The organism is Opitutus sp. sgz309028 (genome assembly GCF_059821195.1).
In genome coordinates this window covers 977,251-1,034,789 of the sequence record NZ_JCAMRR010000001.1, presented here as the reverse complement: position 1 = coordinate 1,034,789, position 57,539 = coordinate 977,251, and the positions used below count along the sequence as shown (strand labels likewise).

Genomic DNA, 57,539 nt, shown 5'->3' with positions numbered 1-57,539 from the left:
CCGCTTTACCTCAACGAATACGTGCTCCTGCGCTCGAGCGAAGGGAAGACCATGCCGGCGCGGTTTTGCGGCGACGGCTGCGTGCGGCGGCTGAAGATTCCCGATTTCGTGAAGGCGCCCGGCGGCGTGCCGATCCGCGCCCGCAATCTCGAGCAGCAATTCTTTCTCGATGCGTTGCTCGACGACAGCGTGCACATCGTCACGTGCTTCGGCAAAGCCGGCACGGGCAAGACGCTGCTTTCGATCGCGGGCGCGCTGCACCAGACGCAGGACGAAAACTCACGCTACGACGGTGTTTCGATTTCCCGGCCCGTGATCGCGCTCGGCAAGGACATCGGTTTCCTGCCCGGCACGCTCGAGGAGAAGATGAAGCCGTGGCTGCAGCCGTATTACGATGCGCTCGAGGTGCTGCTGCCGTCGAAACCTCCGAAGGAACCGCAGTTCGCCGCTAAGAAGGTTTCAAAAAAGAAACACAAGAAGGGGGATCATCTCGTCGCCGCCATGACCGCGTATCCGCCGAGCCAGGCGACGCAAAACGGCGGGCATGGCAGCGGTAGCGCGGCGTTGGCCAAACCCTACGAGCGCCTGCTGCGCAACGGCCTCGTCGAGATCGAGGCGCTCGCCTTCATCCGCGGGCGTTCGATTCCGCGACGGTTCTTCATTCTCGATGAGGCGCAGCAGCTGACGCCGCACGAGGCGAAGACCGTGATCACGCGCATCTCGGAAGGTTCGAAGATCGTGCTCATCGGCGATCCGGCGCAGATCGACAATCCGTATGTGGATTCCCGCAGCAACGGCCTCGTGTATTGTCACAACCGCATGAAAGGCCAGGCGATCGCCGCGCACGTGAAACTCACGAAAGGCGAGCGCTCGAAACTCGCGGAGCTCGCCGCAGATCTGCTCTAGACGTCTCGGCGTTACCTTATCGGCGTGTGGCGGCGCTGGCGTGCACTCACACCGAAACGGCACAGAAAAAGGCGGGTCTTTCGACCCGCCTTTTGTGTGCAGAAAAAAGAAGGCGTCGCTCAGGCCTGCGCACGCGCAAGCAGGCTCGGCTGCGCGTGACGCAGCGCGCGATATTCCATCACGAGCGCAAAGATGCCGGTGAAGAACAGATCGCTCACGAGGGAGTTGCGGAAAAAGAAGAGCGTCGGCGGGAACTGCGGATGACCGACCGTCATCGCCTGCCACCAGCCGGCGGCGGTCTTCGCGTAGGCGAGGTCATACCACCACGCGTGCGAATTCGTCACCAAGTAGAAGATCACGGCGCCCGCGAGCGTGCCGGAGAACAGGTTCAGCCAGCTCTTGCGGTGCGAAACCATCCAGCCGAAGAAAATCGCGAGAACGAAGCAAAGCGCGCGGATGCCCGCCGCTCCCCACGTCCAGATGTAGCCGAACTGCGTGGCGTAGTAATGATCCAGATAGAGATCCGACAACGTCAGCGCGGCGAGAGGGATCAGCCACAAACGCGGATTCCGGAAATAAACTCCGCCGCAAAACGCGAGCGCCATCAGCGGCGCAAAGTTGGCAAGCGAGGGCTCCCAGGCGGCGGCGATTCGCCAGCCGGCAGCAACCAGGATCAGGACAGCAGCGAGGATCATAAGAGGGATTCGGTAATGGCCGGGAACGGCGAAAGTGACAAGTGTGGTTTGGAACTTCGGGAAATCCTGTAGGCCGCTGCATGCGGGGAATAAGTGTCCGCCCGAAATCGCGTTTCCTTCCGGTTTGCAGCCACTACGAAAACGACGACGCAGCGAAACACCGGAGCCCGAGGCGCCCCATTATGCAGGCGGAGCGGACGGGCCGGGCTCGTTCTCGGCTTCCCGCGCCATGAGCCACAGCAGATCGGCGACGCGATTGGCGAACTGCAGCACGAGCGGACGCACGTTTCGGCCTTGCCGCGGCAGGTGCACGAGGACGCGCTCCGCGCGGCGGACGACGGTGCGCGCCACATCCAGCGCGGCCGCGGGTAGGGTGGCGCCGGGCGTGGCCCAGCCGTCGAAGCGGATCTGTTTCGCCTCGAGCGCGGCAATCTGCGCGTCGACGCGGGCGAGCGCCGCCGGTTCGAGTTTTTGGAATTTCGACGCGAGATAACGCTCCGCATCGCTCTCGGCGCACACGAGTTCGCCCATGAGCGCAACGAGATCGCGTTGAATCGCTTCGAGCGCGGCGTGGCGCTCGCCGGCCGGTTGCACGGATTTCGCGAAACCGAGCGCGGCATTGACTTCGTCGAACACGCCCACGGCTTCGATCTGCGGATGATCCTTCGGCACGCGTTGGCCGAAGAGCAGCGCGGTCGTGCCGTCGTCGCCTCTGCGCGTCGTGATCGAATGCGCCATGGTCAGGCGATTTTTCGCGCGACCTGTTGGGCGCGCAGGCACAGCTCCGCGGCCTTGAAGGCGTGCGCCTGCGTCATCGCCTTTTCGGTGCGATGGAGGCAGTCGAGGATCAGCTCGCCGAAGAAACGAAAACCGACCTTCCCCGTCAGCTCGAGGTGATGTTCCCCGCGATCGTCGACGAGATAGAGCTGATCGCCGCGGCGATCGCGGGCGACGTCGATGTATTTGCGCATCTCGATGTAGCCATTGGTGCCGAGGATCACGGTGCGGCCATCGCCCCAGGTGCCGAGACCGTCCGGCGTGAACCAGTCCACGCGCACGTAGTTGGAGGCCTTGTTGTCGCCGAGCAGCGTGGCCTCGCCGAAATCCTCGAATTCGGGTTTGTCGGGATTCGCGAAATTTCCCACCGCGGCGTGCGTGACGGTCGCGTCGGTGGCGCCGCTGTAGAACAGGAATTGTTCGAACTGATGGCTGCCGATGTCGCAAAGGATGCCGCCGTATTTCTCGCGTTCGAAGAACCAGGCGGGGCGGCTCGGTTTGTTGAGCCGGTGCGGTCCGAGTCCGAGCACCTGCAGCACGCGGCCGATCGCGCCGCCATGCACGAGATCGCCGGCGTGCATCGCGGCTTCGACGTGAAGCCGCTCGCTGTAATAAACCATGTATTTGCGACCGGTCCGCGCGGTCGCGGCGCGCGCGGCTTCGAGTTGGTCGAGCTGCGTGAACGGCGTCTTGTCCGTGAAGTAGTCCTTGCCCGCGTCCATCACGCGCAGGCCGATGGGGCCGCGCTCGTTGGGAATGGCCGCAGCGGCGACGAGCTTGATGGCGGGATCGTCGAGGATTTCGTCGAACGAACGCGCGACCTTCACCTGCGGATACTTGGCGCGAAACGCCGCGACCTTCTGCGGATCGGCGTCGTAAACCCAGCGCAGTTCGGCGCCGGCCTCGACCAGGCCGTTGCATTGGCCGTAGATGTGGCCGTGTTCGAGAAACGCGGCGGCGATCGGAAATTCACCGGCTGCGACTACCGGACGCGGCGCGCCTTGGGGCGCGTAGTTCATGCCATCGGACGAGGAGTTCATAGGCGGACGACGAGCTGAGAAAGTTGGAAATGCGGCGAAACAAAGATCCCGGGGCGAGGATCATAGGCCGCGCTCTGAATGCCCCTCGCTTTTATCCCGCTCAATTTTGCCCGTGGCGAGCGTCAACCTCGGCGGGCTCAGGCTTCGGCGGTCTCGCGCGTGGTCCGCGCGAGCGCCTTGATGTCGGCATCGATCCGGGAGCGCACCTTTTTCTCCATGCGGTCGATGAAGAGGATGCCGTTGAGATGATCGACCTCGTGCTGGATGCAGCGGGCCAGCAGGCCGTCGCAACGCAGCGTGTGCGGGACGCCCTGCTGGTCCTGGAAAGTGGCGACGATCGCGTCGGGCCGGATGACATCGCCCCGGATGTTCGGAAACGACAGGCAGCCTTCCTCGACGATGTATTCGTCGGTGCCGCGCACGAATTTGATCTGCGGGTTCGCGAGCGCGAGTGGCATGAACAAATCCAGCGGCGGCTTGGCGCCATCGAGTTCCCACGTGAAATCGAGGTCGGCGCGGCGCAGGTCGATCACGCAAAGCTGGAGCGCACGGCCGATTTGCTGGGCGGCGAGACCGATTCCGCCGGCGGCGTGCATCGTTTCCACCATCTCGGCGGCGAGCGTCGCGAGAGCGTTGTCGAAGCTCGTGATCGGCTCTCCCTTCTTCCTCAGGATGGGGTCGTTGTAGTGAACAATTGGCAGGGACATCGGTCGGTTAGCAGCAGCGTGGTTTTGTCATATAGCTCTGCAAACCAATACTACGATCGATGAGCGCCACAACCGCGTCTCCCGGAAAACCGCTGTTCGCGCCGCTCCTGGTTTTGATCGGGTTGGCGATCGCGCTGGCGGCTTGGACGGTGCCGGTGAACCTGAAATCGGTGAGCCCGGCGCTGTTGCGCGAGGCCGGGCGTCAGACGCCTTCGCTCTCGGTCTTCGGCGGGCAGCTCGTGACGGCCGAGAAGATCGGGCCGGCGGCGCTGGTGCTCGACGCCGCGCGCGCGGTCGACGATCCCGGCGCAGGCGCCCTGGAGGCGGAGCTGCAACAGCTCGCGGCGCAACAACCCGAGATGGTGGCGTGGGGCGGTTGGGATCCGTTTCTCGATCCGCTCTTCAAGCAGCGCGAGCAAAAGGCCACGGCGGAGAGCACGCCGGTGCTGAACTTCATCGTCGCAGAGGCGGCACGGCAGTCGTTGCGCAATTATCTTTCGAACTCGCGTTCGTTCGGCGTGCAATCGCTGCTGCGACTCCGGGCACTGACCGACACGGGTCGCTTTGTTCCCGCCGCGCAGCCGGGCGGACAGCCGCTCGACGCCTTGATCTTGCTGACCGCGCTGCTGTATCAGGGCGAACACCTCTCGCCGGCGCTGCAGCGCGAGATTCGCACCGGTGCCGATCTCGCCAACGCGCAAGGCCGCCTCGGAGAGCTCGAGGCGTTTTTCCTCGACCTCCTGTCGCTGGGCCGGCGGCTCGACTGGATGCAGCTGACCGAGCTGCTGCGCCGGACCGAGAGCGAAAAGACGGTCGGCGAATATGCGCACCTGGCGCGAGTCGCGCCCGAACAGTTTCCGCTGATCTATGTCGCCGCCCTGTTTTCCGAATCGGCCGACCGGGTCGCGAGTTATCTCCTGCAATACGGCAGCACCGGCCTCGACGATTTGAAAGTGGCGCTGGCGGAAGGACAGGGCGCGGTTCGCCAGCTGATGCTGCGGCAGGTGCCGGTGAACCGCTCGCTCGAAGCCGGTCTCGGCACCGCCGCTTCGCTGGTGCTGCTGCATCCGAAGGCGATGCTGGTGTTGAAGTATTTCGCCTACCTGCTCGGCGCCTTTCTGGTGTTTCGCGGTCTGGACGCGTGGATCATTCCTTCCGGCAGCAGCGGCGGTCTCGGGCTGCCGCGGATGAAAAGCGGACTGCTGGCCACTTTGTTCGCGGCGCTGCTGGTGATCGCGACGGAACCGTTTTTGTTGAAGGCGGCACCGCCTTCGGAATATCGCGCGCGACTCGTGTTGCCCGCGCTTGTCACTACCGCCACCAACCCCGCTCCGTCCTCCCACGACACGATCAAGACCATGGACTCCACCACGATTCTCTCGATTGGCTTCTTCGCCGCGCTCCAAGTCGCGATGTATTTCACCTGTCTGCTCAAGATCCGCGACGTCGCCCGCTCGCCCGTCACACCGCTCGTGAAACTGCGGCTGATGGAAAACGAGGAAAACCTCTTCGACGGCGGCCTCTACGTCGGCATCGGCGGCACCGCGGCCGCCCTGGTGCTGCAGGTGCTCGGCGTGATCGAACCCAACCTGCTCGCGGCCTATTCCTCGAATCTCTTCGGCATCACCTGCGTGGCCATCGTGAAGATCCGCCACGTGCGGCCCTACAAACGCCAGCTGATCCTCGACAGCCAGACCGTCACGCCCACTTTCGGCGCGCCTGGCGTCACGGGCGGCAAGAGCGGAATCGCAACCGCCACGCCATGAATCGCACGCTCCTCCTGATCCTCTGCGATTTTCTGCTGCTGAATCTGCTGGCGCTCACGCGCTGGGAGAAGGCGGAGCCGTCTCCGGTGAAACAGCCGCCCGTCCCGGAAATGGGTGCCAACGCCGTCACAAAAGACCACGATCTGGTCGAAACGATGAAGCTTTCGCTCGAGGACGAGCGTGCCGCGCGCGAGCAGCTCGCGCAGAAACTGGCCGGGCTCGAATCCAATCTCAGCACGCGCGAACAAAACCTCGCGAAACTCGAGGCCGAGCGCGCCCAGCTCGCGACCAATCTCACGAGCGTGCAAACGGCCGCCGAGCAGCTGAAGCAGCAGGTGGCGGAGGCGACGCAAAACGCGACGATGACGCAGGAGGAACTGGCGCGGCTGCAACGGGAGCTCGAGGAGCGTCGCGCCGAGGCCGAGCGCCAGCAGCAGGCGCTCGCCAGCGCCGAAAAGGCGCAGGCCGAAGCCCGCGAACGCATCCAGCAGCTCAACGTCGCCGTCGGCGTCGCGCAGCGCGAAAAGGAAATTCTCCGTGAAACCGCCGAGACGCTGCGCACGCAGGTCGTGGCCGAGCGTGAGGAACGCCTGAAGGTGCAGGAGGCCACGACGCAGCTCGCGCAGGGCGTCGGGCAGCTTGCGGAAAGCTCCGGCGCGCTGACGAAGGAGATCCGGGAAAACCGGCCCATCAACGCGAACGTGCTCTTCAGCGAGTTTCTCGAAAACCGCATCACGACAAACTTTACCGCCGTGCGAGCGGGTCTCTTCGGTCCGGCCACGCGCGAGAGTTCGGCGGCGACGCTCCTCGTCACCGACGGCGCCAAGACCTACGCGCTGCTGCATATTTCCGACACGCCGTTTCCGCTCACGGAAAACAGCTTCGACTGGCAGAAGCTCTCCGTGGAATTCGTCCGCAACCATCAACGGATCCCGGTCGGCGAACTGCAGTTCCTCTCCGTCGATCCGCGGTTGGTCGCGATCCCGGTGAGCGAGGACCAGGTGAAGGCGCTCGGCGCCAAGGTGTATCCAACCGCCTTGGACCCGTTCAAGTTTCCCGAGGCCGTGCTCGTGAACGGCGGCGGGCGGGGTTACGGCGAGGTGGGGTTCAAGCTCGACGCGTCCCAGCCCGGCTACGTGCGCGTCGACAATCGCTTTTTCAAGCGCCTCTTCGGCGACTTCGCTCCGTCGCGCGGCGATCTGGTTTTCAGCAAGACCGGCGAAATCCTCGGGATCATGGTGAACAGCGACTACTGCGCCGTGGTGAACAATTTCCTGCCGGCACGGCGCCTCCCGACCGGCGACGACATCAGCGCGCAAAAATCGAGTTCCGTGCTGAATGAGCTGGGCGCGCGCATCCGCTCCCTGCCGCTGAAGCTGCAGTAAGTCGCGTTCCGCGAATCCCGGATTGCGGCGCCGCCGCGCGCGGCCGAAAGTCGCGCCATGTCGCGTCATTTCCTCGCGGCGACGCCGCCACCACGGTCCGTCCGCTGCGGTTCCCGAGCATGATTCGCCCCGATATCCTCTGGATCGTGACCACGCAGTGGCGCGGTCAGGCGCTCGGCTGCGCGGGCGACGTCAACGCGCGCACGCCCTTTCTCGACCGCTTCGCGACCGACGCCGTGCGCTTTGCGCAGGCGGTCACGCCGCATCCCTTCGGTCCGTTTGCGCGGGCCGCGCTGCTCACGGGAATCCGTTCACCGGAAAACGGCGTGCGCGATTATTTCGACCCACTACCGGCGGCCGCGCGCACGATCGCGCACGAGGTGAACGAACTCGGCTACACGACGGCGTTTTTTGGGAAATGGCACCTCGCGCCGCGGGATCCGTCCGCGGCGCTGGTGGGCGAGGTGCACGCGCGCACCCTCGTGCCGCCGGAACGTCGGGGCGGATTCGCGTTTTGGGAAGGCTTCGAGAGCGGATTTCTCCTCAACGATCCCTGGCTGCACGGCACGCGGATGGCGGAGCCGAATCCGTTTCGCGGATACCAGAGCGATGTCGTGAGCGAGCGGGCCGCGGCGTGGTTGCACGATCAGACGGGACCGTGGTTTGCGGTCGTGAGTCTCGAGCCGCCGCATCCGCCCTATGCCGCGCCGGCGGCGGGCGTCGCACCCTGCTCGCCGGACGAACTGCTGCTCCCGGCGAATGTGCCGCGCGGCGGTGAGATCGAAGCCCGAGCCCGCCGGGAGCTGGCGGGCTACTATGCCCACATCGAGGCGACGGATCGTGTGATCGGGCGTTTGATCGCGCAGCTCGACGCCGCGGCGGAGGGAAGCGGACGCGCGGCGCCGATCGTGGTTTTCACCAGCGTGCACGGCGACATGCACGGAGCGCATGGGCTGTTTCGCAAAGGCTGGCCGCATGAGGAATCCGTGCGCGTGCCGCTGCTGGTGCGCGCGCGAGGACAGAAAGAGTTTGCGGCGGGCGTCACGGATTCGGCGTTGGTGACGTTGCTCGATGTTCACCGTTGGACGCTTGCGTGGGCGCGAGGCGGGTGTCGCGGCGAAGGGCGCGTGGCGGAAGCGCAGACGATTTCGATGCCAAGCGTCGTAGCCTTGCCGCAGCAATGCGATCGCCCCTGGCGCGCGGTGCGAACGGCGACGCGAAAACTGGTGGTCAACGATGACGGCTCGCCCTGGTGGTTGTTCGATCTGGAGCGCGATCCGCTCGAACAGAAAAATCTTGTGGACGATCCGGCGTGGCGCGGCGAGTTGAGCCGGCTCGCGGCGGCGGGCGGGCTCAGCCGATGACCGTGGGCGTTTCTGTCTTGGCGAAGAGCCGGCGGATGGCGGCTTCGATCTCGTGGAGTTTCACCGGCTTCGAAATGTAGTCGTCCATGCCGGCCTCTATGCAACGTTCGCGGTCGCCCTGCATGGCGTTGGCGGTGAGCGCGACGATCTTCGGCTGCCGGTCGGCAGGAAGTCGGTGGCGGATCTGACGGCTGGCCTCGAGGCCGTCCATCTCCGGCATTTGCAGATCCATCAACACGAGGTGGTAGCGGCGGGATTGCAGTGTGGTGAGGGCCTCGAGCCCGTTGCTGACCGCCTCGGCTCGATAACCGAGACGATCCAGGAAACGCAACGCGACCTTCTGGTTGACGGCGTTGTCCTCGGCCAGCAGCACATCGAGCGGAAACTCTTCGGCGAGGCGTCGCGAGAAGCCGCTGGCGGTGTGGCGGGTGGCGAGCGTGGTCGCGGCGGGATTGAAGAGGAACGAAATGGAGTGGAGGAAGGACGCCGTTTTGAACGGCTTGAACACGCTGGTGTAGGGCTGGAGATCGGTCGGCGCGGCGGGCGCCGTCTGTCCGAAGGGCAGCATGAGCAACCGGGGCGCCTTGATCGGCAGCAGCAGTTCGAGCGGCGATGTGCCCTCCGTCTCGTCGCCGTCGACGATCAGGAGCCGCGGCGGTGCTGGGAGATCGTGCGCGAGCGACAAGGCGGTCGCGGCGTTGGGGGCGAACAGGCAGCGAGCCCCGAGCGGTTCAAGCAGGGTGCGCAGGCGTTGCTGGGTGGTCGGATGATCCTCGACGCAGAGCACGACGGCGTCGTTGAGCTGGGCGAGGCCGGCCGGCCGTGTCGGCTCGGCCTTGATGGCCGCGGCCTCGGTGGCGATCGTGAAGATAAACGACGACCCTTGGCCGACCGTGCTCTCGACCCGGATGTTTCCGCCCATGAGGTTGCTGAGCCGCTGGGAAATCGCGAGGCCGAGACCGGTGCCGCCGTATTTGCGCGTGGTGGACGAATCGACCTGGCTGAAGGCCTTGAACAAACGATCGAGGCGATCGCGCGGGATGCCGATGCCGGTGTCGCGCACGCGGAACTCGAGCTGAAGCCGTCCGGGAATGATGGGTGAGTTGCCCAGTCGCCGCACCTCGATCGCGACGCTGCCGTGCGGCGTGAACTTCACGGCGTTGTTGACCAGGTTGACGACGACCTGCCGCAGGCGCGTGACGTCGCCCATGATCCAAGCCGGCACATCGGGCGCGAGGTGATAAACGATTTCGAGCTTCTTGGCGGACGCTTGCAGGGCAAAGAGGTCGAGCGCCTCCTCGAGACAGACCGCGAGTTCGAAGGGCATGTGCTCGAGCTCGAGCTTGCCGGACTCGATTTTGGAGAAATCGAGAATGTCGTTGATGATCGTGAGCAGGGCCTCGCCGGAGGTGCGGATCGTGTTCACGAAATCGCGCTGCTCGGCATTGAGCGGCGTTTCCATGAGCAGGCTGGTCATGCCGATGACGCCGTTCATCGGGGTGCGGATCTCGTGGGACATCGACGCGAGGAACTCGCTCTTCGCGCGGGAGGCATCGTCGGCCTCGGCCTTGGCGCGGCGGAGCGTTTGCTCGGTTTCCACGCGCGCGGTGATGTCGGTCTCGATGGCGATGAAGTTCTGCAGCTGGCCGGTTTCGTTGCGGATCGGCTGGATTTCGAGACGCAGGTGATATTTGCGGCCGGACTTGGAGTAGTTCACCACGTCGGTCGAGAGTCCCTGGCCCTCCTGCATGGCGAGGCGGATCTGGCGGACGGTGGCGCGATCCGTGTCGGGGCCGTTCATGAAGTCGGCGGGGGTTTTGCCGACGACCTCCTCGAGGGAATACTCCATCACGCGGGTGAAGCTCTCGTTGACCCATTCGATCGTGCCGGCGGGCGAGGCGATGAGCACGGGATTGTCGGTCTTGGAAGCGACGAGCGAAAGCTTGCGGGTCTCGGCCTGGCTTTCGCGCAGCGCCTGCTCGGCCTCGCGGCGGGCGGTGATGTCCTGGACGGTGCCGATGATGCGGGTGGGGCGGCCGTTGTTGCTGGCGGCGACGGTTTTCGAACGCGTGTAGACCCAGCGCCATTCGCCGCCGCGGGCGCGCACGCGGTATTCCGGTTCGATGAACGACGCGATTCCGCCGAGCTGGGACTCGACCCGGCGCCGATAGAGCGGGAGGTCGTCAGGATGGATGAGGTTTTGCCAGGCTTCGACGCTCGCGGGCATGCGGCCGTGGTCGTAGCCGAGCATCGCCCAGAGTCCGGGACTGTAGTAGACGTGGCCGGCGCCGACATTCCATTCGAAGATGCCGATCTGCGTAGAATCCAGCGCGAGACGGAGCCGTTCGTCGGAGATTTTCAGGCGCGCTTCGACGCGGCGGCGTTCTTCGTTTTCGGCATGGAGCTTGCGGTTCGAGAGTTCGGCGGCGCGCTGGCCGGCCCGCGCGCTGCGGGCCAGATGCACGCTCAGGCCGAGCAGCAGCGTGATTCCAAACCCCGCTGCGAGGGCGAGCTCCGGTAGGAAAAGACGTTCCGATTCGAGCGCGGCCTTTGATGGCGTGAGCATGAGCCGCACGCGCCGGTCGAGCAGCGGATAGGTTTTTTCGAGCGAGAGCTCGCTGTTCTGAATCTCGTCGACGCCCGGCAGCGAATCGTAAACCAGTTCGTTGCCGACCCGGATGCGGATGCGGTAATCGCTGGCGAGCTTCCCCGCCACGAGGCGTTGAAACGAGCTCTGATACGGAAACTCGCCGGCGACATAACCCATGATCTGTTTGTCGCGGCTGATGGGCGCGTAGATGGCGACGCCCTTTCCCCGACCGCCGATCGCGATCGTCGCGGAAATCACCGGACCCCCGCTGATGCGCGCGGCCTCGATCGCGATCCGGCGGGCGCGCCGGTCATCGACCTCGGGCGCGCCGGAGGGCACGAGATTCGCCTGCGGATCGGAAAGGTCGACGTCCGCCCCGTGGTCGAAGTTCATGGCCCCTTCGTTGCCCTCGCCGGGATACACCCAGATCGTGCGAAAGCCGGGATTCACGACGGCGATGGCGGCACACTCGAGCGACTCGGACGTTTCGCGCGGCTGCTCCAGGTGTTCGCGAGCGTCGGCTTCCCACACCACTTTGGCATTCGGGGCGGATTCGCTCCATTTGCGGGCAAGACGTTCGATGGCGGAGGCCTGCCGATCGTAGGCGAACTTGATCGTGTTCGCGAGCGTATCCATCGACGTCTGGGTCTTGGCGCCCAGATAGGCGACCTCGCGCTCGCGCAAGCCGATGAAAAGAATGATCGTGAGCGTGAGACATCCGACGACCGCGGGCATCGGCGACCAAGAGGGCGGTCCACCTTCCGCTTTCATCGTTTCCCGCCACGCCAGAATGAGCAGGCCGAGGCCGACCAGCAGGAGCGCGATGGCGCTGAGCGGAGAGGTCGCGGTGTTCGTTCCCCAGCGATACACCGCCGGCAGTCCTACCAAGTAGCCGAGCAGCGTGGTCAGTCCCGCCGATGCGACCATGGAGCTGACGGCGGCTTCGGCGAAAAGCCGCACCCGCGGCGCACGCGAATACCCCCGCCAAGCCAGCACCAGCGAAGCCAGCAGGATCGACGCGGCCGACATCGCCGACATCCGTCCCGGATGCGCTGTTTCGGTGAGCAGATGGTCCGTGACCAGCAACTCGTCGATGTGCAGTTGCAGGTCGAACACGCTCTCGAGCAGCGAAGCGAACGCGATCGTCGCCGGCACCAGCGAGAGCCAGATGACCGGTCGACGGCCCAGCTCGAGTGCCAGCAGGATCCCGCCGAGCACCAAGGCGCACAGGGCGTCGTTGGCTTTGATGGCCGCGCCCGTGCTGAACGGCTGGATCAGACCGTCGAGACGCAACCACCAACCCGCCAAAGCCGACGCTCCCAAACCGCACAGCGCGGTGGCCAAGACAATGGACGCACGCTCCAGCCAGGACCTTCGTGGCAATGTGGGGAGGTAGGCCATTGAGGATTTCCCCCTAGCTAAGCGAGCGGCACGCGCCGATCAATTCGTTTTCACGCCGCTCTCCTGCGGTGGCGGCGGTGTGGGAACGGGGCCGTCGGGCGCCGTGGGCGCTGGAACGGGAGTCGTGCTCGGTTCGCCCAACGAACGCAGTAAATTGGTCGGTCCGATTACAAACGCCCACCGCGGATCGTCGAGGGCGCCGGTGAGTTTCACCTCCAGCATCGTGGAGAGTGGCGTGAGCACGGCTCCGACCACGTTCTGCAGCAGCGATTTGCTTTCCTGAAACGGATACACGCGCGCATTGAAATCGAGCTGCCGCCGGTCGAGCGAGTAGTCGCCATGCGCTTGGATGGCCGAATTCGCGCCCGTGACGCTCACGGCCGGGAACGCCACTTTCGGGCCGTCCAGTTGAAACTCGCCCCGAGCCGAGGTGAAGCGAAGCGAGGTGAAATCGAGCAGCGCGGACAAAAGCCCGAGCAGCCGCACTTCGCCGAGTTCCGAACCTTCGAGCGTGGCGTGTCCATTCCCGTGGAAACTGTAAGGGTCGGTGGCCTTTCCCGCCGCCGACAGCGCCAGATCGAGCCGGACCTTGCTTTTGCCGGACAGGAATTTGTCGTCCTTGGCAGTGCCTTCGCCGCGACGCGCGGCCAGGTAGTTGCTCACCGTGTGCACGGTCGTCGCCAGATTGGCTCCCTGCAGCACGGCATCGAAACCAAGCCGCCGCTCGTCCTTCTCGCCCCACAATCGTCCCTTCCCGGTGAGCAAGCCTTCCGCGACCACCGCCTCCGCGGCGTCCACGGTCACTTCGCCATCGTGCAGCCTCGCGGAAAACGACAGGTCCTGCGCCGGAAATCCGTAGAGCGAAAACGAACCCGCCGAACGTGCCTCGATGCGCAAGTCATGATGTTCGCCCTCCGGCGCCCCGGGACCGTCCAGCCGGCCCTTCACTCGTAACTGCGGGGGCTGGGCGAAATCGAAGGGCTCGAGCCGGTCGGCGATCTCGGGGCCGAGCAGCTTGGCGCCGTTTTCCAGATCCAGGGTCGACGTGAACGCCACCGTCATCTCGCGCCATTTGTAATCGGGCACTGTGGTCGTGCGGGTGAAGGTCCCGCGGAGTTCACGGGCGCCGCGCACGCCGAAAAGCTCCAGTCCGTCGATGAAGTTCGGCCGGATGAAAAGCAACGAACGCGCATAGTCGAACGACGCGCCCCGGATCGCGGCGCCGCAGTTTTCCACAAAAAGAAAAACGCTGGTTTGGAGCCCCTCATGCCACCGGCCGGAGACATCGACGCTCGCGGTCGGCGGCGCGTCGGGGAAGTCGAAGTTCTCGAAAACGTGCGACCACCAGTCGTGAAACCACCCGGCGATCGCCATCGGCTGCAGGCGGCCGTCGAGCAGGAAGCGGAACTCGTGCGTGGCGATATCCTGCTCGAAGGTGCCGTAGGCGAAGTTCGGGCCCAGCCGCGCCAGCGCGTGCCGCGCGACGAACCGACGACCGTCGAACTCGATCTCGCCGGCGATCGAGTCCATCGCGACGCCGTGCGCATCGATGCGCTCGGCCGCGACGCGGCCCGTCAGGCTTTCAAACTTCCCGCCGGGCAGAAACCGGGCCTCCACGTCGAGGCCGACGGGCGCGCCGAAGTCGACGAACGGCCGCAGATCGCGGCCCACCCGCGCTCCGATCGGCGCGAGCAGGTCCGGTGACAATTTTCCGGATACGCGCACCTGGCCGGAACGGGCGGCGGGATCGCCCGCGGCCGTCGCGGCGAGCGGCTGCCCCAGCAGCAGCGCGCTGAACTCCGCCGCAAAATCTCCCGCGTCGCCGGACTCGAGGGTGGCGAGCGGGAACTCGCCCGTCAGTCCCTCCGCGGCGACGGAACGGGCCGACAAGCGGATTTCGCGTGGCGCGAAGGGACGCGGCCCCGGGGGCAGCGCGAGTCGCGAAAAAGCGGATACATCGAGGACGGCGACCCCGCGCGGCGTGCGGACCTCGGCGGCTTCGAGCGCGACGGGCAGGATCGCGGGGGCGGGGCCGAGGACCGGGACGCGGACCGTGGCGCGCAGGTCGCGCGCGCTGATGGGCTGGCCGGCCACGGGCAGGCTCAGTCGCGGCGTGGCGAGGGTCGCGGCCGCCAGGGCGCCGCGTGTCGGTGACGGGGTCAGCTCGATGTGCACGGCCGGCGCATCCATGTCGGGGAGCCGGGCGGTCGCGGCGACGAGGCGGCGGCAAAAATCGGGAAAGCGTTCCACGAGCTGTTGCAGTCCCGGCAGCGGCGCGGCCTGCGGGCCGCGGGCGCGCGGCGGCAGTTCGAATGCTCCCGCGGCGGTGACGGCGATGCCGGCGACGCGGGTTGTGAGTTGCTCGATCTCGAGCCGGTTGTCGGCGATCCGGGCGAAGACCTCCAGATCGCCCACGATTTCCTGGCTGCGTCCCGACGGCGCGAGCATGGCGGGGATGAAGAGCCGCAGCCCGCTGATCCGCACGCGCTCGGGTTCGAGGCTGCCGACCAGGAGCGACCACGGATCGAGTTCGACGTAAACCGCCCGCGCCGCGAGCACCGGCTCGGCGAACTGCGGGAGGGAAAACGTCACGTTTTCGAGCAGCACGCGACCGACGGGGTCGAAGGTCGCGCGGCCAAAGTGGGGAGAAAGGCCGGCGGCCTGGAGACGCTGCTCGATGGAGCGCAGCGCAAATTTCGGGACGGCGAGCTCGTGCGTAAACGCGATGCCGAGCTGCACGAGCAGGGCGAGGCCCAGCGCGAGCCAGAGGATCCAGCAACCGAGCGACAGGAGGAAATCGCCGCAGAAGCGGATGCCCTGCCAGAGTTGCTTGAGCCGGAGCGGCATGACCGTCAGCAGTCGCCAGGCGTGCGCGCCGGCTCAGCGGGCCGGTTCGGCCGGGCCGGGATCGCGCGGGCCCTCGACGATTTTCCACAACGCATCGAGCAGCGGCTGCTCGATCTCGAAGACGGCGTTGAATTCGTTGGCCGGAGAACCGGCGAGCTGGTGCGCGCCGCCAACCCGCGGCGTGAGGAACAGCGTCGTGGTGCTCGTCTGTTCGCCGGCGCCGCCGGTGAGCATGGTGGTCGCGTCGAGACGGTAGCGCCACGGGCGGTCCTCGCCGGCGACCGTCACGCGGTCCACGAATTGATCGAGGACGAATTCCTTCGCCCGCAGCGTGCGGACGTGCGCGAGCAGCGTGGCGACGGCCGCGGGATCGCTCACCGACGCCGCGGGGGTGCCGTCGGCGGCGATCGCGGTGTCGAGCAGCACGGAGTCGTTGCTCAAATCGACCAGCTTGAGCGCGGTGATCCGCGCGCCGCTGGGCAGCTCGCGCAGAAGTTTTTCGCGCCAGGTGCGCGGGGTGACGGCGGTCTCGCGGAGGATCGAGGGATCGACGCCGTAGATCGAAGCCGAGGCGGCCGGGAGCCGGGCGTAGACGAGAGCGTCGTCCAGCGTGCCGACTCCGAACTGCAGTTGCACCGACGGCTGGCCGGAAAGCGTGAGCGTGACTTCGCGCTCGGGGCGGTTGAAGCCCCACGATTCGAGATCGGCGTCGCGCGGCGCGTCGCTGGGGAACGTTTTCGCTTCGAGCCGCAGCAACTGCTCGAGGAGTCGTGCGACGGCGTTGCGGTCGGCGGGCAGCGTTTGCGGACCCTGGGTGCCGCTGCCGCGCAGGACGATCTGCCACGCGGGCGTGTCGGTCGCAGGCGCGCCGGTTTCGAGGCGCTGTAGCGTGAGCGGCGGCTGGCCGGGCGCGGTCAACGTGATGGCGGTGACGGCGCGCGGATCGAAATCGAGCAGGCGCGTCTCGCGCAGGGACTCCTGCGCCTGATCGAGCGTGCCTTTCAACGCCGCAGGGATGCGCACGGCGAACAGCGCGCTGCGGCCTTCGAGCTGGGCGTAATAGGCGACGCCGGCGGCGGGTGCGGTTTCGCCGGCGGCGAGCGGATCACCGAGCAGCAGCGTTTCACGGCGCTTGTTGCCCTCGAGACTGACGCGCAGGGAAGGCTTGGCGGAGGGCAGCGTCGCGGGTGGATTCTCCGTGACGAAGTCCTCCACGCGCAAGGCGTTGAGTCCGTTGATCGCGAGTTCGGTCTTGGTCTTGCTGGCACGGGCGACGATCGGTGTGTCGAAGGACCAGCGGTTGCCGTCGCGGTGCAGACGGATGCGCAGGCTGGCGGGCGCGGCGGTCTGGAGGTTGAGCGAGCTGGCCTCGAAAACCGGGATGGTGAAGATCGCGGCGGAGTGGAGCTCGTCGAAGGTGAGCGAGAGGCTGCGGGCGAGACTCTGGTTGACGACGTGGATCCGCTGGCCGTCGGAGGAAAGTAAATACAGCCGCACGCCGTCCTTCGTGCTGTCGCCGAGCCGCAGGACGGTGGGCGGACGGTTTTCGGCGCTGGCGACGGCGGGATCGCCGGAGGTGAAGCTCAGGGTGAGCTTCGGTTCGTCGAGGCCGTAGTCGGCGAGCGACTGGCCGTTTTTCGCGAGATCGCGAACGAGGAAGCTGGTCTCGTGTTCGAGGAGCTGGAGTTCGTTGATGATGCGGCTGATGGCGTTGGGTTCGGCCGGCCACTCGAGCGGCTGGGTGATGAACCAGGTGTCGCCGCGTTTTTCGAGCGACAGATTGTGATCGGAGCTGGTGATTTGCAGCGCGCGGATGTCGGACGCCTCCGCGCCCAGTACGCGGCGGCGGGATTCCTTCCAGCTTTCCTCGATGCGCCAGCGGCGTTCGAAACGGAAAATGAAGAAGAACAGCGCGACGTTGAGGAACACGAGGACGAGCGTGACTTTGGTGCGCACAGGAAGTTGAGGGTTGAGTGTTGAGAGTTGAGAGCGGGAGTGCGCGACGGAGGAGAATGGTTTTTACTCTCAACTCTCAGCTCTCAACCAATAACTCGGATCGGGTCAGCTCCTCCTCGTCCAATAGACGAGCAGGCCGAGGAGGCCGGCGGCGGCGGGGAGGGCGAGGAGCAGCGTGTAGCGGAGCCGCGAGAGCTCGCCGGCGCTGAGGGAGAGCTGGAAACGGTCGATCGGCCGCGCGGGAATGTTGAATTGCGAATCCCGGTCGACGGTCCAGTTCACCGCGCCGAGGAAAATGTTCTGGTTCGCGACGTCGGAGATGCGGTTGTTCGCGATCAGATCGCCGGTGCCGAACACGACGAGGCGGCCGCCGCGCACGCTGAACGGGAGATTGCCGCGGACGGACACCCGTTCGGAGGCGATCACGACGCCGAGGCGATCCTTCGGCTCCATGCCCGGGAGCGGACGGATGTCGACGCCGGGCGTGAACTCGTGGGCGGACGGTATCCGATAACTCACTTCACCCCAGGCCGTGGTGGACGTGGCGGCGAGCGTGGTGACCGTGAGACCATTGCCCATCGTGCGACCCGGATCCGGCCGCACGCTGCGCGCGGGCCCGATGCGCGGAAACAGCCGGTAGTCGAGCAGCGTGCGGGTGACCGGATGCGGCGCGAGAAAGCGCAGCAGCAGATCGCCCTCCTCGGTGATGTTCTGTGCCCCGGAGTCGTAGATCATGTCGTCGTCGACGAGCACGCCCCAGTCGAGGAGCAGGTCCTCGAGACCGTGCGGATAGCCCGGCGGCAGCAGGAGGATGAGCCGGCCGGCGTCGGCGGAGAGATACTGGCGGAGGAGCTCCTGCTCGAGCGGCTGGAATTTGCCCTGAGGATAAACCGCCACGAGCAGCGATGCGTCGGCGGGCACGCGGCGCAGGTAGCCGAGGTTGAGCGTATCGACTTCAAAATTACGCTGGCGGAGCATCTCGCGCAGCAGCGAGAGGCCGCGGACCGGGTCGATGTCCTCGGCGCTCAACTCGCCGTGGCCGGCGAGGAAGTAGATCTTTTTCCGTTCGGGACTGGAGACGTCGAGGATCGCGGCGGTGATGGCCTGCTCACCGCGGAAGGCGACCTTGGTGTTGCCGTTTTCGACCTGGTAAATCTCGGCGAGCGTCACGGTGCGGCGTTTGTCGCCGCAGATGAGGATGATGGCGTTGGCCTCGGTGATGCCGAGCTGGTCGGCCTCGCGCCGGCGCTGGTAGACATCGATGAAATCGACCTTGATGCGGCGGTTTTCGTCGTGGTCGCTGGCGTAGGCGTATTCGCGCAGCAGCCCGCGCAAGTCGCGCGAAGCCTGCGCGATCTCGGGATTGTCGGAGTCCTCGGTGAGGGTGACGACGATGTGAACGGGCCGCGGAAGATTCTGGAGATACGCGACCGTCTCGGCGGAGAGCGAGTAGCGCCGTTGCTCCGTGAGGTCGAAGCGCCACGCGTGATTGCGCGCGAGATAATTGAGCCCGCCGAACAGCGTGAGAAACAGCACCGCCTGCAGCACGAGGTTGAGCGTGCGGACCCAGCGGGCGGCGCGAAAGCTGTCGGTGAGGGGCATGCGTTTTAGTTGAGAGTGAAGAGTTGAGAGTTGAGAGCGGGAGCAGGGCTCGCGATGGCGGCGCGTTCAGGTTCGTTTCTCTCAACACTCATCACTCAACCCTCAACTCAGCTATGCAACAGCTTCGCCTCCACGCTGAGGATGCTGAAGATGAGCGAAAGGACCGTGCCGCTGAGGTAAAACAACAGCTGGCGCGTGTCGACGACGCCGCGGGTGAAGTCGTCGCGATGCGCGATGACGCGCATGTAGTCCGCGGCCTCCTTGACCGGCGTGAGCAGATCGCGATCGAACCAGGCGCTGTCCGCGAGGTAGTTGGTGCCGACGATCACGCCGACGAGCATCACGAAACAGAGCACGCCTGCGACGGCCTGGTTGCGCGAGAGCGAACTGGCGAAGATGCCGATGCCGATGAAGAAGAGGCCCGAAACCGCGATGAACACATAGCCGCCGATCAGCGGTCCGAGATCGAGGAAACGCGTTTCGCCGACGAATTTGTGGAGAATATAAAAAAGTCCCACGGTCGCGCCCCAGAAACAAAGATAGAGCAGGTAGGACGCCGCGTATTTGCCGAGCACGACCTCGGTGGTCGTCACCGGCGTCGTGAGCAGCGTCTCGATCGTCCCGAGCCGGCGCTCCTCGGCGAGGCTCTTCATCGTGAGCAGCGGCACCATGAACAGCACCGGAAACCAGAAGAACTGGAAGAACACGATCGCCGGCGAGAGCTCCTGCGGCGCCTTGCTGTATTGCTCGAGGATGCCGGTGAAGATGAAACCCATGAACGCGAGGAACGCCATCGCGACGATGTAAGTGCTCGGGCTGACGAGCAGCATGCGCACCTCGTGGCTGAGAAGGGTCAGAAAATGCTTCATTTTCTTCCGGGTAAGGAGGACAGCGGCGGCGCAGTGACATCCCAGCTGCGGCGCGTCGCCGCGAGGAACACGTCTTCGAGTGAGGAATGCGTGCGGCTGAGACTGCGCAAACGGTAAGGTGGCGAGGTGAGCGCGCGGACAAGCGGTTCGCCGAGTTCCTCCTCGCAATCGCTCGCGAGCGTGAGACGCCGGAAACCCTGCGCGTCCGGCTCGCTTTCGGCGGTGATGCGCAAGGTCGGTTCGACGGTCGCGAGCAGCGCGGGCAGCTCCGCGGCGTCGCCGGCGATCTCGAGCTCATAGCTGGAATGCCCGAGAATCTCGCGGCGCAGATCGGCGGGCGTGCCTTGCGCGACGACGCGGCCCTGGTTGATGATGAGCACGCGGTCGCAGGTCATCTCGATCTCGGGGAGGATGTGCGAGGAGATGATCACCGTCATGCGGCCGCGGAGGCTCGCGATGAGATCGCGCACGATGAGAATCTGATGCGGATCGAGCCCGATCGTGGGCTCGTCCATGATGATCACGGGCGGTTCGGCGAGGATGGCTTCGGCGATGCCGACGCGCTGGCGGAAGCCTTTCGAAAGTTTGCCGATGATCTTGTGGCGAACGCGTTTCAGGTCGCAGACCTCGAGCACCTCGTCGATGCGCGGACCGAGCTTTCGCCGTGAAACCTCCTTCAGCCGGCCGCGGAAATACAGGTATTCCGAAACGCGCATGTCCTCCGGCAGCGGATTGTTTTCCGGCATGTAGCCGATGTGACGTTTGACCTCGGCGGGATTGGACGCGACCGGCACGCCGCAGACCGTGACGCTGCCGGAGGTGGCGGGCAGGTAGCCGGTGAGAATGCGCATCGTGGTGGACTTGCCGGCGCCGTTGGGGCCGAGGAAGCCCAGGATCTCGCCACGCGCCACGCTGAACGTGATGTCGCTGACCGCGGCCACGCCGGCGTAGGTCTTGACCAGATGGGAAACTTCGATGGCGGGCGTGTCGGACATCAAACGGGTGCGCGCTCAGGCGGCGGATTTTTCGATGGTGACGTCGCCGGCGTGGAATCGTTGCAGGCGGCCGTTCTCGGCGCGGATCAGCAGCGAACCCTCGTCGTCGATCCCCATGGCGGTGCCGACAATGCGGCGCTCGCCCTGGAGCAGCGCGATCGGCTGGCCGCGCAGGACGTCGTATTTCTGCCACAGCGCCGCGAAGGTCTGCGTGTGCTCGCCGTCGACGAAGCGTTCGTAGGCGAGCAGGACGCGGCCGATCAGCGCGGCGGTGAAGCGGTTGAGGTCGAGCGGTGCGTCCGCCTGTTCCGCGAGCGAGACGGCGCGGCGGGAGAGGTCGGAGGGCCAGCCACCGGCCGGACCGTTGACGTTGAGGCCGAGACCGAAGACGAGATCGCGGATCTGGTCGGAATCGATGCGCGCCTCCGTGAGCATCCCGCCGGCCTTGCGACCGTTGAAGAGGATGTCGTTGGGCCATTTCAAGGCAGGCGCGAGACGGCTGAAGTTCGCGATCAGCTCGCAGATGTTGACGCCCATCCACAGGGTGAAGATCGCCATCCGCGCGGGCGGAACGTGCGGACGAAAGGCGAAGCTCGCGTAGAGATTGCCGTTGGCCTCGCTGTGCCAGACGCGACCGAGCCGGCCGCGACCGCGGGTTTGTTTGCGCGAGAGCACGACGAAGGGCGCGTGGCGTCCGGCGGCCAGCTGGCGCGCGGCTTCGTCATTCGTGCTGTCGACTTCGTCGAGCAGCACGATCGGCAACTCGCGGCGGCGACCCTTCAAATACGCCTGGATGAGCGTGAGATGCAGGCCGGCGGGACGGCTCGCAATCCGGTAGCCGCGCGAGCGGGCGGCTTCGAAGGTGAAGCCCTGAGCGCGCAGCTTTTCCATGTGCAGCCAGACCGAGACGCGCGTCATCCCCAGCTTGGCGGCGAGCGCGGTTCCGGACATGAAACCGGGTTCGCGGGCCAGAAGTTCCCGGAGAATGACGAGTTCGGTATTGGGCATGAAGGCGGCGCAGCGCTTGAAACTACAAAGGAGCGCCGCATGGTGGGGCAAATGTCATTTGCAGAATTCGCAGCGTCCGTGACGGGTGACGCGCAGCCGCCGGCCAACGTGAGCGGTGCGCTCGCCGCGCTGTGGCACGATGCGCGCGGCGACTGGCCTCGGGCGCACACGCTCGCGCAGGAGGATCGGAGCGAAAGCGGGGCCTGGGTGCATGCGTATCTCCATCGCAAAGAGGGCGATCTTTCAAATGCCTCCTATTGGTATGAACATGCGCGCCGCTCGCGACCGGCCGACGATGTCACGCTCGAGATGGAGTGGCAGCAAATCGTGCGCGAACTGCTGGGCGATACCGCCCGCTGAACGACGGCCGCGGCGCAAACAGCGGCGACCGCTCAGCGATTGCGATTCACCGTGCTCGCGTCGAAGCCGAAGTCGCGGGAACGCATGAAGGTCTCGTTGCTCGCGCGGCGGATGTAGGCGCCGTCCTCCGGATCGCTCTTCTCGACGGTGCGGGCGTTGTCCTCGAGTTCGGACATGTTGTTCAGGCGTTCGTCCTCGGCATACATCGCCATCGCGTGCTGCGTGGGCGACGCGGTGAGGAATGGAACGTAAACCGAATTCAGCAGGCGGTAGGTCGGCGTGAGGTAGCGATGGCGGGCGAGCTCGCCCAAACCTTTGTTCGTGTAGATGTCGCGCTCGCGAAACACCGGCGGCTTCTTTTCGCGCACGGTGTAGTTGGGCAGGCGGATGATGCCGTTGCGGGGCTTGTCGACCTCGCGCAGGTCGACGGCCTCGTCCTGCGGTTTCGGTTTCGGCGGCGGATTGTATTTCGGCATCCCGGCGGCGAGCGTCGCCGCGAGATTGCCAGAGATGGGACGCTCGCGCTTCGGGGCGGGGGGAGCCTGGTCTTCCGCCTTCGGCACGGCGACGGGCGCCGTCTCCGTGGAAGTATCCGCCAAAGCAGGACTTACCAGCCCGACGGCAAGAGCGAGCAAAAGAAGAAGGCGGAGGCGGCGGTTCATGGCGGATATGTCAATGTGACAGCCAGCCGGTTCCGTGCAACTCCCGGGGCGGGTTGACGGCCTCTCCCGTGCATCAGCCGCGCACCTGGCCGGTGCCGGTCACGAGCCACTTGTAACTGCAAAGTTCGCGTAACCCCATCGGACCGCGCGCGTGCAGGCGGTCGGTGCTGATGCCGATTTCCGCGCCGAGACCAAACTCAAAGCCGTCGTTGAAACGCGTGCTGGCGTTCCACATCACGGCGGCGCTGTCGATGCTGGCAAGAAAGCGGCGCGCGGCGGCTTCGTCGGATGTCACGATCGCCTCGCTGTGACCGGAGCTGTCGCGGTTGATCGTGGCGATGGCGTCGTCGAGCGAGTCGATGACCCTCACCGCGAGGATGTAATCGAGAAACTCGCTCGTGTAATCGGCTGCGCGGGCGGCGACGTGCGGCAGCTGTGCGCGCGAGAGAATCGCGGCGCTGGCAGCATCGCAGCGGAGCTCGAGGGCGGCTTGAGCGAAGGAGGCTGAGGATGACGCGGCGCCGGCCGTTTTGGCGGTGACCGCGGCGGTGAGCGCGCGCGCCGCGGCGGGAAGAAATTTCTCCGCGACGTCGCGGTGCACGAGCAGCTGTTCGGCGGCGTTGCAGACGCCGGGGCGCGAGGTCTTGGCGTTGACGAGGATTTTTTCGGCCATCGCGAGATCGGCCGCGCGATCGACGTAGACGAAGCACACGCCCTTGAAATGCTTGATCACGGGGATCGTGCTGTTCTCCGCGACGAAGCGGATGAGGCTTTCGCCGCCGCGCGGGATGATGCAGTGCACGAGCGTGTCGAGCTTGAGCAGCGTGGTGAGCGCGGCGCGATCGGTCGTGGGAATCAGTTGCACGGCATCGGCGGGCAGGTTCGCCGCGCGCAGCGCCTGCGCGAGGAGTTCGGCGAGCGCGGTGTTGGTGTAAAAGCATTCCTTGCCGCCGCGCAGGATCGCGGCGTTGCCGCTTTTCAGGCAGAGGACGGCGCAGTCGATGGTGACGTTGGGCCGGGCTTCGTAGACGATGCCGATGACCCCGATCGGCACGCGCACGCGGCGCAGCACGAGGCCGTTGGGCCGGGTGGTTTCATCCAAGAGTTCGCCGACAGGATCGGGCAACGCGGCGACTTCGCGGACGCTGTCCGCGAGATGCGCGAGGCGCGCGGGCGTGAGCGTGAGCCGATCGATCTGGGCGGCCGCGAGTTGATTCTCCTTTGCCGCCGCGACGTCGCGCTGATTGGCCGCGAGCAGGGCGTCGGTCGATTGCGTGAGCAAGTCTGCGAGTTTCAGCAACGCCGCATTCTTCGTTTCGGTCGGCGCGGTCGCGAGCGTGAGGGACGCAGCGCGGGCGCGTTGGGCGATCGAGGTGACGAGTTGGGCGAGATCGGCGGACATGGTGAGAAGGCGAAGAAACCAGCCTACTCACGAAAGACACGAAAGAAAATCGCTCCCCCCGGGCACGAAAAAGGCGGGTCGAACGACCCGCCGGGGCACGCTGCGAATCTGGGGCGATTAGCGTTTGCGGGTCTTGGCGGCGGCCTGCTCGGCGAGCTGCGCCTGGACGGCCTGCAATTTCGCGTTGGCGTCGGCCAGCTGGGCTTTCATCGCCTCCGCCTGCTGCTGCATCTGGTTCGCGTTGGCCTTTGCGTCGTCCAGTTCGCGGCGCAGCTGCGCGGCCTGCGTCTGGGCCTGGGTCACCTCCGCTTGGTAGCGTTCCGACGCCGCGGTGGCCTCTTCGAAGTCCTTCTGCAGTTTCGTGCTGCCGCCTTGGGCTTCTTCGAGCTGTTGGCGAATTTGGGCGGCGGAGGTCTTGGCCTCGCTGAGCTGCGTCTCGAATTGCGAAGAACCCACCTTCGTCTCCTCGAGCTGCTTTTGCAGATTGGCGGAACTCGTCTTGGCCTCTTCGAGCTGAGTCTGGAGCTTGGCGGACTGATCGCGCGCGGCCTGCAGTTGCGTTTCGGTTTCTCCCAGCCGGGTGCGCGACGTGCCCGCTTGATTGTAGAAGGCGATCGCAGCGATCACGGCGGCGATCGCCAGGATGCCGAGCACGATGACGCCGATGGCGCCACGGGTTTTTCGGGGGGTAAATGGCTGATTCATACGCGGCAACTTACACCCGAACCGGGTCCGGCGAAATAGGGCAGACCCTTGCAGCAGCGTCGGAAGAAAAACCGGCCCAGGGCTGCCAAACGGAACTATGGGACCGGGGCGCCGGTCGGCTCAGCGCTTCTTGGGCTTCGCGGCGTCCGCGAGCTGGGCCTGGACGTCCGCCAGCTTCGCCTGCAAGTCGGCGACGCGGGTTTTCGCGTCATCGCCTTCGCGCCGCGCCTGGTTCACGAGCACCTTGGTGTCGGCCAGTTCCTTGTTGATTTTGGCGCATTCGGTTTCGGCGCGGTTGGCCTGATCGCGAGCCGCGGCGGCGCGCGTCTCGGCGTGCTCCAACTCGTTCTGCAGGTTAGCGATCGTCGTCTTGCTGTCCTCCCACATCTTCTGGACTCGCGCCGTCTCCGCGCGCGATTCCGCGAGCTGGGCCTGGAGTTTTTTCTGCTCCACGCTCGTCTGATCGTAATCCTGCCGGAGCGCCGTCGACGAGGTGCGCAGGTCCGTGAGCTGAGTCTGAAGCTGATCGATTTGCGTTTGGCTGTCGCGCAGCCGCGCGTCGGCATCGGCCGTCCGGGCATTGGCCGCGTTGATGCGGTTGGCGAATACGAAGATCACCAGGAGGAGCGCCACGATGAGCACTCCGATGATGATCGACGGCACTAACGAGGTCTTGCGGGGTTGAGTATAGGGGTCACTCATGGCGGCCGAAGTGTAGCGCCGGATCGGGCCGCCGTATATGGAAACCATCGGGCGATGGCCCGTAAACAGAAGGGCTTATGTGAAGAATTTACTTCGTTGGAAGCGCCACACCGAAAACGTCATCACGAGGGCTGCCATCGCGAGCAAGACGCCCGCTTTCGGCAAAATTTCGAGGAGCGAACGCCCCGCCCAGAGGACGTCGGTGAAGCCTTCGACCGACCAGTAAACCAGCGTGAACTTCGCCGCGGACTGGATCGTCTCGGGCATGAAGCTGACGGGGAACCACGCGCCGCCGATCGCACTCATGGTCAGCACCAGCAAGGTGGAGATCGGATTAGCGGCGGCTTCGTTCGGCGCCAACGCAGTGACGAACAGGCCGAACGCGGAGCAGGCGGCGGCGGACGCGAGCGCGACCGCCAGCAATCCGCCGAGGTGCGACCAGAGCTCCAATCCGTAAAGCAGATCGCCGGCGACGAAGAGGACGAGGATCTGCGCGAGGCCGAGAATCATTCCAAATAGGAAACGCGCCCACAGGATGTGCGCGGGGCGGACGGGCGACGCGAGCAGGCGCTGAAACACACCGGAGTTTTTCTCCTCGAAGAACGCGGAGGCCGACGCGCTGACGGCGAAAAGGAGAAACATGATCGCGTAACCGCCGACGACCCGCGCCGCCATCGGGTTCTTCACGTCGCGCCCGGCGACCTGCTCGGTTTCGATCGCGATGAGCCGGCCGAGAAAGTCGGCGGACGAATCGCCGTCGTCGGCGGTGCTGCCGGTTTCGCCGGAGTTGCCCGATCCGGACGGAAACAGTTCGCCCGCGCCGATACGCCGCTCGAGCGCGGCTTCGTCGCCGCCGAAGTTTTGCGCGATGTTGCGCGCGAGCCCGCGGTTGAACGCCTCCAGTCGTTCCGCGCCGATCGTCCGGCGCGCGCTTTGCTGCAGCGACTGGCCGAGCAGTTCCGGCACGTGCGTGAAAATGGTTTTCTGCAGGAGACCGTTGACCGTCTGCGCCTCGATCTCGTTGCGCGGATTCGTGAGAAACACGAGCCGCAAGCCGAAGCCGTTCTCGCGGATCAGGTCGGCGGGCAGGATCAGCGCGTAGCGGTAGTCGTTGTCGTGAAGCGCGGCGCGCGCTTCGGCTTCGGTCAGCGGATGTATCGAATTGTCGGATGCGCGCGTGGTCGTGATGACCTGAAAACTGCGCTCCGCCTGCAGCGCCTCGACGAGGCGTTGTGCTGCGGGTTCGGGGCTGAGGTTGACCACGCCGATCGAAATTCCGCTCGGCCCGGTCTCGCGGCGATAAAGCCCGAAGACGTGACCGAAAAGATAGATCAGGATGATGGGAACGAGAAACGTGATCACGACGCCCGCGCGCGAGCGCCAGAACATGAGGAGATTCTTGCGAAGCAGCGTGAGCGTCGGGCGCATGGCGAAAGCTGACGGCGGAGATTATTCGCGCAGGCGACGGCCCGTGAGGTGGAGAAACACGGCCTCGAGCGTCGGCCGCTGGCTGACAAAGAGCCGCGGCGGCAGTCCGAGCGATTCGGTGAGAGCGAAGAATTGCGACAACGGATAACCTGCGCGCGGACGAAACCGATGCGTGCCGTTGCTCGACGAAACCTCGCCGTGATCGCCGAGCCGCGGCACGAGCGGCGCAGTCGTGGCGTTTTGCGGAAACGTCATCTCGTCCTCGAACGGCAACTGCGTGATCAAGTCATCGACGCTGCCGAGCGCGAGGATCCGGCCGTGATCGATGATGCCGATGCGCGAGCAGAGCCGCTCGGCTTCCTCCATGTAGTGAGTCGAATACACGATCGTGACGCCGGCGCGGTTGAGCGACTGGAGATAGTCGAAGATGGCGTTGCGCGACTGCGGATCGACGCCGACCGTCGGCTCGTCGCAGAGCAGAAATGTCGGCCGGTGCAGCAGACCCGCGACGAGGTTCAGCCGCCGCTGCATGCCCCCGGAAAACGTTTTCACGATCGAGCGGCGGCGGTCGGCGAGCTGGACGGACGTAAGGGATTCGTCGATACGCGCGCGGAGCTCGGCGCCGCGCAGGCCCTGCAGTTCCCCGAAAATCCGCAGGTTTTCTTCGGCGGTGAGCTCCGGATAGAGCGCGAGATTTTGCGGAACGAGTCCGAGCGCGCGGCGGGCGGCGTTGGCCGGGCCCGTGAGCGGGCGGCCTTGGAGCAAAACGGTGCCGGCGGTAGGCGCGCGCAGGCCGGCGGCGAGCGACATCAACGTGGATTTCCCGGCGCCGTTGGGGCCGAGCAGCCCGAAGAATTCGCCGGCGGCGATTTCGAGCGAGACCTCGTTCAGGGCGGTGATCGTCCCGAAGCGTTGGGTGACGGACTGAAGCGAGAGCATGGCGGAGACGTTCGCGCGTCCGAATATCTGCGGTTGGGAGCCGCGCGGCTCAGCCGGGCCTTTGGAAGGACGGCAGCTTCGCGCTGACGTTGGGCCAGTGGCGGTCGGGGATGATTGGGCCGAGGTGGCGCACGGTTTCGGCGCCGACGAGCGACGCGAGCGCGCCGCAGTCCGGCAGCGCCCAGTCGCGAAGAAAGCCGTAGAGGAAGCCCGCGGCCCAGGCGTCGCCGGCGCCGTTGGTATCGATCACGTCGGACACGGCGACCGGTTCGATGCGGTGCAACTCGTGATCGCGGGCGATCCACGCGCCGTCGCCGCCCATTTTCACCGCGGCGATCACGCCGTGGTCGGCGAGACGCCGCGTGAGCGTCGCGTAATCGGAGGTGTTGTCCTGAAACACGGCGCGAATCTCGTCCTCGTTGGCGAAGACGACGTCGATGCCCTTGTGAAACTGGGAGAAAAGCCAGTCGCGCGTGACGTTGATCACTTCGAACGACGCGAGATCGAGGCTGACGGTGCAACCGGCGGCGCGGGCGGACGCGAGCACGGCGTCGGCGAGGGCCTGGTTGAAGACCAGATAACCCTCGATATGCGCGTGGCGGCAGCCGGCGAAATCGGCGGGCGAGATTTCCTCGGGCGAGAGCGTCATCGCCGCCGCGAGGCAGGTGCGCATCGTGCGCTGGGCATCGGGCGTGACGAGGATGAGCGAGCGGGCGTTGGGGAGCTCGCCGCGTTTGAAGCGCGAGCCGTCGACGCCGATGGTTTCGAACGCGCGGCGGTAGGCGTCGGCGAGCGCGTCGTTGCCGAGCTTGCCGAGAAACGACGTGCGCAGGCCGAGGCGGGCGGCGTTGAAGGTGGCGTTGGCCGCGGAGCCGCCGGTGGATTGGGCCGGCACGATCTCGAGCAGCGAGAGCATGCGGTGCATCTCGTCGTGATCGACGAGCACCATGCCGCCCTTGTCGCCGCCGACCTGCGTGAGAAACGCGTCGGGCACGGGCGCCAGCAAATCCATGATCGGCGAACCGACCCCGAGAAGATCGAAGGAACTCATGATTCAGTTCGTCACCGTCAGATTCGTGGCGAGGAGCGGCTCGTCGTCGATTTCGACGAGGATGCCATAATCGCCGGGGCGCGGGAAGCTGAGGTTGATGATTTCGTTGACCAGATTGATGCGCTCGAGCGGGCTGCGGGATTCGAACGGCCGCTCGAGCAGCGGGCGCATTTCGGTGGGATCGAGGCCGAGCGAGATGCGGATCTTGTGCGAACCCGGTGAGCAATCCGTGATCGTCAGAAACCAGATCATGAACGGATGCACGAGGGGGAAGTTCGGTCCGCCGATGTTGCAGAACACGCCGAGCAACGTGTGCTTGCCCGTCGACGGATCGATGTGGACGCCGTCGCACGTGATCCAGGCAAGCAGTTGAGGCTTGGATTGCATGCGCGCAGTCGGGCGGGTTGCGCGGAGTGGCGCAACCAAATTGAAGGCGCACGGCCCGCTGCCGGCGCGCACAATTATCTGCTTGGAGATCAGGCCGCCGCGCGGTGTAACGACTGCGGGAATGGCGACTTCTCCGACCACGCTTCTCGATTCGCTGGCAGGTTATCCGCCCTGGTTCGTGGCGGCTTGTCTCACGATCGTGGCGGCAGTCGCGATCTGGGTGATCGCGAAGCTCCTGAAGTGGAGCCTGTATCTTTTGGTCGGACTCGTGCTGATCGGCGGCGCCGTGGCGACGGCGTGGCTGCTGCTGCGCGGGTGATGCGAGGCGCGGCGGATGCGGAAATAAGCGCTTCAAATTGAGCGCGAGCGGTTTCCTGCATTCCGCGGAGCGCGGGTGACGCGGTTCCGAGCTTTTTCTTGTCACCAGGAGACCCCGCCGTTTAACCCAACCCGATGAAATACATCTTCGTGACGGGCGGAGTGGTTTCGTCGCTGGGCAAAGGCCTGACGGCGGCGTCGCTGGGCGCGCTCCTGGAGCTGCGCGGGCTCACCGTCCGCATCCAGAAGTTCGATCCGTATCTCAACGTCGATCCGGGCACGATGAGTCCGTTTCAACACGGCGAGGTGTATGTGCTCGAGGATGGCGCGGAGACCGATCTCGACCTGGGCCACTACGAACGTTTCACGAGCGGCAAACTCTCGCGAATGAACAGCCTTAGCTCGGGGCAGATTTACGAGAGCGTCATTCAGAAAGAGCGCCGCGGCGATTACCTTGGCAAGACGGTGCAGGTGATCCCGCACGTCACGAACGAGATCAAGGAACGCATTTACCAGGCCGCGAAGGACGTCGATGTGTTGATCACCGAGATCGGTGGCACGACGGGCGATATCGAGGGGCTGCCGTTTCTCGAGGCGATGCGCCAGTTCGCGCTCGAGGTCGGACCGCGCGACGCGATTTTCATCCACGTCACGCTCGTGCCGTTTCTCCAGGCGGCGGGCGAATTGAAGACGAAGCCGACGCAGCAGTCGGTCGCGAAACTGCGCGAAATTGGCATTCAGCCGCACATCCTCGTCTGCCGCACGGATCATCCGCTCGACGCGGGGCTTCGCGACAAGCTCTCGATGTTCTGCAACGTGCCCGTGAAGGCGGTCATCGAGTGCGCCGACGTCGCCAACTCGATCTACGAGCTGCCGCTGGCGTTGCAGAAAGAGGGCATGGACCAGCTCGTGATGGATCTTTTCGGGCTCAAGAATCCGCCGCCGCAAAAGAACATCTGGGAACAGATCGTCCATCGCATCCTCAGCCCCGCTTACGAGGTGAAGATCGGCGTCGTTGGGAAGTATATTGAGCTGCAGGACGCGTATAAATCCGTCTACGAATCCATCACCCACGCCGGCATCGCCAACAATTGCCGCGTGAACGTCGTCCGCATCGACGCCGAAGACCTGGAGAAAAAGGGCGGCCTCTCGCTCTTGAAAGGACTCGACGGCATTCTCGTGCCGGGCGGCTTCGGCGATCGCGGCACCGAGGGCAAGATCGCGGCGGCGAAGTATGCGCGCGAAAACAAGGTTCCGTATTACGGTCTGTGTCTCGGCTTGCAGATCGCGGTGATCGAATTTTCCCGCAATGTCCTGAAACTCGAAGGCGCGAACAGCACCGAGTTCGAGGCGAGCCCGCGCCACCCCGTCATCAACATGATGGAGGAGCAGAAGAAGGTCATCGACAAGGGCGCGACGATGCGGCTCGGCAGCTACGAATGCGCGCTCACGCCGGGCACCCGCGCCGCGAAGGCCTACGGCGCCGAGAGCATCCGCGAGCGGCATCGGCATCGCTACGAGGTCAACAATGCCTACGTCGACCAGCTCAAGCGCGGCGGCATGGTCGTCAGCGGCGTGAATCCGCGCCGCAACCTCGTCGAGATCGTCGAGCTGAAGGATCACCCGTGGTTTCTCGCGGTGCAGTTTCACCCGGAATTCCAGTCGAAGCCCAACAAGGCGCATCCGCTCTTCGCGGCGTTCATCGGCGCGACGATCAAAAACAAAAAAGGCGGCGCCAAGGTGAAGGCCGCGAAGCGCTGACGCTTCACGTCCGTCAGCCGGACGGAAATTCCCGCCGGCCCGGTTCCATCGCCATGTTGTTCGATTCCAATAAACTTCTTGTCATCGCCGGACCGTGTTCGCTGGAAAACGAACGCGTTTGTCGTGCGGTCGCGGATACGCTCGCCAAGCTCCGCGACGCGCATCCGGAGCTGAATCTCGTTTTCAAAGGCTCGTTCGACAAAGCCAACCGCACCTCGCTCGCGGGCGAGCGGGGCACGGGCATGGACGAAGGCCTCGCACTGCTTGCACTGATCAAGCGCGACTACGGTTTCCCCGTCGTCACCGACGTGCACGAGCGTCAGCAGGTGCCCGCGGTCGCGACGGTGTGCGATGTCGTGCAGATCCCGGCGTTTCTGTGCCGGCAGACCGATCTGTTGCTCGCCGCCGCGGCGAGCGGGCGCGTCGTGAACGTGAAGAAAGGCCAGTTTCTCTCGCCGCAGGAGATGCAGTTCGTCACCGGCAAATTACGCGACGGAGGCGCGGCGGAAATCTGGCAGACCGAACGCGGCACGACCTTTGGTTATCAAAACCTCGTCGTCGACATGCGTTCGTTCGCGATCATGCGCGGCAACGGGTATCCGACCGTCTTCGACGCGACGCACAGCGTGCAATTGCCTGGCGCCGGCGGCGGCAAGAGCAGCGGTCAGCGCGAATTCGTGCCGCCGCTCGCGAAAGCGGCGCTCGCGGCGGGTGCGGACGGATTGTTTCTCGAGACGCATCCGGATCCGGCGAACGCGATCAGCGACGGTCCGAACATGATCCCGCTCGCGGAGTTGCCGGCGCTGCTCGGCGACTGTCTCGCGGTGTGGAAGGCTGTGCGCCGTCGTGGTTAAGCGCCCGGCGCCCTTCGCTCCGAGAACAAAAAACGCGTCGAAATCGCTCCCGTAATCGCCATCGCTTCCCTTGACCGCGGCCGGAGCGACCGCACACTCGCCGCCAATATCAGCCGCATGGAAACCTTTCTCATCGACGTCCCCGTGCCCTCCATGGGCGCGACGGTCTACGAATTGAACGTCATCGTGGTCAAGGTGCAGCCCGGCGACCGGGTGACCAAAGGCCAGCGCATCGGCGACCTCGAAAGCGACAAGTCCACCTTCGAGTTCGAAAGCCCCTGCGATGGCGTGGTGAAAACCGTGGCGGCGCAGCCGGGCCAGGTCCTGAAAACGGGCGACGTGTTCTGTCAGATGGAAACCGCCGACGAAAGCCAGCGGCATCTTTTCGCGAAGGGCGGCGTCGCCGCGGCCGCGCCCGCGGCGGCGAAACCGAAGGCGGCGCTCGTGTGGACCCCGCGTGCCACGAAGCTCGCGCAGGAAGCCGGACTCGATCCGACGACGATCACGGACATCGACGCGACCGGGCCGGGCAACCGCGTCTCCGGCGACGATGTGACCGCTTACCTCGCCAAGCGAAAAGCCTGAGCGTTGGGGCGCGGGTTCGCGCCCGATTATCGATCTTTCCAGATTTTCATGAGCGTTGCTGCTACCACCACTGTGTGCATCGCGGGCGTCGGCTATGCCGTCCCCGCGGGCATCCGCGCCAACAGCGAAATCCTCAAGGCATTTCCTCACCGCACGGAGGACGAGATGGTGCGGCTCACGGGCATCAAGGAGCGCCGCTACGCCACGGAAGGCGAAAGTGCGACGGACCTCGCCGTCATCGCGGTGCGAAACGCCCTGCGCCAGGCGGGCATGGACGCCTCGCAACTCGACGCCGTGATCATGGCGACGCTGATCCCGGATCAACCGGTGCCGTCCGCCGCCAGCGCGCTCGCGCGACGGCTGGGCGTGCCGCGGGCGCTGGCGTTCGATTTGAACGCGGCCTGCTCGGGCTGGCTTTACGCGCTCGAAGTGGGTCGGACGTTCATTGTCGGCGGCACGGCGAAGAACATCGCGGTGGTGACGGCCGAGCTGCTGTCGCGCATCACGAATCCGCAGGATCATCACACGGCATTTCTGTTCGGCGACGGCGCCGGCGCGGCGATTTTGACTGCCGGAGAAAACGGACACCGGCTGCACCGCATGGGACTTTCCGGCGATGCGGATCAGTTCGAGGCGATCCAGCGTCCGGGTGGCGGCGCGCGGATGCCGTGGCCGGACGGCGAGGGCGACGATCTCGCGCATTTTTATCTGCAGATGGACGGCGCGGCGGTGTTCAAACACGCGGTCGTCGGCTTCGCGGAGCAGATCGAGCAGACGCTGCGGCGCGAGAATCTGAAGGCGGACGACATCGCGTGGATCGTGCCGCACCAGGCGAACGAACGCATTTTGAAGGCGGTGAGCCGCCGGGTCGGCATCCCTTACGAGAAGTTCGTCGTCACGATCGCGAAATACGGCAACACGAGCGCGGCGAGCGTTTCGATGGCGCTCGGGTGGGCGGCGGAGGAAGGAATTTTCAACGACGGCGACCGCATCATCTTCTGCAGCGTCGGCGCTGGCCTGACGTTCGCCGGCGGATTGCTCGTTTGGTGAGCGGCGCTCACCCAACGAGCGGTTTTGAGTTTTGGGTTCAGAGTTTTGGGTTTCAGCCTCCGCTGCGTATTTTGATTAACCCAAAACCCAAAACCCAGAACTCGGAACCCTAAACCGGCGCGCTGCGCGCGCCGTTTTGTAGTTCGTAACTGAGGACGCTGAGCGCGTAGACGGCGGCGGTTTCGCAGCGGAGGACGAGCGGTCCGAGCGTGATGGGTTCGAAACCGGCGCTTTGGGAAAGGCTCATTTCGGCGGGAGTGAAATCGCCTTCGGGACCAATCAGCCACAACACCTCGCGAGGCGCACGGTCATGCGCGGCGCGAAACGTGGCCAGCACATCCTTCAACGATTTTGCGCCGGGATGCAGGCTGGCGATCAGCTTCAGATCGTAGCCGCGCGCCTGTTCCATGAAGGCGCTCGCTTTCTGCACGGGTGCGATCTCAGGCAGAAAGGGATTGCCGCATTGTTTCGCGGCCTCGAGCGCGGCGGTCTGCCATTTGTCTATTTTCCGGTCCGAACGTTCGGAATCGAAATGCACCTGCGTGCGTTCGCTTTCGAGCGGCACGATGCGGGCGGCGCCGATCTCGGTGGCCTTGCGCACGATCGCGTCCATGGACGAGCCTTTGGGCAACGCCTGTCCCAGCGTGATCGCATAAGACAGCGGTTTCGCCGTCTGGCGGAAACGCACCTTCAGCACGGCGGCCTGCTTGCGGTCGCTCGCTAGTTCGCAGATCCACTCGGTGCCGCGGCCGTCAAACGCCACCACCGTATCGCCGACGCGGGCGCGATTCACGGCCACGAGATGATGCGATTCGTCGGCGGAAAGAGCGATCTCGGCCGGCTCCGCCACGGCGGGAACGCAAAAAACGCGAAAATCAGGCATGTGTTCAGTGAACGTGAGCGGCGGGAACAGACAAGCCCGCCGGCGGCGCAAGCTTTCGCCCCAAAAACAGTAAGGGCGCTGGCTCATCACCAGCGCCCCTGCCGACTTTAACTACAAACTATGAACTACACTAAAAAGAACGTAACACCTAACACACATCGAGAAAGACGCGGTGAGGTCGGAAGCGTTCAAAAAAAGCGAATTCGTCGTTGAATTTATGACACGCGGTTGGCGGGCCGTTGGTTGAATGATCGAAGTGCCGCTCGCGTCGTGGCTTCGGTTTCAGGAGCGGCGCTCCTCCTCGTCGAGCTGCCGTTCGCGCCGGCGGGCAGCGAGCATTTGCTCGTGCTGCGCTTCCTCGACGCCTTCGAGGGCGAGACGTTCGAGGGCTTTCTCGGGGTCGGAGCCTTCGCGCAACGGCGTTTCGTGGCCGCTCACGCTCGGCGGGTCGCTGGGATCGCGGTTGAGACCGGCGTCCGCCTCGTTGTCCTCGGCGGTGGTGGCCGGAAGTTGCAGACCGAGCAGCTCCGCACGGGCGCGGGCGAGATCGTCGTCGGTGATTTCGGCGCCGGAGCGTCCGTCGATGGCGGCGAGTTCGCGGGCGCGGCGCTCGATGTCGGCGCGACCGACGCCGCCGGTGCCTTGGCCGTGCACAAACAGCCGTCCGGAAGTGGGATCGTTGATATTCATAAGTCTTGGCAAAAGGTTGGGTGGAAAACGAGCCGGAGCCGCAATCTACCCGGCCCGGCGGTCCGCACCATCGCGTCGAATGCCCGTGGCCGCATCGGGCCTCGAAGCGGCGGCGTATCGGAGATTTACCTACGAGCTTGCTCCCGGGAGTCGCTCGGGGGCCGGCGGTCTGGCGCCGGCGCGTCTTTCGCGTAACGTGCCGGATGCGTTCGCTCTGGAAAGGCTCGATCAGTTTCGGACTGGTGAACATCCCCGTTTCGCTTTTTCCCGCGACGCGGCGGGAGGAGCTGTCGTTTCGACTGCTGCGCGCCTCCGACTTGAGTCCGGTGAACTACAAGCGCGTGGCGCAGACCGATGGGCGCGAGGTGCCGTGGGATCAGATCGTGAAGGGCTACGAATACGAGAAGGGCAAGTTCGTGGTGCTGAAGGACGAGGACTTCAAACGCGTCGACATCGAAGCGACGCAGACGGTGGACATCATGGATTTCGTGCAGCTGTCGGAAGTGAATCCGATGTATTTCCAGAAGCCGTATTATTTGGTGCCCGACAAGGGCGGCGTGCCGGCCTATACGTTGTTGCACGACGTGCTGGCCGACACGAAGAAGGCCGGCATCGCCAAAGTCGTCATCCGCACGCGCCAGCACCTCGCGGCGGTGAAGGCCCAGGACGATGCGCTCGTCTTGGAAGTGATGCACTTTGCGGACGAGCTCGTGGACGTCGCCGAACTCAACATTCCCAGTTCGAAAAACCAACCGCGGCGGCGTGAGCTGGACATGGCGAAGGCGCTGGTCGAGCAGATGACGGAAAAGTGGGAGCCGGCGCGCTACACGGACGATTACAGTTCGGCGCTCATGGCGTTGATTCAGGACAAGATCGAGCATGGCGGCCGGACGACCACGACGGCGCCGAAGGCGCGCAAGCAGACCAAGGTCATCGATCTCGCGGCCGTGTTGCGCGAAAGCCTGGCCCAAGCCGGCGGCGGCAAGAAGAAGCCGGCGAAAGCCCCTACAGCTCGTAAAACAAAAGCGAAGAAAGCCGCCTGACGGTCGATCTCCGCCGGGGAACGGCAATACCGCCGAACAAACCGCCGCCCGGGGGGTCTGTGGCCGGACGCACCGGAAGGGTTTTCCGATTCGTCGATCGGGGAATCCCGTAAGGTTTCCTCTGAGTGTTGCCACTTACTCAAAACAGCGCATCGGGTTTTCTGACCAGCGGAGTCACCGGGAAATCTCGATTCGTCCCGCGGGCGATTCCGGAGCGGCGCTGACGATCCACCTTTTGTTTTTCATGCCCACTGCGGCTCCTGCCAAACCGATCAATGTTCTCGTGGTGGAAGATCACGAAGACGATTTCCGCTACCTGTCATTCCTGCTCGGGCGCAATGGCACGGGCAGCTACCACCTGCAATGGGCCTCGAATTTCGCGGCGGGCCAGAAGGCGATTCGCGAAGGCGGGCACGACGTGGCGCTCTTCGATTATCGTCTCGGCGGCGGCACCGGCATCGACCTGTTGAAGGAAGCGCAGGCGTGCGGCTGCGAGATGCCGATCATCCTGCTCACTGGCCATGACAGCGCGGAGGTCGACGTCGAGGCTTCCCAGGCGGGCGCCGCCGATTATCTGTGCAAAACCGGGTTGAACAGCACCGAGCTGGAGCGCGCGATCCGTTATGCGCTGCGCCAGGCCGCGATGACCGCGGCGCTGCGGCAGAGCCAGCAGCAGCTCGAGCTTTTCATGCGCAGCGTGCCGTGCGCCGTGTGCATTCGCGACGAGTCGGGTCGGCTGCTTTTTCAAAACGATCTCTTCGCCCGCTTCTTCAAGAGCGAGCACCTGCAACCGCCGGCCGGCCCGTCCTCCGCCGTCGAGTCGTGGCCGTATGCCTACGACGGGCGGCACTGGATCGTGAATTCGTTCGGGATGGTGGACACCCATGGCGAGCGCCTGCAGGGGTTCGCCGCGATCGACATCACCGCGCGCATCGAAGCGGAGGCGGAGCGCAACCGGCACGCGCAACTGCTCGCGAGCGTCATGCGCAGCCTGCCCGCCGTCGCCGGGCGGCTCGACGCCGCCGGCAAGGTCGTGGAGGTGCAGGGCACCGCCCTCGAACGCATGGGCCTCACCGCGGAGAGTCTCCTCGGCGCGAGTTTCGCCGAACGGTTTCCGCCGAGCGCGGGCCCGGTCGCCGAAGCGCTCCGCGGCGAATCCGCGAGTTTCACGCTTTCCGGCCAATCCCAAAATCGCGAGTGGCAGGTGGAATTTTTCATCACGGCCGACGCCGATCGCGCGGCGGGCGCGACGTTCTTCGGCCGCGATGTCACCGAGCGCCGGTGGCTCGAACAACGGTTGCTCACGATCAGCGACGCGGAGCAGCAACGCATCGGTGCCGATCTGCACGACGGTCTCGGCCAGCAGCTCACGGGCATGGCGTGTCTCGCCGCCGCATTGCGCGACCGGCTCAAAAAAGCGGCGCCGGACGAGGTGGAGAACGCCGACCTGATCGCCCGGCTCGCGAGCGACTCCGTCTCGCAGACGCGCGCGCTCGCTCGCGGTCTCTGTCCGGTGCAACTGGAAAAGGCCAGCTTCGCCTCCGCGATCGAGGACCTCACATATCAGGCGCAGCTGCTGCACGGCATCGACTGCCGTTTCCGCATGGAGGGCCCGCCGCCGAACTGCGCTCACCTGAGCGCCGTCCACCTTTACCGCATCACGCAGGAAGCGATTCACAACGCGGTGCGTCACGGTCACGCCCGCCAGGTTTTCGTGACGCTGACCACCCGCGACCGCGAGCACCGGCTCGTTATCCGGGACGATGGCCGGGGATTCCAGGTAGATGCACCGGGAACCGCTTCCGGCGCTGGCTTACGATTGATGAACTATAGGGCGAACATGATTGGTGGGACCTTTTCCATCGAATCTTCCCCGGAACGCGGAACACAGGTGAGCGTTCTGTTTACGACTGTCTCTTCGAAATGAAAACGATCTCCGACCCCGATACCACGGCCCCAACGGCGAACGCGACGCCGACCAAGAGTCGAATTTTTCTGGTCGATGACCATCCCATCACGCGCCAAGGCGTCGCCGTCCTGATCAACCAGGAACGCGATCTCACGGTGTGCGGTGAGGCTGACAGTGCCCCGGTTGCCATCGACATGATTCAAAAGCTCAATCCGGATGTCGCGTTGGTGGATATCACGCTGAAGACCACCAGTGGCATCGAGCTGATGAAACACCTGAAGGCGCTGCGGCCCGAGATGCCGGTGCTCATCATGTCCATGCACGATGAAAGTCTGTTTGCGGAGCGCGCGCTGCGCGCCGGCGCGAAGGGCTACATCATGAAGCACGAGGCGAGCGCGAAGATCCTCACTGCCATCCGGCGCGTGCTCTCGGGCGAGCTCTACCTCAGCGACAAGATGAAGGAGAAGATGCTCCACCGTCTCGTGAACAACCGGAAGGAAGAGGTGGTGTTCTCCATCGACACACTCAGCGACCGCGAGATGGAAGTGTTCCAACTCATCGGCAATGGTTATGGCACGCGGCAGATCGCCTCGAAGCTCAATCTCAGCGTGAAAACCATCGATTCCTACCGCGAGCACTTGAAGCTGAAGCTGCGTCTCGAGAGCGGCACCGAGCTCGTGCGGCACGCGATTCAGTGGGTGAAGAGCGAGGGGATTGTCTGACGAAATGACGGTCGCCCGGGTTTTTTCCCAGCCATCGCTGGAGCTGCGACCCGATTGGTCCGCGCTCCGCGATCCGATATCTTCTTAGCCAGAGAGTCGGTGGCCGGGTCGCACTCACCCCGCTGACGAACACCCCATCGTCAGAGGTGCGGCCCGGCCCTCGCGCTCGCGCTGCGGTTTCCGCGGGGATCAGGTCTAGGACGCAAGCGACCATGCGTTAAGCTTGCGCTCCCCACTCAGAGATCGTCCGGGCAAGCGATCCGTCGATCGCCCCATTCCGGATGTGAACGGAAGACGCGATAATGTGGCTATCAGCCACATGAAATCTTCCGGTCCCAAACACCGCCCCGAACAAACGCAGTCCCATCAGCCCGGTCTCGAGTCCGAGATGTCGCCGCGGCCGATCAGCGAAAATCCGAATCTGCGGGGCAGCGGCCGGCTGGCGGGGAAGACCGCGTTGATCACCGGTGGCGATAGCGGCATCGGCCGCGCAGTCGCGCTCGCATTCGCGAAGGAGGGCGCGAACGTGGCCATCGGTTTTCTCGAGGAGCAGACCGACGCCGTCAGCACGCGCAAATATGTCGAAGGGCATGGGCGCGCCTGCCTGCTGCTTCCCGGCGATGTGGGCGATTCCAAGGAGTGCGAGCGCATGGTCACGGCCACGCTCGCGAAGTTCGGCGGCATCGACATCCTCGTGAACAATGCCGGCGAGCAGCATCCGCAGGAGTCGATCGAAAACATTTCGGACGCGCAGCTCGAGCGGACCTTCCGCACCAACTTCTTCGCCTATTTCTACCTCTCGCGCGCCACGCTCCCTTATCTGCAAAAAGGCGCGGCGATCATCAACACCACCTCGGTGACCGCGTATCGCGGCAGCGCGCATCTGCTCGACTACAGCGCCACCAAAGGCGCGATCGTGGCGTTCACGCGTTCGCTTGCGCTGTCGGTCGCCGACCGCGGCATTCGGGTGAACGCCGTGGCGCCGGGTCCGATCTGGACGCCGCTGATCCCGGCGACGTTTTCCAAGGAGAAGGTTGCCAAGTTCGGGACGGACGTCCCGATGAAGCGCGCGGGCGAACCCGAGGAGGTCGCCGGTTCCTATGTGTTCCTCGCCTCGGAGGAGTCCTCGTTCATGACGGGGCAGGTGCTGCACCCCAATGGCGGCGAAATCATCAACGGCTGATGACGCCCCCGCCTTCTTCGCCCCGCATGAAGCTGCTTTTGCTTGGAGCCAATGACACGCTGCGGCGCATGCTGGCGTTTGGCGTTGCGGATCCCGCCGAGGAACCCGTCGCGCTGGCCAGCCGTCACGAGCTTGACGCGCGGGGCGACCTCGCCGCTTTCGCCGCCGCCGTGCTGGACTGGGATCCGGCTCGGACGGAATCGCCGCGCGATTGGCTGAACGCGCTGCGTGAACGTGCGCCGGAGCTGCCCGTGCTCGCGCTCGTGCCGGATGCGGCGGCAGCCGTGGAAGCGCGCGCCGCCGGCGCGAACGAGACCCTGGCGAAGCCGGTGGACGTCGATGCGTTCCGCGGCCATTTGCTTCGGCTCGCGCGACCCGCCGCCAGCGCACCGGCGGTGCCGGAAGGCGAGGCCGCGCGGTTCGTGACGCAGAGCGCCACCATGGAAGCGGTGCTGTCGGTCGCCTGGCGCGTCGCTCCCACGCCAGCCTCGATCCTGATCCTGGGCGAAAATGGCACGGGCAAATCCGTCCTCGCGCGAGCGATTCATGCGCGCAGCGACCGGCGGACGCGGCCCTTCGTCAACGTGAACTGCCCCTGCTTGCAGCCGCAGTTGCTCGAGAGCGAGTTGTTCGGCCATGTCCGCGGCGCCTTCACCGGCGCGGTCAGCGACGCGCCCGGCAAGGTGGCGGCCGCGGAAGGTGGCACCCTGTTTCTCGACGAGGTGGGCGACCTGCCGCTCTCCGTGCAGGCCAAGCTGCTGCGCTTGCTGCAGGAGCGCTGCTACGAGCGGGTGGGGGAAACGCGCACGCACCGCGCGGACATCCGCGTGATCGCCGCGACCAATCGCGAATTGAGGCAGCTCGTCGCCGCTGGTGCGTTTCGCGAGGATCTGTTCTACCGGCTCAACGTCATCACGCTCGAGATGCCGCCGCTGCGCAACCGGCCCGAGGACATCGTGCCCACGGCCGAGTTTTTCCTCGAGCAGATCGGCCGTTCGCTGGGGGGCCGGCGGCGCGACCTGACGCTTGCCGCGCGCGAGGCCCTGCTGGCCTACAGTTGGCCGGGCAATCTCCGCGAGCTGCGCAACGTGATCGAGCGCGCCGCGATTCTGTGCGACCGCGAATGGCTGGACACGGCCGATTTCAGCGAGCTGTCGGGCCGCGACGAAACCCTGCTGCCGCAGGTCGGACAATTCGTGACGCTCGACGCGTTGATCGAGGCCCACATCCGGCAGGTGACGGCGCGGGCCGAGAGTTACGAGCAGGCCGCGCGCATCCTCGGCATCGACAAATCCACGCTCTACCGCTGGCGCAAGCGACTCGATGCAGCCGAGCCGGCGGGCATGGCCGAATTCACCGGTTGAGCGCTGCGCGCGGGTTCACTCCGCGCCCGACCGCGGCGCGGGCTCGTTGTGAAGCAGCCAGTAGTCGCGAAAAGCGGCGGCGACCTCGACCAGGCGCTCGAGTGAGGAGGGTTTGACCAGGTAAGAGTTCGCGCCGGCGGCATACGCGCGACGCACGTCCGACCGCTCCTTCGACGAGGTGAGCACGATCACCGGCAGCGCGCGCACTGCGGGCGTCTCCCGTATCCAGCGAATCACTTCGATGCCGGAGCAACGCGGCAGTTTCAAATCGAGCAGCGTGAACTGCGGCAGCGGATGCGCCGTCCGGTCGGCGTAGCGGCCGTCGCCGCGCAAGTAGGCGATCGCCTCCTCCCCGTCATTCACCGTGTGGATCGGATGGCGGATTCCGGCCCGGGCGAAGGCGTATTGCAGCAGGGTGATCGCGTCGGGCTCGTCCTCCACGAGCAGGATCGGATCAAGGTGATGCATGCGAGAGCAAGGGAGCCGGGCACGCCGCGGGAAATTCGATCCAGAAGCGGGCGCCGGCGTTGGGGGCGGATTCGACGCCGCATTGCCCGCCCATGCGGGTGACGGCTTTGCGCACGAGCGAAAGTCCGATGCCGGTGCCCGGATACTCGGCTGCGCTGTGCAGGCGTTCGAAGAGCTGGAAGATCCGCTCGTGATGCCGCGGATCGATGCCGATACCGTCGTCCTCCACCCACAGCCGCACGCGGCCGTCCTTGGTTTCCGCCCGCAGGGTGATCGACGGCGCGCAATCCGGCCGGGAGAACTTGAGCGCGTTGGAAATCAGGTTCGAGAGGGCCTGAAACAAACCGGTGCGGTCGGCCATCACGGCGGGAAGATCGGGGCTCAACTGGACCGACGCGCCGCTCTGCTTGATCGGGGCATGGTGGTGCGCGAGGACATCGGCGAGGATGTCGTGGAGCGGAACCGGCACGAGCTGCATCTCCGCGCGGGCGAGCCGGCTGTAACCGAGCAGGTCCTGGATGATGGTGTCCATCCGCGCGGCGGCCCGGATGATCCGCTGCAGATAGTCGCGGTTCTCCGGAGAGAGGGACCCGCCCGCGTCGTCGCGGATCGCTTCCGCAAACCCGCGGACGAACTGCAGCGGCGTGCGCAAGTCATGGGAAACTGAATACGTGAAGGCCTCGAGCTCGGCGTTGGCCTCCCGCAAGGTCGCCGTGCGCGCCCGCACGCGGGCTTCGAGTTCGTCGGCGTGAGATTTCAGGCGGGTCCGCGCCTCGGCGAGCTCGGCATAGGCCCGCCGCAGTTCGTCGATGTCCGTCGCGCTGCCGACCCACTGCACCAGCGTTTCCTGATCGTCCCGCCGCGGCAGCGCCCGCACCAGGTGCCAGCGCCATTCCTCGCTCGGGCCGCAGCGGACGCGGCATTCGTGCTGGAACGTTCCCTGGTCCCGCAGCGCGCGTTGCCAGAGTTCGCCGGTGGCCGCCCGGTCGTCGGGATGGACGGCGTCGAGCCAGCCGTCGCGACCGAGCGACGCGAGCTCGGTCATGCCGGTCGTCTCCAGCCAGCGATGGTTCACGTAGTCGAGCCGTCCGTCCGGCAGCGAAGTCCACACCATCTGCGGCATGGCGTCGGCGAGGAAACGATAGCGCAGGAGCGCATCGGCCAGCGCCTGCTCCGTTTCCTTCCGCTCGGTGATATCGTAGGCGTGAATCACGATGCCGCGCACGTGGCCGGAGGCATCGAGATGCGGGCGATACGAGGCGATCAGGTGCCGCTGGCGATCGGCGGTGCGCAGCGTGGTTTCGTGGCGCATGTTTCGTCCGCGCAACGCGGCGTGCAGATAGGGCGCGACGCGCTGGTAGGCCGGTTCGCCGAGCAGGTCGCGAATGGTGCGGCCCTCGATCGCGTCGGCCGGGACCTCAAACCATTGCCGGTATTTCTCGTTATGGAGGCAGACCCGTTCCTGCGTATCGACGTAAGCGACCATGGCGGGCATCGCGTCGACGATGGTGTGGAGCAGCGTCTGCTGGCGTTCGAACTCGGCTTCGACATGGCGGCGGGCGGTGAGGTCGAGCACGAAGGTCATGCACTCCTCGCTCTCCGGCAGCAGGCTGCCGCAGACCAGCACCTGCACCACGGAGCCGTCGGGCCGCACGAACTCCTTTTCGAATGGCGTGCAGCGACCGGTGAGCTGCAGTTCGAGATTGGCGCGTTCGTCGACGGAGCGCCACGCCGGCGGGGTGCGTTCCCCGAGGCTGGCTCGGCCGGAGGCAATTTCCTCGCGGGTGTAGCCGAGCAGGGTGGCGAGCGCGGAGTTGGCGCTGAGGATCCGGCCCGCGCGGGAGATCGTGCCGATGCCGAAGATGTTTGCCTCCCACATGAAGCGGAACCGGCGCTCGCTCCGCTGCATCTCGCGCAGCGCGTGTTCCTCCGCGGCGAGCGCCTGCCGGGCACTGCGATACAGCCGGGCGTTTTCCAGCGCGAGCGCGGCCAGTCCGGCGATCTTTTGCACGAGCCGCTGCGCCGGCACATCGAGGCTCCGGCCGGACTCCGCCGTGGCGAGCGCCAGCACGCCGGTGATGCGGCCGCGCGCCCGCAATGGTATTCCCAAATAGGATACGAACGGCAGCCGGCCCAGCTTTTCGCGATGCGGGCCGTCGAACGCGACCACATCCAGCACGGCCGGGTCGCCGGCCTGAATCAGCTGCGGCTCGCCGGAGCGGGCGATGCCGGCGGCGAACCGGTCGAGTTTTTCGGCGGCGCGGCCGGTGATCGCCCCGCGTTCGAAGTGCTGGATGCGCACGCATTCGAGCTCGCCGTGATCGTCGACCAGCTGGATGGAGCACCAATCGGCCAGCCGCGGCAGGAACGACTGCGCCAGCAGCTCGGCGCAACGATCGAGGTCGAGCGACTCGGCGAGGCCGCTTTGCAGCCGGCTGATGAAAGCCAGCTCCTCGCGCTCCTTGCGCGATTCCGTGATGTCGCTGCAACAACCGATGTAGCCTTCGAACGCCTGCCGTTCGCCATGCCGCGGCACGGCCTGCTCGAGGAACCAGCGGTAATCGCCGTCGTGACGCCGCAGCCGGTATTCGACCTCGTAAGGGCGGCGCGCGGCGATCGCCTGCTTTGAGATGGCGGTGTGGCGCGCGACATCCGCCGGATGAATCCGCCCGGGTCTTTCGACGGCGCCGCCGGCGGGCAGCGTTTCACCGGTGAAGCTGCTCCAGTGCTGGTTGACGTAGTGGCAGCGCCCCGCCGCATCCGTCGCCCAGATCAGCACGGGCGCGTTTTGCGCCATGGCCTCGATCGTGCGCGCAGCCTCGAGAGCCGAAGCGCGCAGCCGGCGGAGAAGCCGGTGCAATCCCGCACACAGTGCCGTGACGATAAACCCGTTGAGCGTGAACAGCCCCAGCCGGGCGGCCTCGCTCGCGTCGTTGAATCTGAGCAGCGCGGGGAAATTTTCCCAGACGATCAACGCGCTGACGACGGTGGCGAGCAAGCCGGCCGCCACGCCGCCGAACCAGGCGCTCACAAACACCGCCGGCAGCAGGAACGCGAAAGGCATTTCCCGCCCCAGCCAGGGACCGAGGCTTTCCCGCAGCATGAAGGCCGCGAGAAAAGCCGCGAGGGGAATGGCGACGCGAACGCCCGGGCTACGCTCCTGCGGAGCAATGAGAATGCGGGGCTGGAACCACACTGCCCCATAGTCCTTTCCCGGACCGGTTTGTCACCGAGAAGCCTTATCAGGGAAACCCTTATTTGGTCATCCGGTCGCCACCGAGCAGCGGCACTGTGGCCGCGCCGCTGCGCGTTCTATTTGGCGACAGATTTTCCGCGCGCGGACCGCGGCGTGGCCGTGGCAGCACCGGCCGGCCGGCGGGCCGGAAGCGGGCTGGGCGTGGCCGGCGCGGCGGCGGTCGCGGGGGGCAGAGGCGAGGGGGAAGGCGTTTCGGGAGCCTGCAGCAGGCGTTCCGCTTCGAGCCAGATTTCTTCGTCCCGCCCATGAGGCTGGCCGTAGCTTTCCCAAAGCTCGCGGGCTTTCTTCGTGATTTCCTCGTGCGAGGGCGTGCGCGAGGCGGTGAGAGACGTGGTATCGTTCATGGCGACAAGAAAGTAACGATCTCGACCCTGCTTTGGCATCGGGTCGAACGCGGCAGCGGGTGCCGGATAAAGTCGGAAGTTCGAGAAAACGGGTGCGGCGCGTGCGCCGCACCCGTGCAGGTCCAGTCGAAAAAGTCGGGGAACTCAGGCCTCGTCATCTTCCTCGTCGCTCTCGTCGTCCTCCTCCGCCTTGGGCTTGAGGTTGAGTGACGAAGCCAGCTGCGTGAGCTTGCGATCGGTCTCCGCTTCCTCGTCGAGCGTCTCCTGCAGCAGTTCGACGACTTCCTCCTCGCCGAGCAGCTCGGCGTAGGTGCGGACGGTGCCGTAGCCGGCGATCTCATAATGCTCGACCTTTTGCGCGGCGCCGATCAGCGCCGCGTCGCGCACGGCATCGCTGGCGTCTTCTTTGATCTTCTCCTCGCTCTCGGCGATGAGGCCTTTCATTGCCTTGCAGGTTTTGCCTTTCGGCGAGGCCTCGAGGATTTCCATCGCGCGGTCGAGGCGGGCGATGTGCTCGTGCGTCTGATCGAGATGTTCCTCGAATCCGGTGCGGAGCTTCTCGTCGCTCGCCGCCTTGGCCATTTTAGGGAGGGCTTTGGTGAGCTGCGTTTCGGCGCTGTAAAGGTCTTGGAGTTCCTCGATGAGGAGTTCCTGAAGGGTGGTGGATTTGGACATGAGAATATGGGTTGAGGGTTGAACAGGTCACCGTGGCGGGGTTCAGCCGCGGCGGCCGACGCCGCCCGCACGGTGCGCACGATGGAGGTCCAATCGCGGGAGCTGGTTCCCGTGGCGGAGCCGGAATGGCCTCGGGGAAACTCCCGCTGGCGACAGCGAGGCCACGCCTTCGGAAAACTGCCGGCGCGGAGCGCATGCGCCTGCGTGACCGGCGCGATTTAGCGCCCGGGATTCGGGGCCGGTTTTCGGGCCGACGTCCCATGCCCTCGCCCCCGTTTTTGCCCATGGCCCCAAGTCCGTCGCCGCGCTAGACTGGGTCATGTCGGAAACGCGCATCGGCCTCTCCGGTTGGACCTACGCCCCATGGCGCGGGAGTTTTTTTCCGCGCGGGCTCGCCCAGCATCGCGAGCTCGCGTTTGCCTCGCGTCAGGTGCGGACGATCGAGATCAACGGCACGTTTTACTCGATGCAGCGGCCGTCGAGCTTCGCGAAATGGCACGACCAAACGCCGGATGATTTTCTGTTTTCGATCAAGGGTCCGCGCTTCATCACCCACTTGAAACGCTTGCGCGACGTCGCGACGCCGCTCGCGAATTTCTTCGCTTCCGGGGTGCTGCGTCTGGGCGCGAAGCTCGGTCCGATCCTGTGGCAATTGCCGCCGATGACGCGCTTCGATCCCGAACGGCTGGCCGCGTTTTTTCAACTCCTGCCGCGCACGACGGCCGAAGCCGCTGCGCTCGGCCGCCGACACGATCATCGACTCAAGGAGCGGGCTTGGCTCCGCGTCGTCGAAGATCGCCCGTTGCGCCACGCGCTGGAAGTGCGGCATCCGTCGTTCGAGACGCCCGCCTTCATCGACCTGCTGCGGCAGCACCAGATCGCGTCCGTCGTCGCCGATACGGCCGGCCACTGGCCGTTGCTGGAGGATGTCACGGCGGATTTCGTTTACGTGCGTCTGCACGGCGACACCGAGCTCTATGCGAGCGGTTATTCGCCCGAAGCCTTGGACGCCTGGGCCGAGCGGGTCCGGGCGTGGAGTCGCGGGGGGCAGCTGAATGCGCGCCTCGTCGGTTCGCCTGCGGCGATGCGGCGCGGCGGTCGCGATGTGTATGTCTATTTCGACAACGACGCGAAAGCCTTCGCCCCTTTCGATGCGATGAACCTCGCGCATCGCCTTGGCCTCGGCGCCGCCGCGCCCACGGGTCCGACGCCGGGAACTTTTCGGCCGGAAACGCCTCGCACGACGTGGGCGGGCTGGTCGCCGCGCGCCCCGCGTCGCCGCCGTTCCGTCACGCGCCCCGCGGCGCGCGCCGCCTGATCCCTTTGCTTGCTGCTTGCTCCGTTCAGAAACCGAAAACCGAAAAATAATCAGAGCAATGAAACGAAATCTTACTGGTAAGAAAGTCGCCATCCTCGCCACCGACGGGTTCGAGCAAAGCGAGCTCGAGCAACCGCGGGCCGCGCTCGAGGAAGCGGGCGCCGAGACGGATGTGATCTCGCCCAAGGAGGGCTCCATCCGCGCCTGGGACGAAGACGATTTCGGCGATACGCTGCACGTCGACGTCCCATTGAAGCGGGCAAATCCTGACGACTATGACGCGCTGCTGCTGCCCGGCGGCGTGATGAATCCCGATTCGCTGCGCATGGTGCCCGAAGCGGTGGAGTTCGTCCGCCATTTCTTCACGGCGGGCAAACCCGTTGCGGCCATTTGTCACGGGCCGCAGATGTTGATCGAAGCGGACGTCGTGCGCGGTCGCCGCGTCACTTCGTATCCTTCGCTCAAAACCGACCTCCGCAACGCCGGCGCCGAATGGGTGGACGAAACCGTCGTCACCGACCGGGGCCTCGTCACGAGCCGGAAACCCGCCGACATCCCGCGGTTCAACGCCAAGATGATCGAAGAGATCGCGGAGGGCGTTCACGCTGGCCAGCGCGAGCTCGCGGGTCAGCGGAGTGGAGGCGGCGTATGAAACTTGCGCCATTCGCGAGTTCGCGAACCGGCGCGATTGATGGGTTGTAAAGGGTTGAGTTGATAGGGCCCGCGTCGCGTCTGCACGCGACGCGGGCCACGACTCTGCGCCGACGATCACGCGGGCCGTGACGTCGGCTCTTTTGCATCAGGCTGCCGGGGCTGCTTGGACAAAATTGCGTGGGCCGGCGCTTCACCGCGCCACGATCTCGTAGTGAAGCGTCTGATACGCCGGGCGCGCGGCGAACGTCAGCGCACCGTCGGCGGATTCGGTTTCGACGCGTGCACCCCGTGAACCGTCGGGCTTCAGCGCGAACACCTCGCGACCGGCGAGCCCGGCGAGTGTGACGGTGACCGGCACGTGTTCCGCGATCGTCGGGCCATGGCCCCAGTTTTCGCCGAGCGAATTGTGCGCTTCGTTCCAGGCGGCGCCCTGGTTGTTGGCGCGCGCCACGGCGGTCACGAGCACGCGACCCGAGGCGCGCAGCGGTTTCCCGTCGAGCGCGAGGGCGGTGACGCTTGCGAAATTCCGACCGAACTTTTCGCACGCGAGGTGCAGCGGACCGACGTCGGATTTTCCGCCGCCGAGGAACCCGACGACGGCGGCGGCCTGTTCGGCATCGATCAGATAAAGACGTCCCGAAGGTCCGGCGGCGAGCCGCACCGGCATCGGCGCGGGCGCGGACGGGGCGTGGCGCGCGAGGGTGGCTTTGGCGCCGGGCGCACCCGGACGGTCGCTGACGGCGTAGCGCACGTTGAGCAGGTTCAGCGGTCCGGCGGGAATCAGCGCGCGCCACAGCACTTCGGCATGCGGCTGCTCGGCCCAGAGCGGCTGCCCCAGCTTGAGCTCGTTGGCCGCGGGCGCCGGCGGCACGAGCCCATGGCGGAACAGTCCGGCGGCGAAGATCGACTGGCCCCATTTCGCCGGGTGGTTCAGCTGGTCGAAGAAATCGGCGATGCGGCCTTCCGGGTTCGCCGCGCCGTAGGCGCCGATGACGAACGTGTAGACGGCGTCCCAATCCTGCCGGGCGGCGAACGAGGCGATCTCCGGATACATCTCGCAGACAAACTCGCTCGGCGCGGGATGGTCGTATTCGCTGATTGTATACGGCTTGCCGGCGACGCGCACGAGGGCGAGGTCGCCGAGGGCGCCGAACGTCCGGTCCTTCAGTTCGTCGAGCTGCGAGGAGTTGCGGATCGTGTAACGATGCGGATCCCAGTCGGCGTCGGCCGGGAAGTCCGGGTGCTGCCAGTAGACGTGCGCGTCGGCGAACTCCATGGACTGCTCGCGATTCATGCCCGTCAGCCCGCCGTAATCGATCTGCGAGCACGCGATCGGTGCCTGCACGTGAAGCTCGTGGCGGAGGAAACTCCGCATTTCCTCGGCAAACGAACGTTCCGTGTCGGCGAGGAAGGCGATCCAGTCGGCCCACTGGCGCGCCGTGGGCGCAAGCGGCAGCGGCACGGTGCCTCCGGAGGCGGACTGGCCTTCCTGCAAGCCGGCGCCTTCCGCCCCGGTCACGAGCTTGAGCTCCTTGAGCGAGAGCGTGCCCGGCGCCTGGCCGGCGTTGAGGCTGAGCGAGGCGGGCGCGCCCGCGACCGAGTGCGCCGGAAACGCGAGCCGCACGACCTGCCATTCGGTGCCGATCTCGACGGTCTCCAACATCCCGAAACTGCGCCACGGGTCCTGCGGACGCGCCTGCGTGTCGATGCCGACGCCGACGCCCAATTGGCGGGGACGGTCCGCTTTGGCGAGGAATTCGACCGTGTAAACCACGCCGTCCTGCAGCTTCAGCCCGCGTAGCGACGCCTGCACGTGCCACGCGATGCCGCTGGCCCGGTCGACTTTCAACTCCTGCACCGCCTTGTCGGCGCTTGGCGCGAGGGCGGCTTGCGAGCCGGGCTGCACGCGCAGTTCCCATTTCGCGGTGGCGGGGATCAGCGTCTCCTCGCCCAGCTTCATGCCGGTGGCGTTCCAAGCCTTCGCGAGCGCGGCATCGTCGGCGTAGGTGCGCGCCAGCCAGGCGTTCCATTGCGCGCGCAGGTCTTCGCGGAACGGGGCGGGGAATTTCTCGAGTCCGCGCCCGAGATCGCGCGTCCAGTAGCCGAGCAGCGAGTTTTCGTTGTTGATCTCGACAAAGGCGACCGACGGATCCTCGGCGGGCGCGAGGCCCGTGTAAGGATTTTTGGTCGTGAGCAGGCGGCGCGCGTAGTCCTTCTGCAGCTCGATCATCCGCCGGTCATAGATGTCGACGCGCTTTTGGAAGTTGGCGATGCGGCTGACGCTCGGATCGAAGCCGTCCTCGGCGGCGAGGGTTTTGGAAACCTTCAGGTTGAGGTTCGAATAAATGCCTTCATCGCGCAGGGCCGCCATCAACCGGTGCAGCCGGTCGAGCTGTCCGGGATCGAGCTCGCGGTGCTGCGGCTGGCCGGCGGGCCAGATACTGCCGCCTTTGCCGACGGCCCAGGGATTGTCGAGGTGGTGCAGTCGGACCAGGTTCACGCCGGCCTTCGCGAGGCGGCGGGCGATCGCGGCCGCTTCCTCGGGGGTGGGCGGGAAGGCTTCGTTGGCGGCGAGATTGGTCGCCCAGAAGCGCTGGCGCTGTCCGTCCGGCGTGACGAAGCGGCCGTCCTGCATTTGTATCCGCGGCAGGGATGCACCGCGGGCAGTGTTCCAGGCACGGGCATCGAGCGCCGAGCCGTCGGCCGGCTCGACCGAGGGCCAGGCAAACCAGCCCTCCGGCACCGCGGTGGACGCGGCCCCCGCCGGGGCCGCGAAAAAGAGTGCAGGCAGGAGGACGAGGAGAGCGCGAAGACGGGGAGGGGAGGAGCACATGGGGATAATCGAACGCACGGGATGGCGGTGGTTCGCCCGCGGTCGGGGTGAAATGACCGCGCGTGGTCCGGCCAGTTTCCCGTCGCATCCGTGGGCGCGTCAACGACTCCGGGTGCAGACCTGTTGTCCGGCGATTGAGATTTTCCGTCACCGACCGGCCCCGATGAACGAAAAAAATGCGCCTCCGCATCGCCGGGATGACGGAGGCGCCGGACCTGCGAAGGTTCAGGCGGCGACGGGTTGCGCCGTCTTGCGCGGCCGCCGCACCGCGGTTGCCACGGGCGCCGTGCGCGCGCCCGCGAGCGGGACTTCGTCGGCCGGCAGCAGCAGGTAGCAACCGCAGTTTTCGCAAAGATGAAGATCGTCCGACTTCGCCAGCAGCGAAGCCGTGCCCGCCGGCAGGCGCAGGTGGCAGCCGGAGCAGACGCCGTGCTGGACGAGGCCGACGCCCTTGCGGCCCTGCGCGATCAGACGCAGAAAATGGGCAAGAACCGGGGCCGGGATCTGCGCCTGCAACGCGTCGAGCACCACCTGCCGTTCCTGCGGCAAGGTGGAAGAGCGAAGGAGCTTTTGCTGTGCGGCGAAGAGGGATTCGAGACGTGTTCTCATGGTCAGCCGTGGAATTGCAGCTGCCGTGCCGACGCGGGTGACGATGATGCAAGTAGCACGACACTCGCAATCTAGGTGAATCGAAAAGACGACCGAGGCCGCGGAGCCTCCGAGCTGGCCGCGTTTCGGTGCAAAAGCTGCACGTCGGCGGCCTTTTTGTGCAAAGCAGACGTTCAGGCCTGGGGCGGCGTCGCATCCCCGGACGAGTCTGGCCCGAGCAGACCGTATCGCTTCAGCTTATACTGGAGGGTGCGGCGGCTGATCCCGAGCGCGCGCGCGGCGGCTTCGCGGTTGGACGTGAGCTGGGCCAGCGTCTGCCGGATGAGCAGCTTCTCGGCTTCGGCGATCGTCATGCCGACGCGCACCGTGAACTCGCTGGCGAGACGGTCATGCACCCGCAGCGATTCGGGCAGATCGTCCGCCGCGATCAGCGGATGCGGCGCGGTGACGACGAGGCGCTCGACCACATTGCGCAGCTGCCGGACGTTGCCGGGCCACGGGAAACGCTGGCACAATTCCAGCGCCTCGGGGGAGAGCCGTTTGCGCGGGCGGCGATGCTTCGCGGCGAACTGCTCGAGAAAGGTTTCGACCAGCAGCGGAATATCCTCGGCCCGGTCGCGCAGCGGCGGGAGCTGCAGCGGCACGATGTTCACGCGATAAAAGAGATCCTCGCGAAACTTTCCGGCGGCGACCGCTTGCGGCAGGTTCTTGTTCGTGGCGGTCACGATGCGCACGTCGACGTGCTGCAGCTCCGTGCCGCCCACGGTGCGAAACGCGCCGTCTTCGAGCACGCGCAGGAGTGCGCCCTGGCCTTTCGGTCCGAGATCTCCGATCTCGTCGAGGAACAGCGTGCCGCCGTCGGCGAGGTGAAAACGCCCGAGCTTGTTGGCGACCGCGCCGGTGAACGAACCTTTCGCGTGGCCGAACAGCTCGGCTTCGACGAGCGATTCGGCCAGCGCGGCGCAGTTCACGAAAATGAACGGCTGCGCCGCGCGATCGCTGCGCGCGTGAATGAGCCGCGCCACCAATTCCTTCCCCGTGCCGGATTCGCCTTCGATCAACACGGTCACGTCGCTGCGAGCCACTTCCTCAGCGACGCGGATGACGCGCCGGATGGCGTCACTGTTGCCCAGCAGCAAGGCTTCCTCGGATGACGGCTCGCGCGCGGCGGTCCGGCGGCCAGCGCCGCGCCTGGCCGGTCCCCCGCGGGAGTCCAGCGGGTCCGGCGTCGATGTTAGCGTGTCCACACCTGCAACCTAGCGGCGCGCGCCCGGCCGAGGCGAGCCGCGATCCGACAACAGAAGCCGCGCTTCTGAGCGTGAGCAGCCGCCCGGGGGAAGTGAGGCGCGGTCGCGAAATTTTCTGGAAGAACCTCCGCCGTCCGCGCCGCCAGTTGCAACGCATGCAAGCATGCACCCTCCCCGCGGACTGTCTGGGCGCATGAGATTCGCGCACGCGCGCATTCGATTGTCGTTTCGCCGCCCAACCCGTTAATCCACCCCGTATGTTTTCCGTCTCATTCCGCTTCGTGCTTCTGCTCGCCGGACCGCTTGCGGCGGTTGCCGCCGACAGCAGCGCCGATGCCCGCTTCATCGTGTCGCGGACCGCGCCGCCGATCTACCGCGAAGGCTGGATCGATCTGAACAAGAACGGCGTGAAGGATCCTTACGAGGATCCGTCGCTCGAAGTCGACGCGCGCATCGATGACCTCGTCGCGCGAATGACGCCCGACGAGAAGACGGCGCAGCTCGTCACGCTCTATGGGTTTCCGCGCGTCGCGAAGGACGAATTGCCCACGCCGGCCTGGAAGGACGCGTTCTGGAAAGACGGCCTCGGCAACATCGACGAACACATGAACGGCAATCTCGGGTTCAGCGGCAACCTGCCGCAGCCCGAGCACGGTCTGCCGTGGTCGAAGCACGCGCGTGCGATCAACGACGTGCAGCGGTTCTTCATCGAGGACACCCGACTCGGCATTCCGGTCGATTTCACCAACGAGGGCATTCGCGGCCTGCTGCACCTGCGCGCCTCGAGCTTCCCTTCGCAACTCGCGGTGGCGTCCACCTGGGATCGCGAGCTCGTGCGGCAGATCGGCCGGGTCACCGGTCGCGAGGCCCGCGCGCTGGGTTACACGAATGTCTATTCGCCGGTGCTCGATCTCGCCCGCGATCCCCGCTGGGGGCGCACGGTCGAGAGCTACGGCGAGGATCCGTTTCTCGCCGGCGCGCTCGGGGTCGAGCAGGTGAAGGGAATTCAGGAGAACCGCGTGGTCTCGACGCTGAAGCATTACGCCGTCTACAGCGTGCCGAAAGGCGGTCGCGACGGTCAGGCGCGCACCGATCCGCAGGTGACGTGGCGTGAGGTGCAGACGATGTTCCTGCATCCGTTTCGACGCGCGGTGCGCGAAGCGGGCGCGCTCGGCGTGATGGCCTCGTATAACGACTACGACGGCGTGCCGGTCGAATCGAGTGCGCTGTTCCTGACGGACATCCTGCGTCACGAATGGGGCTTCAAAGGCTACATCGTGTCCGACAGCAACGCGGTGGAATACATCCACACGAAGCACCGCGTCGCGCCGACGCCGCTCGAAGCCGCGGTGCAGGCCCATGAAGCGGGGCTCAACATCCGCACGAATTTCACGCCGCCCGCCGGCTACGGTGCGCTGTTGCGCGAGGCGCTGAAGAACGGACGCCTGTCGATGGGCGTCCTCGACGCGCGCGTGCGGGAGATCCTCCGCGTGAAATACTGGCTGGGTTTGTTCGACCAGCCTTACGTCGCGGATCCCGCGGCGGCCGATCGGATCGTGCGTGCGCCGGATGCACTCGCGGCGTCGGCCCGCGCGGCCCGCGAATCGATCGTGTTGTTGAAAAACGAGGGCAACGCCCTCCCGCTCGCGAAGAATTTGAAGCGCGTGCTCGTCACGGGGCCGCTCGCCGACAATCCCGCGGGCTGGTGGTCGCGTTACGGTCCGCAGGATCTCAAGTTCGTCACGCCGCTCGCCGGCATTCGCGCGAAGCTCGGATCCGGCGTCGACGTGCGCTACGTCCAGGGCTGCGCGGTGGTGGACGAACGTTATCCGGAAAGCGACGTGATGAAGGAGCCGATGTCGGCGGCGGTCCGCGCCGGGATCGACGAGGCGGTGGCCGCGGCGAAGGACGTCGACGTCATCGTGGCGGTGCTCGGCGAAACCGAATCGATCTGCCAGGAGTCGCACGGCCGCGTGAGCCTCGACCTGCCCGGTTATCAGGAGGACCTGTTGCGCGCGCTCGCCGCGACCGGCAAGCCGCTCGTGCTCGTGTTGAGCAACGGCCGTCCGCTCAGCGTCAACTGGGCGGCGCGGCACGTGCCGGCGATCGTGGAGATGTGGTTCCCGGGCGAGGAGGGCGGCGCGGCACTGGCGGACATCCTGTTCGGCGACGTGAATCCCTCCGGCAAGCTCGCGATCACGTTTCCGAAATCCGCCGGCCAGATTCCGTTCAACTTCCCCGCGAAACCGGGCTCGCAGGCGCGCGATCTCGGCATGGTCAGCGGACCGCTGTTCGCCTTCGGCCACGGCCTCAGCTACACGACGTTCGCCTACGACGCGCTGCAGATTTCGCCCGAACGCGGCGGCGCGGGCGCCGAGTTCATGGTGACGTTCAAGGTGACCAATACCGGCCGGCGCGCGGGGGAGGAGATCGTGCAGCTGTATTTGCGGGACGACTACAGCAGCGTGACGACCTACGATCAGGCGTTGCGCGGATTCGAACGCGTGGCGCTCGCGCCGGGCGAGTCGAAGACGGTGCGCTTCACGCTGCGTCCGGAGGACCTGCAGCTCTTCGACCGCAACCAGCACTGGGTCGTCGAGCCCGGACGCTTCACCGTCATGGTCGGTGCGGCCTCGAACGACATCCGGTTGAAAGGAAATTTCACCGTGACGCGTCCCGACGGCACCGCGCCCGAGGAGGCGACGCCGAAGGACGAACGCAGCGACCCGCGCTGACGCGATCCCGGAGAAACCTCGACGACGCCCAGCTGCAAGCGCAGGGCGTTTTCGTTTTTCGGGGGGCACTCGGGGCTCGCGCGCAGCGGGCCCGCGGATGTTGCAACGCTTGCAACAACGGACGGCTGACTTGTCTCCCACCGGATCCATGGTCGCCGCCGCCGGATGCCCCCATTGTCGTTTGTCATCCGGTCCGACCCCAACTCCAACACCACCCGTATGACGTTCCCGCAGTCACTCCGGTTATCGTATGTCGCCGTCGCGGCGCTGGCTTTGCCCGCAGCCGCGTTGCACGCGCAATCTGCCGACGATTCCAGCAGCCAGGACCAGCCCCTGGTGCTCTCGCCCTTCGAGGTCACCTCCACCAACCGCGGCTATATGGCGTCGAATGCCCTCTCCGGCACGCGCCTGAACACGAAGATCGAGGATATCGCATCGTCACTTACCGTCGTCACCAAACTACAACTCGAGGACACGGCCGCGAGTGATCTCAACGACGTCTTCCTATACGAGGCGAGCACGGAGGGAACCGGTCAGTTTACTGCGATGACGCCGAATCGCGATGGCGGGGTGAACGACGACGTCCAGGCGAGTCCGCAGACTGCGAACCGCATCCGTGGCCTCGGCTCGGCCAATGTGGCGATCGGCAACTTCGCCAGCAATCCGAATATCCCCATCGATCTCTATAATATTGAAGCTATAGAAATCTCGCGCGGACCGAACTCCAATATTTTCGGTTTGGGTTCCGGCGCGGGCGCGGTGAACCTTGTTCCGGCTTATGCCCAAGCCAGGCGCGATATCACGAGCGCAACGCTCCGGGTGGATGATCGCGGCGGATTTCGGACCGCCTTCGATTTCAATCGTCCCCTGATTGAAGGAAAGCTCGCGGTCCGCCTCGCGGGCGTCCGCGAAGACAAGGGGTTCGAGCGCGAACCTGCCCGCGAGGAGATTCGCCGCGGCCAATTCTCGCTCTTTTATCAACCTTTCCGCCGCACGACACTGAAAGCCTCGGTGGAGAGTTATCGCAACGAGGCGCAGCGCCCCAACGCTTTGACACCGCGCCAATCTGTCACCGACTGGAAGGCGGCGGGCGAGCCGACTTGGGACCCGATTACCCGCATGGTCACGCTGGCGAACGGCACGACCTCCGGCCCTTTTCCGGCCAGCAAGGACAGCACCCTGCCAGCCGGTCTGTGGGCGCAGGGCAATAATTTCTATCAACGCACTCCGCTCTTCGTCGAGCCCGATGCATCGATTACGTACTGGGGTGTCAATCGCACCGGCAGCCTTTCGGGGGAGCCAACCCCACGCCGCTGGACGACGGACCTGCGCCTGCTTCAGAGCGGCACGGATCTGCGGCGTAACAAGACGAATTTCCCGCTCTTCTTCGAACCCGGCATTTCGGACAAGTCCCTTTACGACTGGTCCAGCGTCAACTACGTCGCCCCCAACCTGGTCGATGATAAAGCGACCACCTACATGGTCGAGCTCGAA

At 65.7% G+C, this 57,539-nt stretch carries 47 protein-coding genes (2 of these 47 only partly in view); 19 read left to right on the top strand and 28 right to left on the bottom strand.

The genetic code is table 11. The features are described 5' to 3' along the window. Positions 1-906 carry the 3' portion of a PhoH family protein gene (locus AC6RV7_RS03855; RefSeq protein ID WP_500092586.1) on the top strand. The gene continues 639 nt to the left of window position 1, outside the view, so only the last 906 of its 1,545 coding nucleotides appear in the window; its start codon lies off the left edge, out of view; its stop codon occupies positions 904-906. A gap of 119 nt (positions 907-1,025) precedes the next feature. On the opposite strand, the gene AC6RV7_RS03850 is transcribed toward AC6RV7_RS03855, so the two are convergent. From AC6RV7_RS03850 to def, 4 genes are all read right to left on the bottom strand, one after another. After that, entirely contained in the window at positions 1,026-1,601 is a 576-nt protein-coding gene (locus tag AC6RV7_RS03850; RefSeq protein ID WP_500092585.1) for a DUF6580 family putative transport protein, read from the bottom strand. Positions 1,602-1,781: 180 nt separating this feature from the next. After that, positions 1,782-2,339 carry a cob(I)yrinic acid a,c-diamide adenosyltransferase gene (locus tag AC6RV7_RS03845; RefSeq protein WP_500092584.1) on the bottom strand — a complete coding sequence of 186 codons (558 nt, stop codon included), beginning with the start codon at positions 2,337-2,339 and terminating at the stop codon, positions 1,782-1,784. A 2-nt stretch (positions 2,340-2,341) separates the two neighbouring features. Further along, positions 2,342-3,418 carry a Gfo/Idh/MocA family protein gene (locus tag AC6RV7_RS03840; protein ID WP_500092583.1) on the bottom strand — a complete coding sequence of 359 codons (1,077 nt, stop codon included), beginning with the start codon at positions 3,416-3,418 and terminating at the stop codon, positions 2,342-2,344. A gap of 137 nt (positions 3,419-3,555) precedes the next feature. Further along, complete coding sequence (gene def, locus AC6RV7_RS03835; protein WP_500092582.1) at positions 3,556-4,125, bottom strand: peptide deformylase; 570 nt, start codon at positions 4,123-4,125, stop codon at positions 3,556-3,558. 59 nt (positions 4,126-4,184) lie between these two features. Here def and AC6RV7_RS03830 point away from each other — a divergent pair, with 59 nt between their 5' ends. From AC6RV7_RS03830 to AC6RV7_RS03820, 3 genes are all read left to right on the top strand, one after another. Continuing rightward, complete coding sequence (locus AC6RV7_RS03830; RefSeq protein ID WP_500092581.1) at positions 4,185-5,891, top strand: hypothetical protein; 1,707 nt, start codon at positions 4,185-4,187, stop codon at positions 5,889-5,891. After that, entirely contained in the window at positions 5,888-7,276 is a 1,389-nt protein-coding gene (locus AC6RV7_RS03825; protein ID WP_500092580.1) for a hypothetical protein, read from the top strand. Before AC6RV7_RS03830 ends, AC6RV7_RS03825 begins: the two co-directional genes overlap by 4 nt. Before the next feature lie 119 nt (positions 7,277-7,395). After that, complete coding sequence (locus AC6RV7_RS03820) at positions 7,396-8,640, top strand: sulfatase-like hydrolase/transferase (protein ID WP_500092579.1); 1,245 nt, start codon at positions 7,396-7,398, stop codon at positions 8,638-8,640. Here the strand turns inward: AC6RV7_RS03820 and AC6RV7_RS03815 are convergent. The 7 genes from AC6RV7_RS03815 to AC6RV7_RS03785 form a co-directional block, all read right to left on the bottom strand. Beyond that, positions 8,630-12,574 (bottom strand): response regulator, encoded by a 3,945-nt coding sequence (locus AC6RV7_RS03815; RefSeq protein WP_500092578.1) that lies wholly within the window; start codon positions 12,572-12,574, stop codon positions 8,630-8,632. The genes AC6RV7_RS03820 and AC6RV7_RS03815 overlap by 11 nt on opposite strands. Before the next feature lie 96 nt (positions 12,575-12,670). Next, positions 12,671-15,478 (bottom strand): hypothetical protein, encoded by a 2,808-nt coding sequence (locus tag AC6RV7_RS03810; RefSeq protein WP_500092577.1) that lies wholly within the window; start codon positions 15,476-15,478, stop codon positions 12,671-12,673. Between the two features lie 33 nt (positions 15,479-15,511). Further along, positions 15,512-17,434: a DUF4340 domain-containing protein gene (locus AC6RV7_RS03805; protein ID WP_500092576.1), complete on the bottom strand. Its 1,923-nt coding sequence runs from the start codon at positions 17,432-17,434 to the stop codon at positions 15,512-15,514. A gap of 105 nt (positions 17,435-17,539) precedes the next feature. Beyond that, the gene (locus tag AC6RV7_RS03800; protein WP_500092575.1) at positions 17,540-19,036 is read right to left on the bottom strand and encodes a GldG family protein; all 1,497 of its coding nucleotides are present in this window, start codon (positions 19,034-19,036) and stop codon (positions 17,540-17,542) included. A gap of 107 nt (positions 19,037-19,143) precedes the next feature. After that, positions 19,144-19,905 (bottom strand): ABC transporter permease, encoded by a 762-nt coding sequence (locus AC6RV7_RS03795; protein WP_500092574.1) that lies wholly within the window; start codon positions 19,903-19,905, stop codon positions 19,144-19,146. Beyond that, the gene (locus AC6RV7_RS03790) at positions 19,902-20,900 is read right to left on the bottom strand and encodes an ABC transporter ATP-binding protein (protein ID WP_500092573.1); all 999 of its coding nucleotides are present in this window, start codon (positions 20,898-20,900) and stop codon (positions 19,902-19,904) included. The genes AC6RV7_RS03795 and AC6RV7_RS03790 overlap by 4 nt, the downstream gene beginning before the upstream one ends. A 15-nt stretch (positions 20,901-20,915) precedes the next feature. Beyond that, positions 20,916-21,908, bottom strand: coding sequence for a biotin--[acetyl-CoA-carboxylase] ligase (locus AC6RV7_RS03785; protein WP_500092572.1), 993 nt, complete (start codon positions 21,906-21,908; stop codon positions 20,916-20,918). Positions 21,909-21,959: 51 nt separating this feature from the next. Here AC6RV7_RS03785 and AC6RV7_RS03780 point away from each other — a divergent pair, with 51 nt between their 5' ends. After that, positions 21,960-22,268 carry a hypothetical protein gene (locus tag AC6RV7_RS03780; RefSeq protein WP_500092571.1) on the top strand — a complete coding sequence of 103 codons (309 nt, stop codon included), beginning with the start codon at positions 21,960-21,962 and terminating at the stop codon, positions 22,266-22,268. A 32-nt stretch (positions 22,269-22,300) separates the two neighbouring features. On the opposite strand, the gene AC6RV7_RS03775 is transcribed toward AC6RV7_RS03780, so the two are convergent. From AC6RV7_RS03775 to AC6RV7_RS03740, 8 genes are all read right to left on the bottom strand, one after another. After that, a complete protein-coding gene (locus AC6RV7_RS03775) occupies positions 22,301-22,930 on the bottom strand; it encodes a hypothetical protein (protein WP_500092570.1) in 630 nt (209 codons plus the stop codon). Positions 22,931-23,003: 73 nt separating this feature from the next. After that, complete coding sequence (locus tag AC6RV7_RS03770; protein WP_500092569.1) at positions 23,004-24,332, bottom strand: glutamate-5-semialdehyde dehydrogenase; 1,329 nt, start codon at positions 24,330-24,332, stop codon at positions 23,004-23,006. Between the two features lie 117 nt (positions 24,333-24,449). Continuing rightward, the gene (locus tag AC6RV7_RS03765) at positions 24,450-25,037 is read right to left on the bottom strand and encodes a hypothetical protein (protein ID WP_500092568.1); all 588 of its coding nucleotides are present in this window, start codon (positions 25,035-25,037) and stop codon (positions 24,450-24,452) included. A 120-nt stretch (positions 25,038-25,157) separates the two neighbouring features. Next, the gene (locus tag AC6RV7_RS03760; RefSeq protein WP_500092567.1) at positions 25,158-25,739 is read right to left on the bottom strand and encodes a hypothetical protein; all 582 of its coding nucleotides are present in this window, start codon (positions 25,737-25,739) and stop codon (positions 25,158-25,160) included. Between the two features lie 75 nt (positions 25,740-25,814). Next, positions 25,815-27,167 (bottom strand): ABC transporter permease, encoded by a 1,353-nt coding sequence (locus AC6RV7_RS03755; protein WP_500092566.1) that lies wholly within the window; start codon positions 27,165-27,167, stop codon positions 25,815-25,817. A 21-nt stretch (positions 27,168-27,188) separates the two neighbouring features. Then, positions 27,189-28,106: an ABC transporter ATP-binding protein gene (locus AC6RV7_RS03750; RefSeq protein ID WP_500092565.1), complete on the bottom strand. Its 918-nt coding sequence runs from the start codon at positions 28,104-28,106 to the stop codon at positions 27,189-27,191. 49 nt (positions 28,107-28,155) lie between these two features. Beyond that, positions 28,156-29,157: an adenosine kinase gene (locus tag AC6RV7_RS03745; protein WP_500092564.1), complete on the bottom strand. Its 1,002-nt coding sequence runs from the start codon at positions 29,155-29,157 to the stop codon at positions 28,156-28,158. A 3-nt stretch (positions 29,158-29,160) separates the two neighbouring features. Beyond that, complete coding sequence (locus tag AC6RV7_RS03740) at positions 29,161-29,544, bottom strand: DUF6941 family protein (protein WP_500092563.1); 384 nt, start codon at positions 29,542-29,544, stop codon at positions 29,161-29,163. A 121-nt stretch (positions 29,545-29,665) separates the two neighbouring features. Here AC6RV7_RS03740 and AC6RV7_RS03735 point away from each other — a divergent pair, with 121 nt between their 5' ends. The 5 genes from AC6RV7_RS03735 (at position 29,666) to AC6RV7_RS03715 (ending at position 34,112) form a co-directional block, all read left to right on the top strand. Then, complete coding sequence (locus AC6RV7_RS03735; RefSeq protein WP_500092562.1) at positions 29,666-29,863, top strand: hypothetical protein; 198 nt, start codon at positions 29,666-29,668, stop codon at positions 29,861-29,863. 134 nt (positions 29,864-29,997) lie between these two features. After that, on the top strand, positions 29,998-31,623 hold the full coding sequence (pyrG, locus tag AC6RV7_RS03730) for a CTP synthase (RefSeq protein ID WP_500092561.1): 1,626 nt from the start codon (positions 29,998-30,000) through the stop codon (positions 31,621-31,623). Between the two features lie 53 nt (positions 31,624-31,676). Further along, positions 31,677-32,477, top strand: a complete 801-nt coding sequence (gene kdsA / locus AC6RV7_RS03725) for a 3-deoxy-8-phosphooctulonate synthase (RefSeq protein WP_500092560.1) — start codon at positions 31,677-31,679, stop codon at positions 32,475-32,477. Positions 32,478-32,594: 117 nt separating this feature from the next. Further along, on the top strand, positions 32,595-33,062 hold the full coding sequence (locus tag AC6RV7_RS03720) for a biotin/lipoyl-containing protein (protein ID WP_500092559.1): 468 nt from the start codon (positions 32,595-32,597) through the stop codon (positions 33,060-33,062). A 48-nt stretch (positions 33,063-33,110) separates the two neighbouring features. Continuing rightward, on the top strand, positions 33,111-34,112 hold the full coding sequence (locus tag AC6RV7_RS03715) for a 3-oxoacyl-ACP synthase III family protein (RefSeq protein ID WP_500092558.1): 1,002 nt from the start codon (positions 33,111-33,113) through the stop codon (positions 34,110-34,112). Positions 34,113-34,221: 109 nt separating this feature from the next. On the opposite strand, the gene AC6RV7_RS03710 is transcribed toward AC6RV7_RS03715, so the two are convergent. Both AC6RV7_RS03710 and AC6RV7_RS03705 read right to left on the bottom strand, forming a co-directional pair. Next, complete coding sequence (locus AC6RV7_RS03710) at positions 34,222-34,995, bottom strand: 16S rRNA (uracil(1498)-N(3))-methyltransferase (protein WP_500092557.1); 774 nt, start codon at positions 34,993-34,995, stop codon at positions 34,222-34,224. A gap of 282 nt (positions 34,996-35,277) precedes the next feature. Beyond that, complete coding sequence (locus AC6RV7_RS03705; RefSeq protein WP_500092556.1) at positions 35,278-35,685, bottom strand: hypothetical protein; 408 nt, start codon at positions 35,683-35,685, stop codon at positions 35,278-35,280. A gap of 203 nt (positions 35,686-35,888) precedes the next feature. On the opposite strand from AC6RV7_RS03705, the gene ku reads away from it, so the two are divergent. The 5 genes from ku (at position 35,889) to AC6RV7_RS03680 (ending at position 41,906) form a co-directional block, all read left to right on the top strand. Further along, on the top strand, positions 35,889-36,728 hold the full coding sequence (gene ku, locus AC6RV7_RS03700; RefSeq protein WP_500092555.1) for a non-homologous end joining protein Ku: 840 nt from the start codon (positions 35,889-35,891) through the stop codon (positions 36,726-36,728). Positions 36,729-36,972: 244 nt separating this feature from the next. Then, on the top strand, positions 36,973-38,655 hold the full coding sequence (locus AC6RV7_RS03695) for a hybrid sensor histidine kinase/response regulator (RefSeq protein WP_500092554.1): 1,683 nt from the start codon (positions 36,973-36,975) through the stop codon (positions 38,653-38,655). Beyond that, positions 38,652-39,359 carry a response regulator transcription factor gene (locus AC6RV7_RS03690; RefSeq protein ID WP_500092553.1) on the top strand — a complete coding sequence of 236 codons (708 nt, stop codon included), beginning with the start codon at positions 38,652-38,654 and terminating at the stop codon, positions 39,357-39,359. Before AC6RV7_RS03695 ends, AC6RV7_RS03690 begins: the two co-directional genes overlap by 4 nt. A gap of 319 nt (positions 39,360-39,678) precedes the next feature. Next, positions 39,679-40,542 carry an SDR family oxidoreductase gene (locus tag AC6RV7_RS03685; RefSeq protein WP_500092552.1) on the top strand — a complete coding sequence of 288 codons (864 nt, stop codon included), beginning with the start codon at positions 39,679-39,681 and terminating at the stop codon, positions 40,540-40,542. A 26-nt stretch (positions 40,543-40,568) separates the two neighbouring features. Continuing rightward, positions 40,569-41,906, top strand: coding sequence for a sigma-54 interaction domain-containing protein (locus tag AC6RV7_RS03680; protein WP_500092551.1), 1,338 nt, complete (start codon positions 40,569-40,571; stop codon positions 41,904-41,906). Positions 41,907-41,921: 15 nt separating this feature from the next. On the opposite strand, the gene AC6RV7_RS03675 is transcribed toward AC6RV7_RS03680, so the two are convergent. From AC6RV7_RS03675 to AC6RV7_RS03660, 4 genes are all read right to left on the bottom strand, one after another. Next, positions 41,922-42,374, bottom strand: coding sequence for a response regulator (locus AC6RV7_RS03675; RefSeq protein WP_500092550.1), 453 nt, complete (start codon positions 42,372-42,374; stop codon positions 41,922-41,924). After that, positions 42,361-45,570 (bottom strand): PAS domain S-box protein, encoded by a 3,210-nt coding sequence (locus tag AC6RV7_RS03670; RefSeq protein WP_500092549.1) that lies wholly within the window; start codon positions 45,568-45,570, stop codon positions 42,361-42,363. The genes AC6RV7_RS03675 and AC6RV7_RS03670 overlap by 14 nt, the downstream gene beginning before the upstream one ends. A gap of 116 nt (positions 45,571-45,686) precedes the next feature. Next, the gene (locus AC6RV7_RS03665) at positions 45,687-45,974 is read right to left on the bottom strand and encodes a DUF2934 domain-containing protein (protein WP_500092548.1); all 288 of its coding nucleotides are present in this window, start codon (positions 45,972-45,974) and stop codon (positions 45,687-45,689) included. A 144-nt stretch (positions 45,975-46,118) separates the two neighbouring features. Then, positions 46,119-46,649 (bottom strand): ferritin-like domain-containing protein, encoded by a 531-nt coding sequence (locus AC6RV7_RS03660; protein ID WP_500092547.1) that lies wholly within the window; start codon positions 46,647-46,649, stop codon positions 46,119-46,121. 319 nt (positions 46,650-46,968) lie between these two features. Between AC6RV7_RS03660 and AC6RV7_RS03655 the strand changes: the two genes are divergently transcribed. Both AC6RV7_RS03655 and AC6RV7_RS03650 read left to right on the top strand, forming a co-directional pair. Then, complete coding sequence (locus tag AC6RV7_RS03655) at positions 46,969-47,967, top strand: DUF72 domain-containing protein (RefSeq protein ID WP_500092546.1); 999 nt, start codon at positions 46,969-46,971, stop codon at positions 47,965-47,967. Between the two features lie 58 nt (positions 47,968-48,025). Then, positions 48,026-48,619 carry a type 1 glutamine amidotransferase domain-containing protein gene (locus tag AC6RV7_RS03650; RefSeq protein ID WP_500092545.1) on the top strand — a complete coding sequence of 198 codons (594 nt, stop codon included), beginning with the start codon at positions 48,026-48,028 and terminating at the stop codon, positions 48,617-48,619. A gap of 192 nt (positions 48,620-48,811) precedes the next feature. Here the strand turns inward: AC6RV7_RS03650 and AC6RV7_RS03645 are convergent, their stop codons facing one another. From AC6RV7_RS03645 to AC6RV7_RS03635, 3 genes are all read right to left on the bottom strand, one after another. After that, positions 48,812-51,454, bottom strand: a complete 2,643-nt coding sequence (locus AC6RV7_RS03645) for a hypothetical protein (RefSeq protein ID WP_500092544.1) — start codon at positions 51,452-51,454, stop codon at positions 48,812-48,814. A 225-nt stretch (positions 51,455-51,679) separates the two neighbouring features. Then, positions 51,680-52,063 carry a C4-type zinc ribbon domain-containing protein gene (locus tag AC6RV7_RS03640; protein ID WP_500092543.1) on the bottom strand — a complete coding sequence of 128 codons (384 nt, stop codon included), beginning with the start codon at positions 52,061-52,063 and terminating at the stop codon, positions 51,680-51,682. Positions 52,064-52,236: 173 nt separating this feature from the next. Continuing rightward, a complete protein-coding gene (locus tag AC6RV7_RS03635; RefSeq protein ID WP_500092542.1) occupies positions 52,237-53,202 on the bottom strand; it encodes a sigma-54 interaction domain-containing protein in 966 nt (321 codons plus the stop codon). A gap of 365 nt (positions 53,203-53,567) precedes the next feature. Between AC6RV7_RS03635 and AC6RV7_RS03630 the strand changes: the two genes are divergently transcribed. Beyond that, the gene (locus AC6RV7_RS03630; protein WP_500092541.1) at positions 53,568-56,045 is read left to right on the top strand and encodes a glycoside hydrolase family 3 N-terminal domain-containing protein; all 2,478 of its coding nucleotides are present in this window, start codon (positions 53,568-53,570) and stop codon (positions 56,043-56,045) included. A gap of 219 nt (positions 56,046-56,264) precedes the next feature. Next, a protein-coding gene (locus AC6RV7_RS03625) for a TonB-dependent receptor plug domain-containing protein (protein ID WP_500092540.1) crosses the window boundary here: on the top strand, positions 56,265-57,539 show its beginning. 1,917 nt of this gene lie beyond the right edge of the window; 1,275 of the gene's 3,192 nt are visible here — the first part of the coding sequence; the start codon lies at positions 56,265-56,267; its stop codon lies off the right edge, out of view.

Bases quoted from the DNA above. Each gene is read 5' to 3' on its own strand.
- AC6RV7_RS03800 (WP_500092575.1), bottom strand. From the start codon at position 19,036: ATGCCCCTCACCGACAGCTTTCGCGCCGCCCGCTGGGTCCGCACGCTC.
- AC6RV7_RS03705 (WP_500092556.1), bottom strand. From the start codon at position 35,685: ATGAATATCAACGATCCCACTTCCGGACGGCTGTTTGTGCACGGCCAA.
- AC6RV7_RS03820 (WP_500092579.1), top strand. From the start codon at position 7,396: ATGATTCGCCCCGATATCCTCTGGATCGTGACCACGCAGTGGCGCGGT.
- AC6RV7_RS03710 (WP_500092557.1), bottom strand. From the start codon at position 34,995: ATGCCTGATTTTCGCGTTTTTTGCGTTCCCGCCGTGGCGGAGCCGGCC.
- AC6RV7_RS03695 (WP_500092554.1), top strand. From the start codon at position 36,973: ATGCCCACTGCGGCTCCTGCCAAACCGATCAATGTTCTCGTGGTGGAA.
- AC6RV7_RS03715 (WP_500092558.1), top strand. From the start codon at position 33,111: ATGAGCGTTGCTGCTACCACCACTGTGTGCATCGCGGGCGTCGGCTAT.
- AC6RV7_RS03790 (WP_500092573.1), bottom strand. From the start codon at position 20,900: ATGTCCGACACGCCCGCCATCGAAGTTTCCCATCTGGTCAAGACCTAC.
- AC6RV7_RS03665 (WP_500092548.1), bottom strand. From the start codon at position 45,974: ATGAACGATACCACGTCTCTCACCGCCTCGCGCACGCCCTCGCACGAG.
- AC6RV7_RS03685 (WP_500092552.1), top strand. From the start codon at position 39,679: ATGAAATCTTCCGGTCCCAAACACCGCCCCGAACAAACGCAGTCCCAT.
- AC6RV7_RS03680 (WP_500092551.1), top strand. From the start codon at position 40,569: ATGAAGCTGCTTTTGCTTGGAGCCAATGACACGCTGCGGCGCATGCTG.
- AC6RV7_RS03720 (WP_500092559.1), top strand. From the start codon at position 32,595: ATGGAAACCTTTCTCATCGACGTCCCCGTGCCCTCCATGGGCGCGACG.
- AC6RV7_RS03640 (WP_500092543.1), bottom strand. From the start codon at position 52,063: ATGAGAACACGTCTCGAATCCCTCTTCGCCGCACAGCAAAAGCTCCTT.
- AC6RV7_RS03750 (WP_500092565.1), bottom strand. From the start codon at position 28,106: ATGCTCTCGCTTCAGTCCGTCACCCAACGCTTCGGGACGATCACCGCC.
- AC6RV7_RS03740 (WP_500092563.1), bottom strand. From the start codon at position 29,544: ATGCAATCCAAGCCTCAACTGCTTGCCTGGATCACGTGCGACGGCGTC.
- ku (WP_500092555.1), top strand. From the start codon at position 35,889: ATGCGTTCGCTCTGGAAAGGCTCGATCAGTTTCGGACTGGTGAACATC.
- AC6RV7_RS03760 (WP_500092567.1), bottom strand. From the start codon at position 25,739: ATGAGTGACCCCTATACTCAACCCCGCAAGACCTCGTTAGTGCCGTCG.
- kdsA (WP_500092560.1), top strand. From the start codon at position 31,677: ATGTTGTTCGATTCCAATAAACTTCTTGTCATCGCCGGACCGTGTTCG.
- AC6RV7_RS03765 (WP_500092568.1), bottom strand. From the start codon at position 25,037: ATGAATCAGCCATTTACCCCCCGAAAAACCCGTGGCGCCATCGGCGTC.
- AC6RV7_RS03690 (WP_500092553.1), top strand. From the start codon at position 38,652: ATGAAAACGATCTCCGACCCCGATACCACGGCCCCAACGGCGAACGCG.
- AC6RV7_RS03630 (WP_500092541.1), top strand. From the start codon at position 53,568: ATGTTTTCCGTCTCATTCCGCTTCGTGCTTCTGCTCGCCGGACCGCTT.
- AC6RV7_RS03745 (WP_500092564.1), bottom strand. From the start codon at position 29,157: ATGAGTTCCTTCGATCTTCTCGGGGTCGGTTCGCCGATCATGGATTTG.
- AC6RV7_RS03735 (WP_500092562.1), top strand. From the start codon at position 29,666: ATGGCGACTTCTCCGACCACGCTTCTCGATTCGCTGGCAGGTTATCCG.
- AC6RV7_RS03650 (WP_500092545.1), top strand. From the start codon at position 48,026: ATGAAACGAAATCTTACTGGTAAGAAAGTCGCCATCCTCGCCACCGAC.
- AC6RV7_RS03795 (WP_500092574.1), bottom strand. From the start codon at position 19,905: ATGAAGCATTTTCTGACCCTTCTCAGCCACGAGGTGCGCATGCTGCTC.
- AC6RV7_RS03775 (WP_500092570.1), bottom strand. From the start codon at position 22,930: ATGAACCGCCGCCTCCGCCTTCTTCTTTTGCTCGCTCTTGCCGTCGGG.
- AC6RV7_RS03825 (WP_500092580.1), top strand. From the start codon at position 5,888: ATGAATCGCACGCTCCTCCTGATCCTCTGCGATTTTCTGCTGCTGAAT.
- AC6RV7_RS03810 (WP_500092577.1), bottom strand. From the start codon at position 15,478: ATGCCGCTCCGGCTCAAGCAACTCTGGCAGGGCATCCGCTTCTGCGGC.
- AC6RV7_RS03660 (WP_500092547.1), bottom strand. From the start codon at position 46,649: ATGTCCAAATCCACCACCCTTCAGGAACTCCTCATCGAGGAACTCCAA.
- def (WP_500092582.1), bottom strand. From the start codon at position 4,125: ATGTCCCTGCCAATTGTTCACTACAACGACCCCATCCTGAGGAAGAAG.
- pyrG (WP_500092561.1), top strand. From the start codon at position 29,998: ATGAAATACATCTTCGTGACGGGCGGAGTGGTTTCGTCGCTGGGCAAA.
- AC6RV7_RS03850 (WP_500092585.1), bottom strand. From the start codon at position 1,601: ATGATCCTCGCTGCTGTCCTGATCCTGGTTGCTGCCGGCTGGCGAATC.
- AC6RV7_RS03655 (WP_500092546.1), top strand. From the start codon at position 46,969: ATGTCGGAAACGCGCATCGGCCTCTCCGGTTGGACCTACGCCCCATGG.
- AC6RV7_RS03780 (WP_500092571.1), top strand. From the start codon at position 21,960: ATGTCATTTGCAGAATTCGCAGCGTCCGTGACGGGTGACGCGCAGCCG.
- AC6RV7_RS03645 (WP_500092544.1), bottom strand. From the start codon at position 51,454: ATGTGCTCCTCCCCTCCCCGTCTTCGCGCTCTCCTCGTCCTCCTGCCT.
- AC6RV7_RS03845 (WP_500092584.1), bottom strand. From the start codon at position 2,339: ATGGCGCATTCGATCACGACGCGCAGAGGCGACGACGGCACGACCGCG.
- AC6RV7_RS03830 (WP_500092581.1), top strand. From the start codon at position 4,185: ATGAGCGCCACAACCGCGTCTCCCGGAAAACCGCTGTTCGCGCCGCTC.
- AC6RV7_RS03675 (WP_500092550.1), bottom strand. From the start codon at position 42,374: ATGCATCACCTTGATCCGATCCTGCTCGTGGAGGACGAGCCCGACGCG.
- AC6RV7_RS03840 (WP_500092583.1), bottom strand. From the start codon at position 3,418: ATGAACTCCTCGTCCGATGGCATGAACTACGCGCCCCAAGGCGCGCCG.
- AC6RV7_RS03755 (WP_500092566.1), bottom strand. From the start codon at position 27,167: ATGCGCCCGACGCTCACGCTGCTTCGCAAGAATCTCCTCATGTTCTGG.
- AC6RV7_RS03770 (WP_500092569.1), bottom strand. From the start codon at position 24,332: ATGTCCGCCGATCTCGCCCAACTCGTCACCTCGATCGCCCAACGCGCC.
- AC6RV7_RS03785 (WP_500092572.1), bottom strand. From the start codon at position 21,908: ATGCCCAATACCGAACTCGTCATTCTCCGGGAACTTCTGGCCCGCGAA.